This window comes from Aliidiomarina minuta (genome assembly GCF_003987145.1).
Classification (GTDB): Bacteria; Pseudomonadota; Gammaproteobacteria; order Enterobacterales; family Alteromonadaceae; genus Aliidiomarina; species Aliidiomarina minuta.
Genome location: NZ_PIPL01000001.1, coordinates 1,205,036 through 1,262,706 on the forward strand (window position 1 = coordinate 1,205,036; position 57,671 = coordinate 1,262,706).

The 57,671-nt window shown below is 46.8% G+C and carries 51 protein-coding genes and 1 tRNA gene (2 of these 52 running past the window's edge); 11 read left to right on the forward strand and 41 right to left on the reverse strand.

The genetic code is table 11. From position 1 onward, the window contains the following. Positions 1-2,428: the 5' portion of a PilZ domain-containing protein gene (locus CWE09_RS05800; RefSeq protein WP_126803046.1), read on the reverse strand. The gene continues 116 nt to the left of window position 1, outside the view; the window shows 2,428 of its 2,544 coding nt (coding positions 1-2,428); it begins with the start codon at positions 2,426-2,428; its stop codon lies off the left edge, out of view. A gap of 123 nt (positions 2,429-2,551) precedes the next feature. On the opposite strand from CWE09_RS05800, the gene radA reads away from it, so the two are divergent. Beyond that, entirely contained in the window at positions 2,552-3,928 is a 1,377-nt protein-coding gene (radA, locus tag CWE09_RS05805; protein ID WP_126803047.1) for a DNA repair protein RadA, read from the forward strand. A gap of 9 nt (positions 3,929-3,937) precedes the next feature. On the opposite strand, the gene serB is transcribed toward radA, so the two are convergent. Next, entirely contained in the window at positions 3,938-4,627 is a 690-nt protein-coding gene (serB, locus tag CWE09_RS05810) for a phosphoserine phosphatase SerB (RefSeq protein WP_126803048.1), read from the reverse strand. A 117-nt stretch (positions 4,628-4,744) separates the two neighbouring features. Here serB and CWE09_RS05815 point away from each other — a divergent pair, with 117 nt between their 5' ends. Together CWE09_RS05815 and CWE09_RS05820 are read left to right on the forward strand one after the other, a co-directional pair. Further along, the gene (locus CWE09_RS05815) at positions 4,745-5,356 is read left to right on the forward strand and encodes an AhpA/YtjB family protein (protein ID WP_126803049.1); all 612 of its coding nucleotides are present in this window, start codon (positions 4,745-4,747) and stop codon (positions 5,354-5,356) included. An 8-nt stretch (positions 5,357-5,364) separates the two neighbouring features. Continuing rightward, positions 5,365-6,126: a TatD family hydrolase gene (locus tag CWE09_RS05820; RefSeq protein ID WP_126803050.1), complete on the forward strand. Its 762-nt coding sequence runs from the start codon at positions 5,365-5,367 to the stop codon at positions 6,124-6,126. A gap of 66 nt (positions 6,127-6,192) precedes the next feature. On the opposite strand, the gene prfC is transcribed toward CWE09_RS05820, so the two are convergent. Further along, complete coding sequence (prfC, locus tag CWE09_RS05825; RefSeq protein WP_126803051.1) at positions 6,193-7,788, reverse strand: peptide chain release factor 3; 1,596 nt, start codon at positions 7,786-7,788, stop codon at positions 6,193-6,195. 142 nt (positions 7,789-7,930) lie between these two features. Beyond that, the gene (locus tag CWE09_RS05830; RefSeq protein WP_126803916.1) at positions 7,931-8,761 is read right to left on the reverse strand and encodes a transposase; all 831 of its coding nucleotides are present in this window, start codon (positions 8,759-8,761) and stop codon (positions 7,931-7,933) included. A gap of 159 nt (positions 8,762-8,920) precedes the next feature. Here CWE09_RS05830 and CWE09_RS05835 point away from each other — a divergent pair, with 159 nt between their 5' ends. Genes CWE09_RS05835 through CWE09_RS05845 form a run of 3 tightly spaced genes read left to right on the forward strand, consistent with a single transcriptional unit; the run spans position 8,921 to position 13,242 of the window. Further along, a complete protein-coding gene (locus CWE09_RS05835) occupies positions 8,921-9,694 on the forward strand; it encodes an ABC transporter ATP-binding protein (protein WP_241974304.1) in 774 nt (257 codons plus the stop codon). Next, a complete protein-coding gene (locus tag CWE09_RS05840) occupies positions 9,691-12,051 on the forward strand; it encodes an ABC transporter permease (RefSeq protein ID WP_126803052.1) in 2,361 nt (786 codons plus the stop codon). Before CWE09_RS05835 ends, CWE09_RS05840 begins: the two co-directional genes overlap by 4 nt. Positions 12,052-12,057: 6 nt before the next feature. Then, a complete protein-coding gene (locus CWE09_RS05845) occupies positions 12,058-13,242 on the forward strand; it encodes an efflux RND transporter periplasmic adaptor subunit (RefSeq protein ID WP_126803053.1) in 1,185 nt (394 codons plus the stop codon). Between the two features lie 73 nt (positions 13,243-13,315). Here CWE09_RS05845 and CWE09_RS05850 read toward each other — a convergent pair whose 3' ends face one another. Beyond that, complete coding sequence (locus CWE09_RS05850; RefSeq protein WP_126803054.1) at positions 13,316-13,771, reverse strand: GNAT family N-acetyltransferase; 456 nt, start codon at positions 13,769-13,771, stop codon at positions 13,316-13,318. Beyond that, complete coding sequence (locus CWE09_RS05855; RefSeq protein ID WP_126803055.1) at positions 13,759-14,112, reverse strand: hypothetical protein; 354 nt, start codon at positions 14,110-14,112, stop codon at positions 13,759-13,761. Before CWE09_RS05855 ends, CWE09_RS05850 begins: the two co-directional genes overlap by 13 nt. Before the next feature lie 210 nt (positions 14,113-14,322). On the opposite strand from CWE09_RS05855, the gene CWE09_RS05860 reads away from it, so the two are divergent. Further along, entirely contained in the window at positions 14,323-14,844 is a 522-nt protein-coding gene (locus CWE09_RS05860; RefSeq protein ID WP_126803056.1) for a hypothetical protein, read from the forward strand. 24 nt (positions 14,845-14,868) lie between these two features. Further along, positions 14,869-15,405 carry a hypothetical protein gene (locus tag CWE09_RS05865; protein ID WP_126803057.1) on the forward strand — a complete coding sequence of 179 codons (537 nt, stop codon included), beginning with the start codon at positions 14,869-14,871 and terminating at the stop codon, positions 15,403-15,405. A 3-nt stretch (positions 15,406-15,408) separates the two neighbouring features. On the opposite strand, the gene CWE09_RS05870 is transcribed toward CWE09_RS05865, so the two are convergent. After that, positions 15,409-15,485, reverse strand: a tRNA-Trp gene (locus CWE09_RS05870). A gap of 152 nt (positions 15,486-15,637) precedes the next feature. On the opposite strand from CWE09_RS05870, the gene CWE09_RS05875 reads away from it, so the two are divergent. Next, positions 15,638-16,402: a 3',5'-cyclic-nucleotide phosphodiesterase gene (locus tag CWE09_RS05875; RefSeq protein ID WP_126803058.1), complete on the forward strand. Its 765-nt coding sequence runs from the start codon at positions 15,638-15,640 to the stop codon at positions 16,400-16,402. A 386-nt stretch (positions 16,403-16,788) separates the two neighbouring features. Here CWE09_RS05875 and CWE09_RS05880 read toward each other — a convergent pair whose 3' ends face one another. Together CWE09_RS05880 and CWE09_RS05885 are read right to left on the reverse strand one after the other, a co-directional pair. Next, positions 16,789-17,301 (reverse strand): hypothetical protein, encoded by a 513-nt coding sequence (locus CWE09_RS05880; protein ID WP_126803059.1) that lies wholly within the window; start codon positions 17,299-17,301, stop codon positions 16,789-16,791. 12 nt (positions 17,302-17,313) lie between these two features. Beyond that, positions 17,314-19,605 (reverse strand): S8 family serine peptidase, encoded by a 2,292-nt coding sequence (locus tag CWE09_RS05885; RefSeq protein ID WP_126803060.1) that lies wholly within the window; start codon positions 19,603-19,605, stop codon positions 17,314-17,316. Between the two features lie 222 nt (positions 19,606-19,827). Here CWE09_RS05885 and CWE09_RS05890 point away from each other — a divergent pair, with 222 nt between their 5' ends. Further along, positions 19,828-20,343 carry a hypothetical protein gene (locus CWE09_RS05890; RefSeq protein ID WP_126803061.1) on the forward strand — a complete coding sequence of 172 codons (516 nt, stop codon included), beginning with the start codon at positions 19,828-19,830 and terminating at the stop codon, positions 20,341-20,343. 102 nt (positions 20,344-20,445) lie between these two features. Further along, positions 20,446-20,847, forward strand: coding sequence for a hypothetical protein (locus CWE09_RS05895; protein WP_126803062.1), 402 nt, complete (start codon positions 20,446-20,448; stop codon positions 20,845-20,847). A gap of 50 nt (positions 20,848-20,897) precedes the next feature. Here CWE09_RS05895 and CWE09_RS05900 read toward each other — a convergent pair whose 3' ends face one another. The 32 genes from CWE09_RS05900 to CWE09_RS06050 all read right to left on the reverse strand — a co-directional run. Then, positions 20,898-21,467, reverse strand: coding sequence for a type II toxin-antitoxin system HipA family toxin (locus tag CWE09_RS05900; protein ID WP_198679634.1), 570 nt, complete (start codon positions 21,465-21,467; stop codon positions 20,898-20,900). Next, positions 21,446-21,727 (reverse strand): hypothetical protein, encoded by a 282-nt coding sequence (locus CWE09_RS14205; protein WP_198679636.1) that lies wholly within the window; start codon positions 21,725-21,727, stop codon positions 21,446-21,448. Before CWE09_RS14205 ends, CWE09_RS05900 begins: the two co-directional genes overlap by 22 nt. After that, complete coding sequence (locus CWE09_RS05905; protein ID WP_126803063.1) at positions 21,717-22,058, reverse strand: helix-turn-helix domain-containing protein; 342 nt, start codon at positions 22,056-22,058, stop codon at positions 21,717-21,719. Before CWE09_RS05905 ends, CWE09_RS14205 begins: the two co-directional genes overlap by 11 nt. A 272-nt stretch (positions 22,059-22,330) precedes the next feature. Beyond that, positions 22,331-25,168 (reverse strand): YjbH domain-containing protein, encoded by a 2,838-nt coding sequence (locus CWE09_RS05910; protein WP_198679644.1) that lies wholly within the window; start codon positions 25,166-25,168, stop codon positions 22,331-22,333. Further along, on the reverse strand, positions 25,168-25,836 hold the full coding sequence (locus CWE09_RS05915; protein ID WP_126803065.1) for a YjbF family lipoprotein: 669 nt from the start codon (positions 25,834-25,836) through the stop codon (positions 25,168-25,170). Before CWE09_RS05915 ends, CWE09_RS05910 begins: the two co-directional genes overlap by 1 nt. Positions 25,837-25,938: 102 nt before the next feature. Continuing rightward, on the reverse strand, positions 25,939-26,238 hold the full coding sequence (locus tag CWE09_RS05920) for a hypothetical protein (protein ID WP_126803066.1): 300 nt from the start codon (positions 26,236-26,238) through the stop codon (positions 25,939-25,941). Between the two features lie 160 nt (positions 26,239-26,398). Beyond that, positions 26,399-27,790: a capsule assembly Wzi family protein gene (locus tag CWE09_RS05925; protein ID WP_126803067.1), complete on the reverse strand. Its 1,392-nt coding sequence runs from the start codon at positions 27,788-27,790 to the stop codon at positions 26,399-26,401. 9 nt (positions 27,791-27,799) lie between these two features. Continuing rightward, on the reverse strand, positions 27,800-30,550 hold the full coding sequence (locus CWE09_RS05930) for an SLBB domain-containing protein (protein WP_241974305.1): 2,751 nt from the start codon (positions 30,548-30,550) through the stop codon (positions 27,800-27,802). Positions 30,551-30,696: 146 nt separating this feature from the next. Beyond that, positions 30,697-32,643: a nucleoside-diphosphate sugar epimerase/dehydratase gene (locus tag CWE09_RS05935; RefSeq protein WP_126803068.1), complete on the reverse strand. Its 1,947-nt coding sequence runs from the start codon at positions 32,641-32,643 to the stop codon at positions 30,697-30,699. Positions 32,644-32,649: 6 nt separating this feature from the next. Then, positions 32,650-33,198, reverse strand: coding sequence for a sugar transferase (locus CWE09_RS05940; protein ID WP_126803069.1), 549 nt, complete (start codon positions 33,196-33,198; stop codon positions 32,650-32,652). 9 nt (positions 33,199-33,207) lie between these two features. Continuing rightward, positions 33,208-34,155, reverse strand: a complete 948-nt coding sequence (locus CWE09_RS05945) for a UDP-glucose 4-epimerase family protein (protein ID WP_126803070.1) — start codon at positions 34,153-34,155, stop codon at positions 33,208-33,210. 99 nt (positions 34,156-34,254) lie between these two features. After that, positions 34,255-35,187 carry an NAD-dependent epimerase/dehydratase family protein gene (locus CWE09_RS05950; protein WP_126803071.1) on the reverse strand — a complete coding sequence of 311 codons (933 nt, stop codon included), beginning with the start codon at positions 35,185-35,187 and terminating at the stop codon, positions 34,255-34,257. Beyond that, positions 35,184-35,957, reverse strand: coding sequence for a glycosyltransferase family 2 protein (locus CWE09_RS05955; protein WP_126803072.1), 774 nt, complete (start codon positions 35,955-35,957; stop codon positions 35,184-35,186). Before CWE09_RS05955 ends, CWE09_RS05950 begins: the two co-directional genes overlap by 4 nt. A gap of 9 nt (positions 35,958-35,966) precedes the next feature. Beyond that, positions 35,967-37,334, reverse strand: coding sequence for a phosphohexomutase domain-containing protein (locus CWE09_RS05960; protein WP_126803073.1), 1,368 nt, complete (start codon positions 37,332-37,334; stop codon positions 35,967-35,969). Beyond that, entirely contained in the window at positions 37,331-38,734 is a 1,404-nt protein-coding gene (locus CWE09_RS05965; protein ID WP_126803074.1) for a mannose-1-phosphate guanylyltransferase/mannose-6-phosphate isomerase, read from the reverse strand. The genes CWE09_RS05960 and CWE09_RS05965 overlap by 4 nt, the downstream gene beginning before the upstream one ends. Positions 38,735-38,786: 52 nt before the next feature. Further along, the gene (locus CWE09_RS05970) at positions 38,787-39,251 is read right to left on the reverse strand and encodes a GDP-mannose mannosyl hydrolase (RefSeq protein WP_126803075.1); all 465 of its coding nucleotides are present in this window, start codon (positions 39,249-39,251) and stop codon (positions 38,787-38,789) included. A gap of 4 nt (positions 39,252-39,255) precedes the next feature. Then, complete coding sequence (gene fcl / locus CWE09_RS05975; RefSeq protein ID WP_126803076.1) at positions 39,256-40,218, reverse strand: GDP-L-fucose synthase; 963 nt, start codon at positions 40,216-40,218, stop codon at positions 39,256-39,258. Positions 40,219-40,222: 4 nt separating this feature from the next. Then, on the reverse strand, positions 40,223-41,344 hold the full coding sequence (gene gmd / locus CWE09_RS05980) for a GDP-mannose 4,6-dehydratase (protein ID WP_126803077.1): 1,122 nt from the start codon (positions 41,342-41,344) through the stop codon (positions 40,223-40,225). A gap of 1 nt (position 41,345) precedes the next feature. After that, a complete protein-coding gene (locus CWE09_RS05985) occupies positions 41,346-42,344 on the reverse strand; it encodes a glycosyltransferase (RefSeq protein ID WP_157982819.1) in 999 nt (332 codons plus the stop codon). Beyond that, positions 42,341-43,570 carry a hypothetical protein gene (locus tag CWE09_RS05990; protein WP_126803079.1) on the reverse strand — a complete coding sequence of 410 codons (1,230 nt, stop codon included), beginning with the start codon at positions 43,568-43,570 and terminating at the stop codon, positions 42,341-42,343. Before CWE09_RS05990 ends, CWE09_RS05985 begins: the two co-directional genes overlap by 4 nt. A gap of 209 nt (positions 43,571-43,779) precedes the next feature. Continuing rightward, on the reverse strand, positions 43,780-44,574 hold the full coding sequence (locus tag CWE09_RS05995; protein ID WP_126803080.1) for an ATP-binding protein: 795 nt from the start codon (positions 44,572-44,574) through the stop codon (positions 43,780-43,782). 104 nt (positions 44,575-44,678) lie between these two features. Further along, on the reverse strand, positions 44,679-46,478 hold the full coding sequence (locus CWE09_RS06000; protein ID WP_241974306.1) for an ABC transporter ATP-binding protein: 1,800 nt from the start codon (positions 46,476-46,478) through the stop codon (positions 44,679-44,681). Positions 46,479-46,698: 220 nt separating this feature from the next. Continuing rightward, positions 46,699-47,697, reverse strand: coding sequence for a glycosyltransferase (locus CWE09_RS06005; RefSeq protein WP_126803081.1), 999 nt, complete (start codon positions 47,695-47,697; stop codon positions 46,699-46,701). An 18-nt stretch (positions 47,698-47,715) separates the two neighbouring features. Then, positions 47,716-48,723: a cyclase family protein gene (locus tag CWE09_RS06010; protein WP_126803082.1), complete on the reverse strand. Its 1,008-nt coding sequence runs from the start codon at positions 48,721-48,723 to the stop codon at positions 47,716-47,718. 36 nt (positions 48,724-48,759) lie between these two features. Further along, complete coding sequence (locus CWE09_RS06015; RefSeq protein WP_126803083.1) at positions 48,760-49,659, reverse strand: ATP-grasp fold amidoligase family protein; 900 nt, start codon at positions 49,657-49,659, stop codon at positions 48,760-48,762. Positions 49,660-49,665: 6 nt separating this feature from the next. Continuing rightward, positions 49,666-51,015, reverse strand: coding sequence for a class-II fumarase/aspartase family protein (locus CWE09_RS06020; protein WP_126803084.1), 1,350 nt, complete (start codon positions 51,013-51,015; stop codon positions 49,666-49,668). A 197-nt stretch (positions 51,016-51,212) separates the two neighbouring features. After that, positions 51,213-52,430, reverse strand: a complete 1,218-nt coding sequence (locus tag CWE09_RS06025) for an ATP-grasp domain-containing protein (RefSeq protein WP_126803085.1) — start codon at positions 52,428-52,430, stop codon at positions 51,213-51,215. Between the two features lies 1 nt (position 52,431). Next, complete coding sequence (locus tag CWE09_RS06030) at positions 52,432-53,430, reverse strand: 2-hydroxyacid dehydrogenase (RefSeq protein ID WP_126803086.1); 999 nt, start codon at positions 53,428-53,430, stop codon at positions 52,432-52,434. Beyond that, positions 53,393-54,292, reverse strand: a complete 900-nt coding sequence (locus CWE09_RS06035) for a hypothetical protein (RefSeq protein WP_198679646.1) — start codon at positions 54,290-54,292, stop codon at positions 53,393-53,395. Before CWE09_RS06035 ends, CWE09_RS06030 begins: the two co-directional genes overlap by 38 nt. Positions 54,293-54,324: 32 nt before the next feature. Then, positions 54,325-55,671 carry an MmgE/PrpD family protein gene (locus tag CWE09_RS06040; protein WP_157982820.1) on the reverse strand — a complete coding sequence of 449 codons (1,347 nt, stop codon included), beginning with the start codon at positions 55,669-55,671 and terminating at the stop codon, positions 54,325-54,327. 2 nt (positions 55,672-55,673) lie between these two features. Further along, entirely contained in the window at positions 55,674-56,822 is a 1,149-nt protein-coding gene (locus tag CWE09_RS06045; RefSeq protein ID WP_126803088.1) for an HpcH/HpaI aldolase/citrate lyase family protein, read from the reverse strand. A 33-nt stretch (positions 56,823-56,855) separates the two neighbouring features. Then, on the reverse strand, positions 56,856-57,671 hold the 3' portion of the coding sequence (locus CWE09_RS06050) for a DegT/DnrJ/EryC1/StrS family aminotransferase (protein ID WP_126803089.1). It continues 291 nt past the right edge of the window; 816 of the gene's 1,107 nt are visible here — the last part of the coding sequence; its start codon lies beyond the right edge, outside the window; its stop codon occupies positions 56,856-56,858.

Genomic DNA, 57,671 nt, shown 5'->3' on the forward strand with positions numbered 1-57,671 from the left:
CTACACTCCACAAGTCCTGCTCCAGCTGCTTGGCTTTATGCGCGGCATATAAATTAACGTATTTGAATTCATTGGCAATAAAACTGATATCCGGCTTACCGGTACGGCTAATCTCCAAACGCATGGCCAGCACTACGCCCTGTTCCATGCCATTGCGCACAAAAGCCTGCTCCACACTCGTCGACTTAAATTCATGCGCGAAGCGGCGCACTATTTTAAAATCATTGCCTTTTCTGCGAATAAAAGTAAACAGGGTCAATAACATCGGCCGTGACTGATTATCCAGTCGCAACCAGTGTCTTTTAATTTCCTGCTGCAGCACCGCTTCGTCCAGTAAGGGCCGCATACTGACCTTCTTCGAATCTTTCGACAGTCCCAGGCAAAGCTGCTTCATCACTTCATTCAGCGACGACACACCCACCTGACCGATGCTAAATTCGCCGCCCTTAGGGCGATGCAGATACAGCGGGAACGACATCATCGAATGGCTGTACAGGTTACGCAAACATAGCTGCAGGCCATGTAGACTAACCGACTGACGGGTAGCCAGTAATTCATCCAGGTTGCTCTCAATCATCTCAGCAATAAAATCACGCCCGGCGTGGGAAGACACATTAACGTCCACACGCAAATGCAAGGTATTGGCGTCCGAACTGACGTTCATTACTTCATAACGCAACCCTTTAAGGTCATGTTCTTTTCGGCGACGATTAAGTTGTGGCAGGTCAATTTCCACATAATCACCGGGCTTCACCTTGAGTGACTCTTCAATATCAATTTGCAGGCCCATGGTTGAAATATCGCGGGTGCTGCCCAGCGTGCTTTTATCGCCGACCCTTACCCGCGCCTGGGTGCGATAACCAAAACGGCTTTCAGAACGGAAATTCACGAAATCATAAGACACGCGCTGCAGTTCCGACGGTAACTTATGTGAAACCATGAAATCTTTTAATGCCGTCAGCTCTTCCCGGCTGCATTCATAATGCTGATAGTTTTTGACTGTCGGCGTGATATCACTAAGCAGGCCGACATGGGTCAGTCCGCCCAGTTGCTGCATTACATCAGGAGCTGGCGGCCGCTGTAAATGTTTCTCACGCTCCAGTATTTCTTTTGGCAGGGTCACTGGCAGCCAGGCTTTACCGGCATCCAGCACACTGAAATTAAAGCGATATACTTTAAAACTCGAAGTACGGCTGGCGAAACCGAGGAAAATACGGCGCAGCTCAGGGTCAGCAAGCTCGCTGTCGGTCGCTGAATAAAAATATACCTTGCCTTCGCGCAGCACCTGAAAACAAAAAATCAGATCGCTGGCTATTCCATCTGAGTTATTCTGCAAGGTTTTAAGGTAACGGGTCAGTCGCTTTCCGGTAAACAAAGACGGTAGCTGAATCTGGTTTTCTTCGTTCAGCCAGTCGTCCAGTATAAATGAGTTGTTCTGCGTCTCCAGTGCCATAGCGCTGAACATACGTTTCTCTTTACGCCGGAAAAATAACGGCAGGCTGCGCATGCGGGGAAAGTAGAACTGTTCATGGCCTTTAATAACCAGAGCGCTGTAAGTATTGTCTATATTCACTTTGTAACGGCGTTTATAACCGTTAATGAAACGCAGCATGAAGGCATCAAACTGGCTTGACTCAAAGTCCACGTCGCGCAGCAAGCGCAGGTACTGAACACCTTTATCCTGATCCACGGCTTTTACATCGTAGGGGACTTCAAGGTTAGGGTCGAAAGTAAATTCCTGCGCCAGGCCGGTAAAACGGACTCCTATCTGCTGCCCCTGATTAAACTCTACTCCGGGCGGTAGCTTAATGCGCATACCGCTGACCGAAATATTGGTGGTCATAGCTTCTACATCTTTACCGTCAGGAGCTTTCAGCATGACAGGAACGGTGAAGTTCATGCGCTCTTCACTGCGATGAAAATAACGACCAAAGGTAAAATAAGGCACTTCAAGATGGCCGATATCAGAGACAGCAGCTGCCACCTCTTCTGCCGGCTGGGGAACTCCACCGCGCTGGCTGCGTTCGCGTGCAGCCTGAATACGGTCCCGGGCAGCCTGGGCCCGCTTTTTCTCCCGGGCCGCCAGCACCCGGTAGTTATTTTCGGCGTTATGCACCTGTTCGTAGGTATCTTCAGTAAACACGCCGCGATAGCGATCCAGTCCCGCTTCAAAAATCTGAATCGCGACTTCATCCATATAATGCAGCACACCTTTGTGCTTGTAGGGGCGGCAATGGCCATCCACGCGTTTACGTAAATCTATGGCTTTTTTGCACGGACGCGCCAGCCGTCGCAATTCACCTTTCAGCTTGAAGCGATCAGGCCCCGACATCTCATTAGTCAGAGCGGCGAAAATCGAATCAAACTCAGGTTCATTAACGACAGGTTTTAGCTGTTCAATTAATTGTTGCTTGGCAACCGTGTCCATTTATAGGCTATCCTGCATTTTCTCGTTATTATGTTGACTATTAGCAGTATCGACCCATTATCGTAAGTCTTAACGGGAATGTCGATACCTTACCGAGTATCCAGGAGCAATCAGATAACCGCCATGGCTAAAGTAAAGCAAAAAACCGCCTATGTATGCACCGAATGTGGTGCTGACTTCCCGCGCTGGATGGGTCAGTGCAGCGAATGCAAAGCCTGGAACACCATTTCCGAGGTACGTCTTGGCAGTGGACCCGCGCGTCATCAGCAACCCCCTGGCCGGGCTGGCTTTACCGGCATGGTGGATGCCAAAGTACAAACCTTAAGCGACGTCGATCTGCAAAAGGTTCCGCGCTTTAGCAGTGGTTTTGCCGAGTTTGACCGGGTATTAGGCGGCGGTGTCGTACCAGGTTCCGCTATTTTAATCGGTGGTTCGCCCGGCGCGGGTAAAAGCACCCTGCTGTTGCAAACCATGTGTCAGTTATCCGAACACATGTCCGCTTTGTATGTCACCGGCGAAGAATCTTTGCAGCAGGTAGCCATGCGCGCTCAGCGTCTAAAGCTGCCTACTGATAAATTACGCATGCTGGCGGAAACCTCGGTAGAAACCATTTGCCAGCTCGCAGATCAGGAAAAACCCGCGATTATGGTGATTGACTCCATTCAGGTCATGCACCTGAGTGACATTCAATCAGCACCTGGTAGCGTTTCGCAGGTGCGCGAAACCGCCGCTTATCTGACCCGCTACGCCAAACAGAATCAGGTAGCTATTATCATGGTTGGGCATGTCACCAAAGACGGTTCTCTGGCCGGGCCTAAGGTACTGGAACACTGCATTGACTGTTCGGTTCTTCTCGATGGCGACAGCGACGCCCGTTATCGCACCATGCGCGGTACTAAAAACCGCTTCGGCCCGGTTAATGAGCTGGGAGTCTTTGCCATGACCGGCAGTGGCTTAAAAGAAGTGACAAACCCGTCAGCTATTTTCTTATCCCGTGCCGACGAACATGGTAGTGGATCGGTAGTCATGGTGATCTGGGAAGGAACCCGCCCGCTTTTAGTGGAAATACAGGCATTGGTCGACCATTCGCAATTGTCCAACCCCCGCCGCGTAGCCGTTGGCACCGAACAGAACCGCCTCGCGCTGTTACTGGCGGTATTGCATCGTCACGGCGGGTTAGCATTGGGTGACCAGGATGTCTTTGTCAATGTTGTTGGTGGTGTGCGTGTCACCGAAACCGGTTCCGATTTAGCCTTAATGCTGGCTATAGTGTCCAGCTTCAAGAACACCCCCCTGCCCCGCGATATGATCATTTTTGGCGAAGTCGGCCTCGCCGGTGAAATCCGCCCCGTGCCCAATGGCAGCGAACGCCTGAACGAAGCCGCCAAACACGGCTTCCGCCGCGCCATAGTCCCCATAGCCAACGCCCCCAAAACCAGCCCCGCCGGCATGGAAGTCATAGGCGTAAAAACCATAGCCCAAGCCCTGGAACACTGCTAAAACAACGGGTCACCGCAATACATGTAGTAACTGGCTCAGGTCTTTTTCGTCGATGCAATAGTCTGCGACTTCGCGCAATACGGGTTTGGCGTTAAAAGCAACGCCAAAGCCTGAGGCCTGCAACATCAACTTATCATTGGCACCATCGCCGACTGCCATTGTCTGCGAGCGGGGCAAGCCATATTGCTGGGTAAGGTTAATCAGCGTGTCGGCTTTGACCTGGCCGTCCACAATACGACCTCCAACTTTGCCTGTCAGTTGATCACCTTCAAACTCAAGAAAATTACTCACCACCACATCGAAGTTGAAACGGCGCGCTACCTCATCGGCAAACCAGGTAAAACCGCCCGACACCAACACCAAACGCCAGCGATTCTCGCGCAAGACCTTTAATAGCTCAGCGGCTCCGGGCATAATCGGCAACTCATCACGAATGGCATCCAGCATCGCCAGCTTAACGCCTTTAAGGGCGGCTACACGCTCACGTAAGCTTTGCGCAAAATCCAGCTCACCCAGCATAGCTTTTTCAGTAATAGCCGCAACCTGGTCTCCACAGCCCGCTACACGAGCTATTTCATCGATGCACTCCATATCAATAAGAGTTGAATCCATATCAAAAACTGCCAACCCTCGTTCCTTTAATAGCGGCGCAGGTCTTGGCTGATGACTATCAATAGAGGTACTCACGGGTGTGTTCACTCAGATTCCTTATTTATTTGTTTTTTCTGATCTAATCTCTTAACTGTAGCAGGAGAATTTTTTCTGCGCGCTACTAATTTATTGCCTCTGCGAAGTGCTTATTATAAAGTGTCCCGCATGCAGACATCCCTTATTAACTGGTCAAAACATTGGCTCATCTCTGGAGAGCACCTGTACCGGCGCATTTTGCAGTTTGCAGTGGCGGTCTTTTTGGCTATCTGGATTTTACAAACCTGGTACAGCACTGAGAAACAAGGTGAAGAAGTGCGCGTTCTGCATACCGAGCAGCTAGCCCGGGTAATTTTATCGCAGGCGGTACACGAAGCCCGTATCTGGTTATCGAATGATAACAGTGAAGGTCTTGAAGGCCTGGCTCAGCATCTGCAAAATCAGGATGGCATTCTGGAAGTTTCTATTCAGGACTCGCAAGGCAAGCCGCTCGTGCGTTCCGGCCATGATCAGGATGTGCACTCTTTTCTAAGAGAATTGCCGACTCACATGTGGGCTGTGCCTATGGTCAAACAAATCGAAGATCTTGCCGACGGTAATATTTTTGGCTACATGCGTATTACGTTCGACTACAATCGTATTATGGCCGACTCGCATGTTTACCAGCGCGCTTATATGCAGCAGACAGGGTTTATGCTTTTTCTTGCGGCTCTGGCTGGTGCGTTAGCTGCCACCGCATTTCTTAAACGCCGTCCACGACCCACTCCGCCAACGGAATAATTCAACTCATGGCCGCGCTTATCGACAGCCACTGCCATCTGGATTTTGCAGCATTCGACGAAGATCGCGCTGAAATGTTAATGCGCGCCCATCAGGTCGGCGTCACCCATTTTGTCGTCCCCGGAGTTACCCAGAAACAATGGCCGCGCCTGCGGGAACTGCAAAAACGCTATCAAAACTGGCATATCGCCTTTGGTTTGCATCCCTACTTTATTGAACAGCATGAAGAAAATCATCTGGAAATGCTCAGTCAGCAACTGCACGAAGGCGGTGCCGTAGCGGTAGGTGAAATTGGTTTAGACGCTACCTGCCCGGATATCAGCAAACAAAAAGAGCTACTGAAAGCACAACTTAAATTAGCCGCCGAGTTTGAATTGCCAGTTATTTTACATCACCGCAAAACGCTGGATGAAATGCTCAAGATGGTTAAGCAGGCGGGAATCGAGCACGGCGTTGTACACGCCTTTAGCGGTAGTCAGCAACAGGCTGAGCATTGGATTGAACAAGGCTTTAAGCTAGGTGTAGGCGGTGTCATTACCTACGACAGAGCTAATAAAACCCGCACTACTATTAGCAAAGTACCTTTGCAAAGTTTATTGCTGGAAACCGACAGCCCGGACATGCCCATGTGCGGCAAACAAGGCGAGCGCAACGAGCCCGCCTATATAACCCGCGCCCTCGACGCCTTATACGAACTCCGCGAAGAACCCCGCGACCAGGTACGTGCAGCTCTTTGGCAAAACACCCTGCAACTTTTCAAGATCGGTTAAAAAAACGGGGTCAGAGCTAAAATTCACCACTTCGCGGTGGTGAATTTTAGCTCTGACCCCGTTTTTTCAATGTTCCCGGGTGTGGTCGAATTTGATGTCGGGGTAGCGCTCTTGAGTTAACCCCAGGTTGGCCATGGTTGGTGCTATATAAGTAAGATTATCACCACCATCCAACGCCAGGTTGTGCTCGGTTTTACGTCTGAAATCATCCAGCTTTTTAGCGTCATCACTGTAGACCCAACGCGCCGTCGCCACCTGAATATTCTCGTAAATAGCATCCACGTTGTATTCAGACTTCAAACGATGAACCACAACATCAAACTGCAGCACGCCTACCGCGCCGACAATCAGATCGTTGCTGACTAAAGGCCTGAAAACCTGTACCGCGCCCTCTTCGGAAAGCTGAACCAACCCTTTCAGGAGCTGCTTTTGTTTTAAAGGGTCGCGCAAACGAATACGGCGGAACATTTCAGGAGCAAAATTCGGAATGCCGGAAAACTTAAAGCTTTCACCCGACGTGAACGTATCGCCAATCTGAATAGTCCCGTGGTTATGCAAACCGATAATGTCACCAGGATAGGCTTCTTCTACATGCTCACGGTCGCCGGCCAGGAACGTCAGAGCATCTGCAATGCGCACCTCTTTGCCAATGCGCACATGCTTCATCTTCATGCCTTTCTCGTACTTACCCGACACGATACGCATAAAAGCTACACGGTCACGGTGGCGCGGATCCATATTTGCCTGAATTTTAAAGACAAATCCGGAAAAGTCAGGGTTGCTTGCCTCAACGGCTGAACCCGTATCTGTTTCCCGGGAAAGCGGCGTAGGTGCCCATTCAATCAGGCCATCAAGCATATGATCAACGCCAAAATTACCCAACGCCGTACCAAAGAATACCGGTGTCAGCTCTCCGGCCAGGAACATTTCCAAATCAAATTCATTAGAAGCCCCCTTGACCAGATCAATCTGGTCGCGCAGTTCATCGGCGTAATAGCCGAGACGCTCATCCAGCTCCGGATTATCCAGCCCTTTAATCACATCCATTTCCTGGATTCGGTGGCCCTGTCCGCTCTTGTACAGAATGGTTTCATCACGCAATAGGTGGTAAACGCCCTTAAATTCCTTACCCGAACCAATTGGCCAGCTAACCGGCGCGCACATGATTTTTAGAACGTCTTCTACTTCATCCAACAAATCCAATGGGTCGCGAATGTCCCGATCCAGCTTGTTCATAAAGGTTAAAATTGGCGTATCACGCAGGCGAGTTACTTCCATTAACTTAATGGTTCTGTCTTCAACACCCTTGGCCGCGTCAATTACCATCAGGCAGGAATCCACCGCAGTCAGTGTCCGATAGGTATCTTCTGAGAAGTCTTCGTGGCCCGGGGTGTCCAGCAAATTAACCAGCTGCTCATGATAAGGAAACTGCATCACAGAGGTGGTCACCGAGATGCCCCGCTCTTTTTCCATTTCCATCCAGTCTGACTTCGCGTGCTGGCCTGACTTTTTACCCTTCACAGTCCCGGCTTTCTGCAGCTTTTGACCATGCAGAAGTACTTTCTCGGTGATGGTTGTTTTACCAGCATCCGGGTGCGAAATGATAGCAAAAGTGCGACGCTTCGCGACTTCCTGGGCAACGGCCTTGGCCAAATCAGACATGAGGAAACTCTTTTTTCAACGGGAATTCAAAGATACCGCGGATTTTACACCAAAGCCCCGCCCGTAAACAGACCCGCGGATAAAAACGGGGTCAGAGCTAAAATTCACCACCGCAAAGTGGTGAATTTTAGCTCTGACCCCATTATTTTTTACTAAGCCAGCGGCTTAAGGTGGTGTATGGGATCTCGAAAAACTTAGCCAGTTCAAGCTTGCTATAACTACCGCTTTTATAAGCTTCTATAACCGCTTTTTTCTTACCGCTATAACGTTCCTTATAGTGAGCCAAAGGCCAGGCTGGTGGGCGACTTTGACGACGGCTAACTCCACTCGATTTTGAACGCACTGTGCGTTTATTTAAATGCGCCCTGACAAACTCCTTATCACCCAAAAACACCTGATTTGTGAGTAACTTCTGCATATCCAACTCTTCCTTATCAAGGATATACTGCTCGAACTTACCCAGCGCCAGCGGCAGGCTCTGCGCAAAATGAGCGAGCACTTCATGTACGGCAAGCCAGTCAGGGGCTTCATAACGCCCTATTGTGGCATTGTAACTGGACCAGTAATACTGTCTCGGATGGTCGAAAATATTCGCTTTTACCGGATTTTGTAAAACGTAGCGAAGCAGGATTTTATAATAGTGATGAGTATCCACTAAAATCCCGGTAAAACGTCCCTGAAACAAGTGCCCACAACGCTCATGTTTGCGGTTTATGCGTTGCGTAAATACGCCGTTCAAGAAGTGCATTCCCTTGGAGAGATTAGCCTGTGGCGTTTCCACAAGAATGTGATAATGGTTTGTCATCAGACAATAAGCATGCACAATCCAGCCAAAACGCTCGCATGTCTGCTCCAGCGTATCCAGAAAAGTCCGGTAATCCTGTCGATCAAAAAAGATATTCTCCCGCTTATTACCTCGCGACATCACGTGATAAAAAGCGCCCTCAAATTGAATCCGCAGCGGTCTGGCCATAGCAATTCCCTCGCCATTAAAGTCCCACTATTCAAGTTAGCGGTAAGGGGCAATGGCTGCTACGGCGATATTGCGGATAAAAACGGGGTCAGAGCTAAAATTCACCACCGCAAAGTGGTGAATTTTAGCTCTGACCCCGTCGTTTTGATTCAACGCAAGGTGTTTCTACAGAAGCTCGACTATCATTGGCATGACTTCTTAACGGTATTCATTAAGTATATGGCGGAACAACAGGTTGTTTTTAGTGCAAAGGGATTAACCAAGGTTTACACCATGGGCGAGGTGGAAATTCATGCTTTGCGGGGTGTGGATCTTGAACTTTACCGCGGTGAACTGGTGGTTCTGCTTGGGGCGTCTGGTTCTGGCAAGTCGACCCTGCTTAATATTCTCGGCGGCCTTGATGCCCCCACCGGGGGCGATGTGCGCTATGGCGAGCAACACCTTACCGGCGTCAGTGATCGCCAACTTACCTTATTCCGACGCGAGCATGTCGGCTTCGTATTCCAGTTTTATAATCTGATCCCCAGCCTCACTGCCCGCGAAAACGTGGCAATAGTGACCGAAATCGCAAAAAGTCCAATGACCCCGGAAGAAGCGCTCGACCTGGTTGGCCTCAAAGACCGTATGGACCACTTCCCTGCTCAGCTTTCAGGCGGTGAGCAGCAGCGCGTCGCTATTGCCCGCGCGGTCGCAAAAAAGCCAGCGGTGCTTATGTGCGACGAGCCGACCGGCGCACTGGACTCCAAAACCGGCATCAAAGTTCTGCAAGTACTGAAAGACATAAACCAGGAGCTTGGCACCACCACTGCCGTCATTACCCACAACGAAATCATCGGTGAAATGGCCAACCGCGTGATCCGCCTCAGCGATGGCCGGGTTAGCGACATCCACATTAATGAGCAAATCAAGAACCCCGAGGAACTGCACTGGTGAAGCCGCTCACGCTCAAATTATGGCGCGATTTACGAACTATGGCAGGCCAGGTAGCAGCCATTGCTACGATTATTGCCGCCGGCGTGATGGTGCTGATTATTACCGTCAGCAATCTCGACGCTATCCGTCTTTCAACCACCGCCTTTTACCAACAAAACAACTTCGCCGACATCTTCAGCGAGGCTCGCAGAGCCCCCAACTCACTGGTCGAACGCGCGAATAATATCGACGGCGTCAGTCTGGCAGAATCGCGCATCAGCACCATGGTCCGCATTCAGGTCACAGATTTTGAAGAGCCTATACAGGGCCGTATGATTTCCCTGCCCGACGGCGAACAAAGCCAGCTCAACCGGGTTTCTATCCTGCAAGGCGAGCGCCCGCAACGTGGCCAGAATCAGCATGTAGTTATCAGCCAGCCCTTTGCCCAGGCGCATAATCTGCAACCCGGCGACCGTATTGAAGCAATCATGAATGGCCAGCTTGAACGGCTCACCATTACCGGTATCGGCCTGTCTCCGGAGTTTATTTACCAGCTCGGTCCCGCTGACTTATTACCCGATTACAGTCGCTTCGGAATTTTCTGGATGAACCGTGAGGCCATGGCTTCAGCCTTCGACATGACCGGGGCTTTCAATAGCATTAGTGTCAGCCTGCAAAGTGGCGCTGCCCAGGAACCTGTCATTGAACAACTGGACCAGCTACTGGAACCTTACGGCAGCCGCGGCGCCTACCACCGCAGTGAACAAATCTCCCATCAGTTTATCGAACAGGAAATTGAACAACTCGAAGTCATGGCCATCCTGCTGCCGGTGATATTCCTAGGCGTTGCGGCCTTCCTGCTCAATGTTTTAATGACCCGGATTATCCGCAGCCAGCGCCAGCCAATTGCCATTTTAAAAGCCTTTGGTTATCACAATCACGAAATCGTCAGGCACTTTTTGTCGCTCACTTTCGTTATTATTATCCTGGGTGTCCTTGTGGGGGCTGTGGTCGGAACCTGGGTCGCCGAGCCGGTCGCTGCAATATACGCTGAATACTTCCGCTTCCCCGAGTTTCGCTTTCAAACTCAGCCAGCCAGTATTGTACTGGCCGCGGCCATTGCTCTGGCCGCTGGCTTTATCGCCACGCTCCGTGCGGTATACAAAGCCGCCAAACGGGCACCGGCGGAAGCCATGCGCCCGCCAGTCCCGTTGAGTTTCAAAAAGAGCTGGCTCGACACACCGCTGTTTCGCCAGCGCTTTAGTCAGCCGGTACGTATTATCATACGTAATCTGATGCGCCAGCCACTGCGCGCCATACTTTCCGTATTCGGTATTGCCCTCTCTGGCGGTTTATTGCTGCTTGGCAGCTACATGTTCACCGCTATGGATCATATGCTGGACATCCAGTATCGCCACTTGCTGCGCATGAACCTGGAAGTCCACTTCATCGAACCCACTAATGAAACCGAACTCAGCACGCTGCGAGCGCAACCCGGAGTACGTTATGCCGAAGGCTTTCGTCAGGTTCCGATTCGAATTACCCACTCACGGCAGCAGTACCGCACCAGTCTGTTGGGTTTTGAAGCCAACTCGCACCTGCGTCAATTAAATGACGACCCAACACGCCAGCCCGAGCTTCCTACCGAAGGCATACTCATCACCGACTATCTCGCGGATTATCTTGGCGTAAAACCAGGCGATAACGTAACCGTCGAGGTATTGTCCGACACCCCCCGCACTCTGGATATCACCGTAGCAGATATCGTCAGCGAGCCCCTCGGACTTGGTGCTTATATGGAACGGCGTGCACTAAATCGGCTTCTACGCGAAGGGCCCTCGATTAACGGCGCCTGGATAATACACGACCAACAGGAGCAAGAGCTGTTATTCAGCCGCCTGCGGGATATGCCGCAAATTGTCTCCATTGGCCAAATAAGTGATGCAGAGCGGGAAATTCGTGAATACCTCGACGACACTATACTGGTCACCATGGCGGTCCTGCTGCTACTGGCCGGTTCTATTACCTTTGCGGTGGTTTATAACAACGCCCGTATTATATTCGCAGAACGGGAACGGGAGCTTGCCACACTTCGTGTGCTTGGGCTGACTCGCGGTGAAGTCAGCGCCATCCTGGTCGGTGAACTGGCAATTATTGTCATGCTCTCGATTCCGCTGGCCTGGCTCATTGGCACCGGTTTTTCGTGGTCACTGGTCACCGGCATGAGCACCGACCTATTTCGGGTACCTTTTGTCATGGACCGCTTTATGTACGCTTTTTCGGCCGTAGGAGTGCTGCTTGCAGCCTCACTATCCATTATTCTTATTCTTCGGCGTCTATTCCGGTTGGACATGATGTCGTCTTTAAAAACAGAGTAACTGATTATGAAACTTGCAACTAAGCCCCTTATATTCAGCGTCATAGGTGTGGCGCTTCTCATACTTATCGTCTGGGCGCTAAGACCGGGCCCGATCCAGGTAAGCACGGCCGTGGCCGAACAAGGCCATTTTGCTGAATATGTCGAGGAAGAGGCCCGTACGCGACTGCGTAATACCTATAATATTTCAGCACCTATTCAGGGCTACCTGCAACGCGTCGAGCTCGAACCCGGTGACAGCGTCGAAGCCGGTGAGACCTTATTTGCACTCGAAACCACCCCAACACCATCGCTTGATGCCCGTAGCCGCGAACAGGCCCGCGAAACTCTCGCCGCCGCGCGTTCACGTCGCAACGCAGCTCAGGCCGTTTGGGAGAATCAGGTCGCGGAACATGAATTTGCACAGCGCGAATTCGCCCGTATTGAAAATCTGCACGGACAAGCGCTGGTTTCACAAACCGAGCTGGAGCGAGCGGCGAATACTCTGGCCCGGGCCCACGCTAATGAACGCGCTGCAAAGGCTTCTCTGGAGTCGGCCAGTTACGAAGTTGATAATGCCCGGGCGGTGCTGGAAATAACCGAAGGCACTCGCACCGAAAGTCAGCTACCCGTAGTTTCCCCTATTGAAGGGGTCGTACTGCAACTGCACCGTTGTTGCGAAGGCGTCGTTGCACCCGGTCAGGAAATCATGCAACTGGGCAATCTTGACGAACTGGAAGTCAGAGTAGATGTACTCTCCGCTGATGCGGTACGAATTACCCCAGGCATGAAAGTTGAGTTCGAGCGCTGGGGCGGCGAAGGCGCTTTATACGGGCAAGTACGCCGGGTTGAACCCGCAGGCTACACCCGTTATTCAGCATTGGGCATCGAGGAGCAACGGGTGCCTGTCTATGTCGAATTCACTTCAGAGCGGGACAAGTGGCAGCAGCTCGGCTACGGCTACCGGCTAGAGAGCATTATCACCTTGTGGGAAAGTGACGATGTCATACATATCCCCGTCAACGCCCTCTTTCGTGAGGATGACACCTGGCATGTATTCGTTGTCGAAAACGGCCGCGCTCGTTTACAGGCGGTTGAAACAGGACGTCGCAGCGGGATCCGCCAACAAATAACCAGCGGTCTTCAGGGTGGGCAACGAGTCATCACCCACCCGCCATCCGACCTAAGCCACAACCAACGCGTCCAGTGGTGAATAAAACGGGGTCAGAGCTAAAATTCACCACTTTGCGGTGGTGAATTTTAGCTCTGACCCCGTTTTTCTCCGCTTATCCCAGTCGCATGACGACGGCGGTTTCTTTCAGGTTGGCTGGGGGTATTGGCGGGTAGTAGGCGGGCCGGCGACCGATATCGCGGAAACCCGCTTTACGATATAAGGCGATAGCGGCGGCATTGCCCTCCCGGACTTCCAGAAACACAGAGGCCTTAATCTCAGCTTTTTCATCCGACACATAGTCAATAATATCGCGTAGCAACAAAGCGCCCAGGCCCTTACCCTGCTGGGATGGGTGCACTGCTACATTCATTAGTGTCAACTCACCCGCCACTTCACGGCAGATACTGAATCCCTGAGCGACGCCATCCAGCCATAAACCACGCAAGCGGTAGCCGCGACCGCTACAGCTTAAGAAAGCCGGATTTGACCAGGGGGCGCCGTGAGCAGCGCACTCAATCTGATAAAACACAGGGTCATCAATACAAAAAGGAGCTATCAGGACAGCCATGAGCTTAGCTGCTGCCAGAGTTGGCGCTTTTGTTCAGGGGTAAGCGGATGTTCCGTATAAGGCTGGCCATCTACGTAGGCCTCAGCGCTCGAGGGGCCGTTTATCTCGACTGGTTTCTCGGCAGCCTGAACAGCTAAATCCTGTAACCAACCCAAACCAGTAACAGGCAACCTATGGTCAAAACGAAATACCCAGGGCCCCAGGCGGTAAAACGCATAAGTTACAGGCTCGGCCTCAGGCGCAGGCTCAACCGCCGCTGGCCCCTCAGCCACCTTAAACTTCCATAAAGGAATGCCAATTTCCTGCAGGCAATCGAGTTGTCGTTTTGTCCACTGCGCCATCGCCGGGTCCATTTCTGAATTTATAAAGATAATAAGCTAGGCACGTATTATTCACGCTGGGCGTGTGAGACACAAGGTGAAAAGTGGTGAATTTTAGCCCTGACCCCGTGGGTTTGTTAATTTTGCGTATAGTGTTTGGCGTTGTGGTTAGGAGTCACTATCTTTATGAAAAAGGCTATTAGACAACTTTGCTGATTATCAGGAGGGAATATGAAAACCTCATTCTATGCAGGCGCGCTACTGGCCGCCGCTTTTACTGTAACAGCATGTGGTCCGCCAGACCAAGAGGACCCTGCCGATCCTACACCCGAGCAGCAGCCACGTGAAGCTTTTCGCGGTGACTCTGAACCTACCGATCTCACCGACGCAGAGCGACGCTCTCAGGAGGGAACCTACCCACGCGCGGAAGAAGGCATGCCTGGTGAGAGAGAACACCAACAGCTTTACGAAGATATTACGCGATATGAACACCGCACCCAGGCAGACAATCCGGCCCAGTGTGAAGTAATGGCACTGGGTTTTAATCCAGCAGGCGGCCCGGAACGGTATATCGTTTACTCCACCCGGGACATGGACAACGAGGAGCGCTACCAGTTACAAGCAAACCTGGATCGCTACAATCAGGCAGAACGTAATATGTGGAGCGACCAGCAGGCAACTAACGAGGCGCAGCGCACCGAGCGACCCGAAGTGCGCTTAGAAGACGGTCACTGTGTTGCTTATCATGGTTAACTAATTCAACGCGAGGGAGAACATATGAAGACTTCACTCAGTCTGGTATCCATAGTCGCGGCACTCACCCTCGCAGGATGCAGCCCCGTAGATGAGGATACCGCAACAGCTCCGGTTAAAGACCCCGAGCCCAATGATCACCATCGGTCCGACCGGACTGCCGAGCAAATTGCCGAGGGCGGTACCTTTGATCAGGCAGAGGAGATACGGCGCGAGCAGGAAGATTACGGGCACTTGCCTGACGAAATCGCCTACTATGTGCGTCAGGATGCTGCCGACAATGAAGATCAGTGTGAAATCATTGCAGTGGGGCATTCACCCTGCGGAGGTCCGGAATCCTACGTCGTATTTTCTACACGCGATATAAGTGACGACGAGCTGCGACAACTACGTGACAATGTGGAGCGCTTTAACCGCGCGGAACAGGACAGACAAGCAGATGAAGAAACAGCCGGCACCTGTGAAGTAGCCGTAGAGCCCCAGGCTCGCTTTCGCGATGGCCGTTGTGTCCCCCACTCAGAAAAACGCACAGTGATGGACGGGGAAGATCAAATCGATTAAAGCTGGCAGGGGTGGAGGGATTCGAACCCCCAACCGTCGGTTTTGGAGACCGCTGTTCTACCAATTGGAACTACACCCCTGCAGATTGGTGCAAGGCATTATACTGGGCGACAAAGCGCTGACAAGTGTTTTATATCAACTAGCTAAACATCTGCTGCTTTATTATGCATAATATTGTTTTTGTTATGCTAAGTTATAGCAAAACCATGCAGCAAAGCAGGAGTTCCGTACCATGAACATCAAGATTCTAGGTTGTAGCGGCGGGCTAACGGGGGCTGCAACAGCAGGTGCTTCCTCGGGTTCTACCTGCATCCAGGTCAGCGAGAGCATTATTATTGACGCCGGTTCAGGTCTTAATCGTTTATCGCTCGAACAAATGCGCAACATTGAACATGTGGTGTTAACCCACGCACATATGGACCATATCTGCGCGCTACCGATGTTTCTGGGCAATCTTTTTGACCATATCGACCACCCTGTTACCATACACGCGCTGCCGGAAACTATTGAAGTGCTCAAAGACTGTATTTTCAATTCGCAGATCTGGCCGGACTTAACCCAGTTACCCTCAGCAGAGAAGCCGTTAATGCAGTTTCATACCGTGCAACCCTGGCGCGCTTTCACACTCGACGACATTGAATTCACGCCATTTTTTGTCGAGCACTCAGTACCTACGGTAGGTTACAGTCTGCGCCACCAACAGGAACACTTTGTATTCGCCGCCGACACCACTGCCAGTGAAGTATTGAATGACGAGCTGAACCGCCTCGGTAATATCGACACCCTGATGATCGAATGCTCCTTCCCCAACAGCAAAGCAGAAATAGCGCTGATGTCCCGACACATGACACCACGTATGGTGGAGCTAACCTTAGAAAGCCTGGCTGCACAGCCCCACAAGATCTGGATAACTCACTTAAAACCCAGCTACGAGCAACAAATACGACACGACATCCGCGCCAACCCCGACTACCACCATTGGCAGGTGCTGCGCTAAGCTACCACGGCAGGCGGAGCCTGCCCTACCGATCTGCGTGCCAAACTCCCCCCGGCAAGGTCCATGGTAGGGCAGGCTCGGCCTGCCGATCTGCGTATCAAACTCCCCCCGGGCAGGGTCCATGGTAGGGCAGGCTCGGCCTGCCGATCTGCGTGCCAAACTCCCCGGGCAGGGCCCACGGTAGGGCAGGCTCCGCCTGCCGATCTGCGTACCAAACTCCCCGGGCAGGGTCCATGGTAGGGCAGGCTCGGCCTGCCGATCTGCGTGCCAAACTCCCCCCGGCAAGGTCCATGGTAGGGCAGGCTTGGCCTGCCGTGGAAACAATACGCATGCACAATATAAAAAAGGCCCCGAAGGGCCTTTAGACAAACACTATTATTGCGAACTTAACGGGCTATATGCAGTTCAAACTCACGCTCTGTACGTGAAGGTCGTGCTGCACGAACAAGGTCGCTCGAACGTAGTTGCTGAACTAAAGCCAGGATATCTTCGTGTCCTGCAGTATCCAACACACCAACTCCTGTGCTCTGGTCCTGATAAACCACACTCAAACCAAATTCACGGGCAACGTCGCTAACACTTACATTGTTAGCCAGGACGGTAATCGTACGCGGAGCTTCAGATTGGTCTCCACGAGCAGCCAGAGTTTCCACTCTAAGATCACGATGCGATACTTTCGGTAGCGCTGAGCGGTCAAAATCTCCCTGCTCCATACGTGCATTTAATGCCTGACGTACTTCAAGTGCGCGCTCACCAGCTACTGCCTCACGAGCTTGCAAGTTCTGAGTTGACGCTTCTGCCTGCTGTAAGCGTGAATCGTTTATAACCCGCTCTCCAGCCAGTGCAGAGCTACTCATCGCTAAAGCGGCTAATGCCGTCATAATCATTATTTTTTTCATGATGAACTCCTTTTAGTGTCCAAATACGCGCATTTGCGCCGCAAACAGCGAGCTGTCCACACTGTTGTTAAGATATATATCGCGGTCACTACCGTTGGTATCTACAATTCGAACGGTCCATGTTCCCTGCGCTGATTCACCTAAAAAGGCGTTAGTCAGAATCGGACCTTCAGTTGCATACGCATAGCCTGCGAACGGAGCTGCCTGTCCCATAAATGCCCCTAAACCTGTGCGCGATGTTGCAATAACTGATGTAGTACCGGCCGGTGAGGTTACTTCAATAGCAATATCAGACGCAGCCGTGCTACCAGAACGTTCGCCCATCAGGACTTCGAGAAGATCAGGATTAACTATATCGAAGCCAAATTGAACGCCCTCAATAGTCACTTCGTCCTCCACCTCGAAAGAGAGCTCAACCCCTTCAGCATTGTTATCAGGAATGGCAACGCCATCGTCGCTAACGTCAAACTCCAGCCAGTCCGTTTCAATTAACTCTGGCAATGAGACCGAACCAGAACGAGCAAGTTCAACTGCAGCGCCAGCATCCGGGCGGCCAAAGCCGTAATTATTGTTGAAACTATAACCCGCGGCATTCTCTACCCAACCTGGGTGCGCAACAAATTCACTTTCCCCGATAGCGATGTTAATTGGCATTTCTTCAGAATCAACCTGAGTCGCTGTTGCGGCCAGGATATAGCGAATTTCACGCCAGTTTAAATCAGGGTCAGCAGCAGCAATCAGCGCAACCACACCACTGGTGTTTGGCGCAGCTGACGAGGTTCCGTTAAACGTGTTGGTATAGTTGCACGAGCTGTTAAACTCATCATTAAAACTGCCTTCAGGGCTGTTAAATGGGTATGCCCGGGCATAAAAGTTTGCAACACCCTCTGACGCCGCCAGAACAGCAACGCCATTGTTGTCCTGCTCAAACCAGCTGGAGTAACCTCTGGTACAGGTTGTTTGATCTGTAGTCACCATGGCCGGTTCTTCACTGCCAAACTCACCAGCCGGCGCTGCCACCAGCAGATTTGAACCCGATGTTGAATAACTTACATGACCCCCATCTGGATTCACGGCACCTACTGAGATGGAATAAAAACTGGAGTTAAAAGTGTCCCAGTTGCCATCAGCACAGCTTAATACACGGGAAAAGTTCCCTACCAGGCCTGCCTGTTGAAGATCACACAATGCATCTGCTTCAGTGGTACCACCGTTGATAAATGAATTACCAGATGACTTAATATTCAGCGCACCCAGGCCATTTCTCAGGTGTTTCGCCGGGTAAGACACCATCGCTTCGTCGATTTCATCAACACCGTAAAAATAAGGACCCGGTAAGCCGTAGCTGCGGTTAAATGCAACGACATTGTCTGTGGTCGAAATACCAGAGCCTGCCATACCATGAATCGCTGCATCGACACGATCCCAACCAGTAGCCGTCAATGAAAGGTCTGGCACCAGGTAGTTCATTGCAATTAAGCTTGCATCAGGTGCAACACCACGTCCACCGCGCTCATTCCAGCCCTCAGCCGCAATCAGACCCGCTACCGATGTACCATGGTCGCCGCCATTGCCTGTCTTAGTAGCGTCGGTACGATCAGACACTTCAAGAAAGTTAACAGAACGCCCTGGCAGTATATTGGCGTATAAATCTTCATGATTCATGGCCATGCCTTCGTCAACAACAACAACGATAGAACCTTCGCCGGTGACGCCGTGCTTATATGCACCAATAACGTTTAAGTCTTCACCAGGAACAAGCAAGTCAGGATTCGGAACAATGACCTCGTTCACTATATCTTCCGGGTTACCGAGCGCAATATAGAACTCGCGCCAGGCTTCATAGGTTTCATCCGACATCGCAAAACCGGTCTGTCCGGTGTTGTACAGATGCCATTGTTCGTGCGCCAGCGGGTCGCCAGACACATGCCCAATAGTGACAGTGCCCGTATCTTCGAGTGAGCCATCGCTCGCTTCATACTCAAAAGACACATTGCTACCACTAGTCAGAGGAATATAGGTGAAGGCAAAAGTCGAAGAATCTAAGTCAAGAAGGCCATGGCTAAATTCATAATAGCCATCGCTATTTTGCGATACAGGGCTACCACCTTCATAGAAACTAATCGTAATATCGTCTCCGTCTGGATCAGACGCCGGTAATGTCCCTTGTACACCAACCCATTGGCGCTGTTCCCCTAATGATACATCTTCCGCCACTGGTGCTGTGTTGCTGCTACCGCCGCAAGCTACCAAGCTCCCTGCGACCAGAACCGCTAGTGCGGAAAGCTGAAATGAACTCTTCATTTTACTTCCTTTTTATTAGAATATGCCGTCTCGTACGGCCACCTGATTTTATCGAGCGCATACTCGATTTAGAGTTGCTACCAACCTTCATTGGAAAGCCATTTCTTACTTTGCCATATAACAATATTTATACAATCTTTATGCTAATCTATTTTACGAAATAAATGTTAACATTTGTTTCGAAACCATTTTTTTGAACAGCTAACCAAAAGGAATCGTTTGATGACGTTTGTAAATGGAATAAAGGTATCAGTCGCTGCAGTTATTTGCCTGGGGCTGCTCACCGCCTGTACCAAAGCAACGGAGAATGAGCCCGCCAATGGCAATCTCCAACAGGTAGCTGATGAAAACAATGACCGCTCACCCAACACAGACTCCCCAGGTCGTCGAGATCAGCTCAGTGCACCGCACGAAAGCGAGCATCGTGAATTACGTAACAAAATAATGCAGGCAGCCACGCAGCGCCAAGCCGACGATATTCAGCAATGCCAGCTGATCCCCTTTGGTCATCGCCCTTGTGGTGGCGCAGAAAGCTATTTGCTTTATTCCAGGCAAAATATGACTGACGATGAATTAGCCGAATTGCAGACCGATATCAACCGCTTTAATGAGTTAGACCGCATTATTAAAAGCGCACGTCAGATCGTAGGTACTTGTCAGGTGATCCCAGAACCAACTATTCAGCTAGTTAACAATCGCTGTGTAGCCCAGCCAGGATCTGCACATGTGCCATACTAGCCTGTAGACACGCAAACAGGAGATATTATGAAAATTTTGTTACCACTACTATGTATAGCAAGCCTGAGTGCTTGCACTGCTGCTACCGACGAGGAGGCTTATATGTCAGAACCAGATTGGCAGGAACCTACTGAGCAAACCCAAGCTGCCCGCACTGAAAGCGGAGAGCAGGACCTGGACCAGCAACGAGAGGATTTAGCCCGCGAAATCAGAGACCAGCTGCCGCTTGAGGCTAACAGTGTTGAACACTGCGCTTTGCTCGCTTTTGGCCATAAACCCTGTGGCGGGCCCCAACAATATCTGCCCTATTCAACCCAGGGCATGACCGAAGATGAGCATAATGAACTGTTACTGAAAACCCGCCGCTACAATAGCCTGGACCGCCAAATCAAAGAAGACCGCGGTATAGTGAGCGACTGCGCCATCGTTCCAGAACCTGAGCTTATACTACAAGAAGGCCAGTGCGCCGTGAAAAGCGAACGTCCGGGATTCGAGATTTATTAAGACTAACGGGGGCAGGGCTAAAAATCACCACTCTGGCCCCAGGTTTTCGGTTACTCCTGCAAAGAAAACGGATTCATGAATTGCCGCCCCCAGAACAGTTTACGGTCTACACTGGTTAACTGAGCTTCCTCACAAATACTATTCCATTTAAGAGTGATGACTTCCTTTTGTTCGTCTATCATGGCTTTTGCTTCAGTATAAGTAAGCTGAAAAAGGTGAGCGGCCGCCAGGCAAGTTTTCACCTGACTAAGATTATTATCGCCAATAATCTTCATTGCCTGCGACGCCTCATTACCAGTACGACTCTGTGGGCAAATATCGTAGGCCGGTGTTAGCGATAACCGATTCCCATCCCAGAACGCCGCGTGATTACGAGCGTGATCATCGGTATTACCACAAAGAATATTGAAAACCAGGCGAGCAAACAGCTCCCGCAATGTTGCTTTTGGTTGTTCGAAACGATGCCGAATAATTTCCGTAAGTTGTTCATAACTGGCATACCTTGCCATCATATCATCCAAGCCAAACAACGTTAGCGCCGACACCAGTGACCGCCGTCGCCAGCCCTCTGCAGTAAGTTCCCGGTCAAAACGCTCTATCAGTAGAACGTCCTTTCCCATGCGTCGGGCGCAGCATCCCTGATGCAACTCGGCATCGCCAAACCCGGTAATAACGGCAACACACCGCTCTGCAACGGTAACTCCGGTAAATACAACGGAATGCGTGCCGGATTGGCTAAATAACTTTGTCCGTAATTGAACACCAATGTATCGCCTTCTTCGGCCAGTCGACCAGCAACAACGGGTTGAACCTGCCCAGGCAACCAAACCCACACATAAGCTTCCTTTACTGTTTTATTCGCTGAACTTCTAGAAGTCATCCTTAACTCCATCTACTTTGCGTTTAGGCGCCGTTTTAGGAAGTAGCGCCAACTTTTCTTCAGCCTGCTGAATATGTCGGGTCAGTGAACCACCTTCAGGTACAAACAGCGGTACACGTAAAATAGTAGCAACCTCGAAGACCATGCCTATTTCACATTTTGCATCAGCGCCTTCAATACGCTTCAGGCTGCTGACAGAAATCCCGGCCCGCTCAGCTACTTCTGCAAGAGTAAACCCTTGCTGCAAACGGGATATCCGTATCAAGTCAGCAAGTAATCGCAAAGCCTTTTTGTTAATTAACGAGTAGGTACGTTGTCTTTTATCTTTCATAATAGTCAAAAAGCTCCCACAAGAACTTCATCACTCAATAAAGCTCTCACAAGAGCTATTTTATTGAAGTGTAGTGAATGCCTAAACTTTAATCAAATCCGGGTTGCCCCCCGGGGTCAGAGCTGAAATTCACCACTCTGGTCCCGCTCGTAAGGCGTTGAAAACAACGGAGTCAGGGCCAAAATTCGCCACTTTTGAAAACAACGGGGTCAGGGCTAAAATTAACCACTTTAAAAGTGGTTAATTTTAGCCCTGACCCCGTTGTTAACCGTTTAGCGGTTGTAGAAGGGGGAGCGGTCGTCCAGGGCGTCGTACAGGCGTACGCGGCGGTGTAGCTGGCGGCCGCCGTTGCGGGCTAGGGGTATCCAGGTCATACCTACACGCTGGCGTGTTGGCCGTACGCTCATCAGATCAAACGGAATGCTGATAAAGAAGCCCTTAGTAAAGCTACCTTCGCCGTATTCCTCTGAAGATACATTGGTTAACGCAGCGAATGCCCCTGCGGTTACCCCACTGTCAAAGCGTTTCTGAAAGGTCATATTGACGCCATCATCACCGGCCAGGAAGCGACCGAAGTCTAGCTGCAGCATGGTATCTTCCAACCAGGGCATTTGATAATACAGGCTCACAAACCCGGTCGTGGTTTCATAATCATGGAAACCTGTACCACCGGTGAAGTTACGCTGGCGTACCCGATTAATATCAAAACCTATTGCCCATGACTTATCCAATGGACGATACACCATCTCATAACCAGCACCACCAAACATGCGCTCTATATAACCACCGTAGGCCATACCGTACAGGTCATTAGTGATCTGAGAAAAATAAGTCGCCTGCAGGCTGTCCAGCCAGACGTCATTCTCCACATAATTACGCACGTTAGTACGTACCGGCGGCAAATCATCCTGAGTATCGCTAACATAGTTAAACTTGTGATAGTTATTAGCTATGTTGAAACCAAGCTCACCAAAAACCTCTAAATTAGGCGTGAACCAACGGCGTGCAAAGCCAGTGATACCTAGCTGGTAAATATGGAAGTCCTCCGGGCTACCAAAATCCTGATTAAAGAAAGGTTTAGCACCAAAGCGGGTTCTGAAGCGATAATCCGGGTTAAATAACCAGTCTTCTTCATTCTCCGGATAAGCATCCGCCTTGCTGCGTTCAAACAACTCGGCGGTCTGTTCAGGGCCCTGTTCATCCTCAAAGTTTATGCGCGCTTTAAAAGCCTCCGCGTCGACACGGGTACTAATACTAGGCGCAAAAAACTCGGTATCAACAATGTCATAAGTGGTTACCGTCTCCGGTAATTGATCTGCCAGAATACGTGCCGCACGCTCTACGTTTTCATCATAATCGCGGTAACGTCTGGGGCTGGAGAAAACCCGCACGGTATCTTCACCGTCCATCGCAAAACGAGCATTCGCCAATGCGTAATTGCTACGTAAATCACGGCTCATTTGCGACCAGTTCACATCATCCAGACTTTCCGCATAAGGTGCAGCTGGCTGAACTTTACGTGGTTCAACACGAATCGGCTCAATGCCATTGAAGTTAGTACTCAGAGTGAAGTTAAACATCAGAGTGTCGCCACGTTCGTAACTGGCCTGCAGGTCAAACCAATCCGTTACGCGATAATTAACCCCGACATTCCAGGGAGTACGGGGTTCAATAGGCACGCCCGCGCGATCAGCTGAGTAATCGTTGCCTTCATATTCAAGTTTCACACGCAATGGCTGCCAGGGTGTCTGCCATTCAACGCCACCAAACAAGGAAGCCTGGCCCTTGAACCACTGGTCATATTCAAACTGACCACCGCGACCACTCATCCCTCTTGGCCGGCTACAATAGTCATCACTGAGCTCACAAAAGGGGTTTGAGATACTGTCACGGGTTCCCAGACGACCAAAACCAACACCTAAACTAAAATCAAAGGCGCCAAAGCGCTTATTCGCCACCAGATATTCACTATCAAAAATACCGGTACCGGCAAAGTCACGCAGGCCAACAGAAAACTCCGGCAGCCAGTAACTTTCCTGCCACAAACGAAACTTCACATCAAAGCCTTTATCCGTAAGAATAGTATCGCCACTAAAGCCGGGAACCTGGCTATACAAGCGATTCGGAAACTGCACATAAAATGCATTGGCTTCCAACCAGGGCAATACCTGCAAACTTACTGCATAACGCCGGTATTCATCCATATCCGCATAGGTCAGGCTGATTTCACCTTCATCCATCATGCGCGCTGTCGGGTTTTGCATTAAACCTACGCCACCCGACTGAGAACGCGTCGGCTTATAGTCACGGCGTGACCAGTGGTTCGCATCTGCCACCTGTTGTTCAGTTACCAACTGCGGTGAGTGAACCGGAGTTTCTTCTGTAAAACCGACAAACTGAGTTAAGAGCTCAGCAATGTCCTGATTCAGGCCAGAAAAGCGACGAGGCAAGCCACGCAAAGGCAACCAGAGAATGTCTCCCGGCATGGCTTCAAAACCTTCGCGATTATAATAAGCCCAGTCAATCTGGTGCACTTGTTGACCACGCACCAGGGTGGCTGAGTTTCTGTCATAACCTTTCAACAAACCATCAGTCGCTAACAGTTTAGCCAGGTACTGGCTCGCTGTTGCACCACCTTGCAACTGATAAGCACCCGCTTCAGCGACAGCGCCCAATACCAATAACTGCTCAGTACGGGGTGGTAACACTAAGCGGTAATCAGCGTCTTTCAACAAAGGGTTGCTGCCAATAAACTGGCGACTGCTGGCAATATCAATATCGGAATAAGGTTGAGTTGCTACTTCAAGCGATTGAATCTGGGCACGTAAAGCAAGCACAACGCGTGCTTTATTTTCTTTGCCTCGCTGCTGCCAGTAGCTATGTAACAAGTCCAGATCTTCAAGTGCCTGCGTTTTTAACGCTTCAGCACTGTTGTCAGTGCTATTTACCAGGCGCACCCCAGGCCAGTATACGTCATGGCCCTCTACATGCTGAACAGACTCGGTTAACGCCTGGCTTAGGCGCACCGGCTCTTGCCAGCTCAGTTCAACTTGATCATTCAGGGTCAGGGTTACGCCGCTACTGGCTAAAAATAATAAACTACTTAACATTAATCGCGCCCTACCCATTTCACTTGTGTTAATTCCAACGCCGCGCGCTCGGGAATAATCTGTTGTCGGCTTCTCACCACATGACCATCGGCTTCAAGCCAGAATACATTTACAAATTCCCGTGTGCCCAACTCCCCGTGTTCTTCAACGCGTGTTACCTGGTAAGTCTTACCATCCGGCAACTGCAGGCTTTCTTCGCCGACAATTGAAAAATCAGAATGGACGCGCCGTGAATAGCGTTGCTGATTACGCTCAATGTCCATATAACGCGTCCAGGTCATGTTGCAGCCGTCTTCATCAAGTACACACTGCAGGGGATCTTCAGCAAGGTTAGAAACCGCCAGTAATTCAGTATCCACGTCTGCGGTACGCACAACCCGCCCCCCGCGGGTAATCAGGGTTTCGTTCTCTGCGGTGATCCAGCTCAATTCTTCACCATCTGCATAACCCAGCACGACCAGCAAACGGGCACTGTCGTCCCAACGGGCGTACATCGCGGTATAGGGAAAGTCGCTAATCTGCTGTTCTGTTAATGTGGCATCTTCAGGCGAACTAAACGCATATTTAATAGTTTCAAAGGTTTCATCGGTTACCGCAGTGCAACCACCTAATACAAAAATACTACAGAGGGCAATCACCGACTTAGCGGATAAGGGGAGAAAGGACATAAATGGGTAGCCAGTTAAATTAAAAAAGACAAAATACAATAAGCAGAAACAAAAATACCGCCAAAAGGCGGTATTTTAACTAAACTTTACTGCCCGTTCTACTTAGTTAGAAGTAGGAACAGTAATAGTGTAGGTGTTAGTACCGGTACCAGTTACTGTCACTGTGTAGCCGTTGTCATCATCGTCATCATCATCGTCATCTGCTTCTGGTTCAGAAGAAGAGCTGTCAGCGATAACAGCGATAGCAGCTACGGAAGCTACACCGATACCAGCGTAAGCAGCAGTGCTCAGTCCGCCTGCAGCTGTACCTGGTGCTTGCTCACCGGCAGCGCCTTGTTGTGCTAATACTGGGCTGGCCGCTAAGCCTAACGCCGCAGCGATTGCAATTGATAATTTAGTCATAAAAATACCTCTCTCTAGAGCTTACTGATACATGTATCGTTATTCTTTTGTACTCTTAGCCGAGTAACCAAACTCATCCAATGAGCCGATAGCTCACTTCAAGTACTCGAAATAACTCATTGATAATAATATGGGTGTGGCAACTAAAGATCAAGCTATTTTAGAACCTGAACTCCCAGGAAGTCATTAAATTAAAACCATTTTCGCGTTTTTTACGCTCACCCAAAGTGGGTGCTATCAGCTCATCCGAATATAACTCTACGCCTAGTCCAAATAGAGTATCTCCAAATGGCCTCTGGTACTTTATATCGAATTGCAATCTTTCGATGTTTTCACCCGGATTTAAACTGTATTCATTCGCCATATATAGATTAGTATCACCATATTCAGCAAATAGAAGTCTGGTTTGCCAGCCTTCGCCCGTAGCAGCATGGTTGCGGTAACCAACCACCAAAGACTGTACATGCTGATCGTGGGTGGAACCTATGCTTTGCTGCCAGCGCCGGTAACCGGCCGGATCCCGTTCGTCATCATAAAAGGCTGCGGGAGTGTCGCTGTATTCAGTAAACACCTGTTGTAAACGCTGGGGGCTGCTAAAACTGAAGTCTGCTCCGACAAGAAGCGCCAAATCATCAAGTTCTGATTCACTGGAAGCCAGCTCTGAATACACTCCCAGATTAGAACTTAACGAAAAACGAACATCAACACCGCCCATCTGATTACCAGTATTATCGTCCAGGGTCAGATTCTGCGGATGACTGCTGCCACCCCACTGGGCCGTATAACTGGCACCTAATTCAATAAAACGAGCGGGCCGTATGCTCAAACGAACGCCGCCCATCTGAATATCGCCTAACTCACCAGCACGCTGGGTACGACCCACAAAAGCCGTAGCGTGCCAGTTACCTGCAAGACTCAACAGAGGCAATGAACTGGCATCATCGCGTAAACGATTGATACGCAACGCCTGCACGGGCCGTGCGTTGGTTGATAATACCAAAGCGCTGTCCTGTCCCGGCCCCCACCATACCGGCATCTGGTCGGCACTCAAGGCCCAGTTGCCTAGCGTCGTGGCCAGATAACTGCCATCAAATATATAACTTTTATCATCACTGCTACCACTACGAAAGCTGGTTTGAATACGTGCTGCACTGTGTTCCCACTGAAAACTACGCGACGCCGTAAATGCACCTTTTTCGTGGTAACTATCACCAAAGCTTTGTAGACGCTCTTCGTCGCTATTGGCACTCAAGCGCACGCGACTGACCTGGCTCTGTTGAGCAAACTGCAGAGCCGCACGCACCCGGTAATAAGCAAAAAGCTCACTGTCATCAAGCCAGCCCGGATTTATTTCACGTAAATCACGGGCTATACCGCTCCACATAAGCGGGTAAGTATTTACCGTACCGCGTAAATAACCAGCATCGGCAAGCTGTTGAATGCTTATACGAAGATAAATATCATCGGCTTCCGCCCAGGGGGCGGCCACAGCCACTGAAGTAATTCCGCTGGCCAACAAGGCGCCCAGCGCTATGCTAGAAAATCGTTTCACAGGCTCACCTTAAATATTGCTAATAGCGGCAAAAGCAACGGCTGAATTATAAATAATATTGGTGACCCGCGACCATAGCTCAAGGTTCTCACTGTATGTCGTGTCCAGCGGTACCACAATAGCGTCGCCCGGACGTAATTCCGCTGACGCACCATGACTAAACCAGCCACGGCGTTGACGGTGTGGTTCGATAGCACCATTGGCCTTGACGACATAAATGCGTCTCTCATCCGCTTTTTGCTTAGTGCCACCACTCATATTGATATAATCAGTCACAGTCAGGTCACGGTCAAAGCGGTAAGAAGTGGCCATTTGTACTTCGCCGAGAATGCTTATCGAGTCCTGACGCGAAGGCACATGCAAGGTATCGCCGTCTTTCAGAGTAATATCGCCAGCCTGGCTCTCGCCAGCCAGAATTCGGGGCAGGTCGATAATTAAACGGCCAACAGGTTCAACGGCCATCAAATCAGCCAGCAAGGTTCGCATTTGCTCGTAAGACTGGTTACTGCCACCCGTACCGGTAATAGCATTACTGGCAATTTCACGCTGCAGCTCTTCGGCCAACATAGTCATACGACGGCGTTCCTGCTCACGCAGTTCGTCTCGGGTAAATACCGCACCATCCAGAAAAGCAAAGTCTGTAAAGCCACCGGCCCGTTCAACTAAAGCAGAAAGGCTTTCGCCGCGGCGAATCGCATAAGTGCCGGGGAAACGAACTTCGCCGCGCAGGGTTACTTCATAGGTATTCTGCCATTCCGGAATGCTCAGCACATTCAGGCGATCTCGCCCCTGCAACGCGATGTCTTCATTGCCAAGAATCACATCCAGTAAATCAAAAGGCATGTATTCAGTTTCTGCCTGCCCACCCTTGAGGTTTATGCGTGTCACTTCAGCGCGTTGCAGGTAAGCTGAGTCTTTCAAACCACCAGCGGCAGAAATTAAACGACTGGCACTGGCATTCTGCACCAGCGGATACACACCCGGGTGATTAACTTCACCAGCGACATAAACAAAAGGTGTATTACCGCTTTCGGTACGCTGGCGCTGCAACCGCTGCATGATAGGATCCAGCAGATTTTCGCGTGAATATTCAGCCAGATCCTCATCGGCAACCCGGCCTTCATCCTGGTCTGGTGTACCGAATAATTCACGCAACGGCGTAAGGCGTTCTGCACGCTCACGCTCCTCACGCGCTTCACGGTCACTGTTTTCTTTCTCCCGCACCAAGTCACGCAGGAAAGCACGGCGGTAATCGGCTAAAAGCTCCTGCCGTTCTTCCTGCTCACGCTCCTGTTTTGAGCGCGTCAAACGGGAAAGTTTTTCCTGTTCTTCCGCTTTTGTCTGGTAACGACTGAAAATAACCAGCTGATCACGTTCATTAAGCTCCAGGTTTTCACCCCGGTCACCGTCAATAGCTAAAGCGACATCAAACTGATAAACACGCAGTTCACGACGCGGGCCATGCTCGCGCACCACCAGACCATAACTTAAATCCGCCTGTTCTAATAAGTCATGACGGCTGCTACGCAGAATATCGTTAATACGCAGGCCTTCCTGCCATTCATACTGCCCTGGGCGACTCACAGCACCTACGACTAATAAACTATTATCCAGGCCTTCAGATACTTCTCTCAGTACAATTTCATCGCCCCCCTGCACGCTGCGCTGCAGGTGATCCTGCGAGGACAAATCTAAAGTTGTCATCTGACGGCGTCCGTCGCGTACACGTCGCACCTGTGTGGAAGGCAAATAGGCTTCAGCTTTGGCACCACCGGCCAGTTTGAGTGCGTCTTCAAGGGTTTCACCACCTTTCAGCTCATACATAGCCGGGCGGTTGACCTCGCCTTTAACGGTAATCATATCGCCGCGTGGCGGAATGAACACCACATCGCCGCTTTGCAAAATGCGATCCGCAGAGGCATCGCCGCGCATCAAGAGGTCATATAAATCAAATTCCGACTCCACATTACCGCCACGCATTAAGCGCACTGAGCGTAAAGATGCAATGTCAGAGACACCGCCTGCTACATATAAAGCCTGGCTGATAGTAGACAAAGAACTGACTGTATAAGCACCCGGCTGGTAGGCTTCACCTACGATGAAAATCTGAATAGAACGCAACTCGCCCATAGAAACGGCTACCTGGAAGCCTATCAGACGTTCTCTGACCCGGTGTTGGATAAGCTCCTGCATAGCGCTGTAAGTCAAGCCAGCTACGTTCATTTCGCCTAAACGCGGAATCACAACTTTGCCTTCACGATCAATAATCAGGTTATGAACCGTATCTTCCTGACCAAAGAGTTGCACCTTGATGCTATCCCCTACGCCCATAATATAATTAGAAGGCACTGGTGCATGAGAGGTGGGGGCAAAGGTACTGGGCTGAGCGGCAAACATGTCATAACCAAACGGCCGTATGACTTCATCATCACGGGTAAACTGGCGTTCCAGATCTTCCGGAATAATAGGTTCACCGGTATGGTCAAAACGCGTCCCCCGAGGGAATACCAAATCCCTTTCTTGTTGTTCGCGCTGCTCAGCCTGACTATCCTGTCGATCCATCTGATCGAGCATGTCAATATCCACGCCAAACTGACGGGCCAACTGCTCCTGCTGAGCACGGGGTAAACTACGCAGCTGTTCAATTTGCGCCTGACTGGGCATTTGCTGAGCCTGGGCGCTATTAAACAGCACATCGAATGAAAAACTAACACTTAAAGCCAGGCCTGCTAAGGCGCTAAAAATCAAACCACGTTTCACGTACGTATCCCCTTGAATATGCCAATGCATACCATTTTAATCATAATCCCGTACGGCAGGCCACGCCTGCCATTTCAATATTCTTTCGTAGGGCAGGCTCGGCCTGCCGTTCCGATGTTTATTCGGCAGGCGAAGCCTGCCCTACCTCATTTCTCGCAGGGTATTGATTCAATAACCACGTCGCCGTTGTTATACATTAAATCATTAATACCGCTGGACGGCGCAAATCCTAACGGCGCCTGCTGTAGCAGCTCATGAATGCCGTCTATTGTAAGGTCACTGCAATAAGTGTCCAGTTTTTCTAATAAGAGTTCAATATCAGCCCAGGGCAATGCAATTTCACTGGCCGTCATAATACGAGGATGGTCAGTCAATTGCACATCATCGCCAATCAACAGCTCTTCATATAATTTTTCACCAGGGCGCAAACCGCTATAAACAATTTCAATGTCGCCATCGGGATTATTCACATCTCTGACTTCTAAGCCCATCAAACGAATCAGCTTACGGGCCAGATAATCAATTTTAACAGGCTCGCCCATATCCAGAACAAAAACATCGCCACCCTTGCCGTCGGTTTCACGAGCCGCAAGCGTACCCATAGCGCCCGCTTGAATCACCAGCTGAGCTGCTTCTGGAATGGTCATAAAATAACGGGTGATCTCAGGGTCAGTAACCGTAACAGGACCACCATCAATAATCTGCTGACGAAACAAAGGCACCACAGACCCGGATGAACCCAGCACATTACCAAAACGCACCATAGCAAAACGAGTGTTATTGCCTTCGCGCTTCGCCATGCCCTGCAATACCAACTCCGACATGCGCTTAGTAGCGCCCATCACATTCGTGGGACGCACTGCTTTGTCGGTAGAAATCAGAACAAAATCTTTAACGCCGTTTGCCGTGGCCGCTTCAGCGACATTCCAGGTACCGAAAATATTGTTGCGTACACCCTCAACAACATTGTATTCCACCATAGGTACATGCTTATAAGCGGCAGCATGATAGACCGTATCCACCGCGTAGTGCTGCATCACTTTGGCCAGGCGTGAACGATTCTGTATTGAGCACAACACCGGCTGTAAGCTGACCTGCAATTGCTCGGTGGCTATAAGATCAGCAAGTTCCCGCTCAATGGCATACAGATTAAACTCAGAAGCTTCCAGTAAGATTAAAATTTCCGGCTCATACTGCACGATCTGGCGACAGAGCTCAGAACCAATAGAACCGCCGGCACCAGTAACCAGCACCTGTTTGCCGAAAATATTGGTATTCATTAAGGCTTTACGGGGTTTCACTGGATCACGACCAAGTAAATCTTCAATGCGCACATCCTGCAGCTCATCAATAGACATGTCGCCATCAACCATATCCGCCATGCCAGGAATACTCTGTACTGTGACTTTTAAGGGTTCCAGAAAGTCCAGGATTTCTTTACGGCGGGCACGAGAGACACTAGGAATAGCAAGCAGCACACGGCGTGCTTCACAACGGTTGATAGCGGCTTCAATGCTAACAGGAGAGTAAACCGACAACCCCAGAATAGAAGACCCTTGCAGGGTCTTGTCATCATCAACAAAACAAACCGGATGGAATTCAGCGCCGTTAATTAAAGCCTGGGCCAACTGGCGCCCGGCAGAACCCGCGCCATAAATAATCACCCGTTCTTTTTCCCGGTTGGCGCGCCTCTCAAACAGCGAACGCATTAACAACCGCGAGCCCCCGATCAATATCAATGACATCAACGCATAATTGATAATGACACTATAAGGAACCGCCGCATTCAAAAAGTAAACCGCAATAGCGAGCACCAGGCTCGAGCTTAATACGCCCAGGCTCACCACTAAAAGTGCTGAAAGCGCCATAAAGCGCACCACCGCCCGATACAAACCAAAGCGAGCGAAGAGCAGCATGGAAACAGGAATCGCAATAGCAATCGCCCAAAGCACGTCGGGATCTTCAGGCCAGTAGAAAGACTCGTAACGCACGCAAAGCGCGAAGGCATAAGCAAAGAGCAACGCCAACACGTCAAAACAAAGTGCTATTAAACGTTTACTGGTGCGGGAGAAAGAAAGCAGTTTTTGCAGCATTATAGGTTACTTAACTCTGTCGCCTGAGCCTTTGCCCAGAACTGTCATTATGATGAGTTTAAAGTAGTTCACTAACGTTAAGTTCTTCAGCATTTTCGCATCCGTTTGTGCCAACAACCGCGGCCGTGACATATCAATATCGTTGACCTGAGCCAAGCCAGTAATGCCAGGGCGTACTTTAAATACACCGCGCTTTTCGCGCTCTTCGATAAGTTCTTCCTGGTTAAACAAGCAAGGCCGCGGACCGACCAGACTCATATCGCCTTTTAGGACATTCCAAAGCTGGGGAAGTTCGTCTAACTTAGTGCGGCGCAAAAAGTGACCGAATTTAGTTATTGAATCCGCACTGGCCAAATGGCTGGCCACGCTAGCGGTATCTTTGCGCATGGTTCTGAACTTAACCAGGGTAAAAGGTTTTTGAAGACGCCCTACCCGTTTTTGTAAAAACAACGGGGATCCCGTATCAAAAAGGCCAACGATAAAAAGAATAATCAGCACTGGAAACCCCAGTATCAAGCCTATAAGAGAAAAAAGGAAATCAAATATTCTTAGCATTTTGCAGGGCTATCCTTTGTCTTGATTTGAATTATTAAACTCTGTTGTAACACAGTCCTGAATCCCCTGTTCAAAAGACACCACAGGCTCCCAATTGAGGGTACGCCTGGTGTAACTGATATCAAGCTGTAAGTTTCCAAATAGTCTGTCTGCAACGGCCTTCTTACCTAGTAGTCGGGCAGCCACACGCATGAATGACACAGGATAGGGCCACAACCGAGGTTCATTACCATAGGCTTTTGTTAAAGAGTCAAGTAACTCTCTAGTGGACACATCATGGTCATCGCTAACCAAAAAGGTGTCATTCAAAGATTCCGGATATTTAACACAAGTGACAATCAAATCGACCAGGTTATCCAATGCTACCAGACTTCTTTTATTATCAACCGATTTAAATGGTAGCGGTAGGTTACGTTTCGCAATATTCATTAATGACTTAAAGTTACCTTTAACACCAGGGCCATACACCAACGGCGGACGAATAATAACCAGGTCAGTTTCAGAGCCAGAAAGCTCCTGCTGTAATGCAACCTCAGCCTCTCGTTTCGACTCTCCATATAGGTCTTCCGGTAAACACTGGCTTTCACAGGTATAAACCTGATTAGCTGCAGTGCTCTCGCCTATGGCTTTTACCGAACTTAAAAATATAAAACGTTTTACGCCAAGCTCTTTTGCCTGACGAGCCAGCCTCTGAGCCGCAGTTACATTTAAGGTTCTGACCTTTTCTCTAAACGCATCATCGCTTTGTGCCGGAACGTGAGCAAGTGCAGCGCAATGCACAACAACATCAACACCTTCAAGAGCTGGTTTCCAGTTCTCTGTATCCAATGGCATGCTTTTCACTTCGTCACGAGCATGACGTGCGGTGCGCATAACAATAAAGTTACGCTCTGACAACGCTTGGCTCAAAGGTGCGCCTATGAAACCAGTGGCGCCAGTAACCAAGACTTTAGTCACACAACCTCCAGATAAAATGTCAGGGGCGAAATAAAACCACTGATAATGTACGCTTTAAACCCAAATAAAAAATCAAATAATCGTATCAATCTTAACATCTCAGTTCTTTACTCGTTTTAAATAAGCTCGCGCTGCCAGATATAATGCCTCGGAAGCAGATAAGGGAGGTTGCCAATCAAAGGTTGCTTTTGCCTTTTTGTTCGAAATTACCAGGTTTCCACACAGTTGTTGATACATCGCAGCTTTCCCTGTTAATTGTGCTCCCGTCTTGATTAAGCCAGGCGCTACAGCCGAGTTATTATTTGACCGCCCCAGCCCTTCTCGTAAAGCTTCGATAATCTCCGCCATCGAGACTGTCTCGTCATCAGCAAGCACATATGTGCCCGCATGGCTCTCCTGAGTCTGGAGTATACGAATTACAAAATCGGACAGATTTTCAATACTTAGCATGGACCTCGAGTTATCCACTTTCGCAAACGGCAGGGGGAGTGGGCTATCCGCTAATTGTAGTAATTTTCTGAAATTGCCCGGCGCATCTGCACCATAAACAAGCGGCGGACGAATTATTAACAACTCACATTCTGAGCTTTCAAAAACCGAGATTAACCCACATTCAGCTTCGTATTTGGAGAGCGCGTAGTCATTAGCTGGCTCAATCTTTGATTTCTCATCAATTACATCGCTACCATCACTACTACTTCCATCGCCGGAAACGCCAATCGTACTAAAGAAAATAAATCTTTTAACACCTGCCTCAATAGCCTGCTTAGCCAGACTCAAAGTACCCGCGGTATTAACCTCTCTGAACCAGTCAAGGCGCTCACCTTTAGGACGATGTTTTGCATGCGCTCGGGCTGCCAGGTGAATGACTTGGTCTACGCCTTGTAACAGCTGATACCAATCGGTGTCTTGACCAATTGAACCTACCTGAGCACGGGTCGCTGGCACCACCTCATACTTTTCCCCTGAAACTGATTTACAGAGCTTCGAACCAATAAAGCCGTTAGCACCTGTGATCAGTACTTTTGTCATTTATTCACCATCGTATATTTCGGTGCACGCTTTAACTTACTAATCAGTTTAAAAGGGATCTTAAGTCCAATTACTGCTAAATTTGTCTTAATGCCATTCTCACGGCAAGCACGTACTATTTCTTTATTCTGATGTATTCGCCCCGCTAATCCACTTGAGCTGATACCACCTTCCCTCATAGTAACTATTACTTTTGGTACCCGGTAAAAATGCACGCCTTGTAGCCAAAACCTAGATACAAGTTCAAAGTCGGCAGAGACTCTATAGTCAGTTTTATAGTAGCCAAGCTGTTCAAAAAACTTACGTTTCACATAGAATGTTGGATGGGGAGGCATTATGCCCATTCTTATTTTAGTCTTAGTAAACCTCTTCACTGAATAAAAACGAGTGGTTTTATCGGTATTCTCGGGGGACACATAAATTAAGTCCCCGTATACAGCATCCACGTTGTCTTCACTAAAACCACTGGCAATAGCAGATATACTGTCTGTCGAGGAGAAAAAGTCGTCAGAGTTTAAGATGCCAAACACATCTCCAGTCGCCAGGCGAATGCCTTTGTTCATCGCATCGTATATTCCCGCATCGGGCTCGCTTACAACCACAGCTATTCTGTCTTCGTATTCACGAACAATATCCATTGTCCGGTCCTTTGACTCGCCGTCTACTACTATGTATTCAATATTCGGATAGTCTTGCGCCAACACAGATTCGATGGTGTCTCTTATAGTTGCTTCGCTGTTATAACAAACTGTGACAATAGATATCTTCAAAATACAGCCTCAACTAAATTTACGCAGTAATGTTTCGATTTCAGTGACTTTTTCAGTCACAAGTGCCGGCTTAGAGCGAGTCTCGATATTCAAGCGAACAACAGGCTCAGTATTTGAGCTTCTCAGGTTCAAGCGCCAGTCTTTAAACTCAAGGCTAATCCCATCAGTTCTATCAAGCGTAATAGCGTCTTTACTGTATACCCGTTCCACTTCCTCGAGTGCTCGTGCTGGTTCCGCTAAAACGAAATTAATTTCACCAGATGACGGATAAGCAGTCATTCGTTCACGAACTAATTGATGCAACGACAAGCCTTTCACACAGATCAGCTCAGCTACCAACAACCAGGGAATCATTCCACTGTCACAGTAGGCAAAGTCTTTAAAGTAATGGTGTGCGCTCATTTCCCCACCATATACAGCGTCCTCTTTGCGCATACGCTCTTTTATAAATGCATGTCCCGTTTTCGACTGAATCGCAATCCCACCATTCGCTTCCGCTATATCGATGGTATTCCATACCAACCGGGGGTCATGAATTATCTTACTACCTTGATTTTTCTGTAAAAACGCTTCAGCAAGCAAGCCTACAATATAGTACCCCTCAATAAAGGTTCCCTGATGATCAAAAAAGAAACATCGGTCAAAATCGCCATCGAATGCAATACCAAGATCCGCGTCATGAGCCAGCACTGCGTCTATAGTATCCTGCCGATTTTCAGGTAATAAGGGATTTGGAATACCATTCGGAAAATGTCCGTCGGGTTCGTTGTGAACTTTCACAATTTCGAGTGGGACTTCAGATGCCCGAAACCTTTCAACTAAGGCGTCTATAACATGACCCGCAGCACCATTTCCGCTATTAATAACCAGTTTAAGTGGCTTTATATTCTCTGGGGTAATATAGGAAAACAGATGAGCCGTATAGGCGGAAAGTATATTCTTTACTGTAAGTGAGCCACGCTGCTCTTTATCCTGGAAATTATTTTCTTCAGCCAATCGCTGAATATCGCGTAAACCCGTATCGCCACTTATAGGCCTGGAGTCCTCACGAACCAACTTCATCCCGTTATAGTCCATTGGGTTGTGGCTCGCGGTTACTATAATTCCCCCACCCGTTTTCAGATACGAAGTTGCAAAATAGATTTCTTCTGTGCCCGCCAGACCAATATCAATTACGTTAACTCCAGCGTCTCTCAGGCCATCAGCCAGTGCATTTTTTAAAGCTTCGCTTGTTAAACGAACATCACCGCCAACAACCACATTCTCGGGTTGTAGGTATTCTCCATAAGCGCGACCAATTCGGTAAGCAATGTCATCGTTTAGCTCATCCCCTAAGCGACCTCGAATATCATAGGCTTTAAAACAATTTAGCTTCATGTGCGACCATACCTGTCTTCAAAGCGGACAATATCGTCTTCCCCTAGATAGGCGCCACTTTGTACTTCAATCAACTCAAGCGGGATCTTGCCTGGGTTCTCCAGCGAATGAACACTGCCAACTGGTATATAAACCGATTCATTCTCTGTTAACAACGACGTTTTTTCGTCAATCGTAACGTTAGCGGTTCCCGAAACTACGACCCAGTGTTCCGCACGATGATGATGCATTTGGATTGATAACTTCTCGCCAGGTTTCACTGTTATCCGCTTAACCTGATAACGCTCTCCCTGATCAATAGAGTCATATTTCCCCCAGGGTCGATAGACTTCCCGGTGTAATTTATACTCGCTGCGGCCTTCTCGTTTAAGCTGTTCTACGATAGCTTTCACTTCCTGAACCTGATCTTTTTTCGCAACTAAAACCGCATCTTTGGTTTTCACAACGACCATATTTTCAATGCCAACCGTTGCAACCAGTCCTTCTTCCGCGAATACGTAATTGTTGCTGCTATCGTGCAGCATTACGTCACCTTCACACACGTTACCCTTGCTATCTTTATCCGAGACTTCCCATAGTGTCGACCAGGAACCTACGTCACTCCAACCAGCATCCAGTGGCACTACTACCGCATGAGATGTCTTTTCCATAACCGCATAATCGATTGAATCATCAGGGCATTTTTCAAACGCTGTTTTTTCCACTCTGACAAAATCAAGATCCACGTCTATTTGCCCAAGCGCGGCTTCGCACGCACTAAGTATATCCGGACGGAACTTACGAAGTTCATCAATATAGCGCGACGCTTTAAACATAAACATGCCACTGTTCCAATAGAAACGACCACTATCAACGTATGACTGTGCAGTGTTTAAATCCGGTTTTTCTTTAAAGCGCGCAACTGCATAACCAGTGCCTACTTCGTCGCCCCGTTCTATATAGCCATATCCGGTTTCCGGGCCTGTAGGAACGATACCGAAAGTCACTAATTTGTCCTGCTCGGCAAACTCAGCGGCTTTATCTATTGCCTTCTGAAATGCAGCGGTATCTTTAATTAAATGATCAGCAGCCAGAACCAATAAAACAGGATCATCGCCTGCGGCCATAGCGGTGAGAGCTGCAAGAGCTATTGCTGGCGCTGTATTTCGCCCAGTAGGCTCAAGAATGATGTTATTTGAAAGCATATCTTGCTGGCGTAACTGCTCAGCTACAATAAAGCGGTGATCTTCGTTGCATATCACTAGGGGAGCTAAAGATTTTTGCATATCGAGACGCAGCAAGGTTTCCTGCAGCATTGTATGCTCACCCTGGAGGCGAAGGAATTGCTTAGGAAAAAAAGCTCGGGAAAGAGGCCAAAGTCTGCTTCCACTTCCGCCTGCCATTATAACGGGTAAAATCATTTTCAAATCCATTTATCAATTCAGTTGTTAAAGTACGCTAATAAGCTGCTACTTATTTAGTAAAATCAGCGCCCCTGAAATAAGCTTTACTATATTCGTGGACGTCCTGGCTAGCTAAAAGGTCAGTTTTTCTTAACCACCGATATGCTTCGTGCTGTTCAGACGGTAATGATTTAAGATCTGCGGACCGCAACATATAAGCTAACACAATATAATGAGTTGAAATGCTCTCAGAAAACACAGAATTTTCGTAAAAATGTTCGAAATTACCAATAGACCGAGCCTCAGATAAAGAAAACTGCGTTCCTAATTCGTTCTCAGTTAAACGTCTGAATGCAGCCTCCAGTCGTTCATTCTTTAGTACGCGTCCTCCAGGGACAAACCAGAAACCAGCAGCTGGCCGGTTCTTTCTCAGTCCCAAAAGAAATTCCTGATTATCGTTCATGATAATCAGGTCTATGGAAACCAAAGGAGTTCTATCAATAACTTCTGAAAATGCTTTTTCCGGCAGTAGCATTAAGTTACCCCCGATAACTATCCTGATTCTCAAGGAACCATTGATAAGCATCTCTAAGGCCTGCCGCCAATGAAGTTGAATAGCTCCAGCCTAGTTTCTTTAAACGGCTCACATCCATCAGTTTTCGTGGAGCACCATCTGGTTTACTCGTATCCCAAGCAATGTCACCTTCGAATCCAACGACTTCAGCAACCGTCTCTGTCAACTCGCGAATGCTACAGTCCACTCCAGTTCCCACATTTATATGACTCAACATAGGAGAGGTATGGTTTTCATAGGTTTCTTTATCCAAGTTCATTACAAACAAACTGGCTGCAGCCATATCATCAACATGCAGAAATTCGCGCATAGGCTTACCTGAACCCCAGGCTATAACTTCAGTTGCCTTGGCTATTTTAGCTTCATGAAAACGACGCAATAAAGCCGGGATCACATGGCTGTTCTCCGGGTGGAAGTTATCATTCGGGCCATACAGGTTTGTCGGCATCACGGAGCGGTAGTTTCTTCCATACTGCCGATTGTAGCTTTCGCATAACTTAATGCCCGCAATTTTAGCAATGGCATAAGGCTCATTCGTTTGCTCCAGAGGACCTGTCAACAGAGCCTCTTCACGCATTGGCTGCTCAGCAAGTTTTGGGTAAATGCAACTTGAACCTAGAAACAATAAGTCATTTACGTCATTTTTATGAGCTGAATGGATGATATTTGATTCAATCATCAGGTTTTCATAAATAAATTCAGCCGGGTACTCATTGTTCGCGTGTATCCCGCCAACTTTAGCCGCGGCCAGAAAAACCTGGTCAATACTGTTTCGTTCAAAGAACGCTGATACCGAAGCCTGGTCAGTTAAGTCAACCTCCGCCCGGCTTGCGGTAACCAATTCACAGTCACCTCGTTCGCTCAGTTTCCGAGTTATAGCAGAACCTACCATGCCCCGGTGTCCTGCAACATAAATCCGCTTTCTCATTCTGCTAATTTTCCGTGCTTACTGGAATTTCATACCCATTGGCTTTCAATAAAGCATGGCGCTTCGCTGCTTTCAAATCGTCAGCTACCATCTCCGTGCACATTTCCTGCGCAGTTATTTCTGGAGTCCATCCCAATTTCTCTTTTGCTTTAGAAGGGTCTCCAAGCAGGGTTTCTACTTCAGCGGGCCGGAAGTAACGAGGGTCAACAGATACTACGATATCTCCAACCTTTAGTGCTGGAGCATCCTCGCCTTCTATAGCATCAACAATAGCAACCTCATCAACCCCCTCACCTTCAAACCGTAACGTTATTCCCAGCTCTTTCGCAGTCCAGTTTATAAATTCACGCACCGAATACTGCTTACCAGTCGCAATTACAAAATCTTCGGGTTCTTCCTGTTGAAGCATCATCCATTGCATACGCACATAATCCTTTGCGTGACCCCAGTCACGTAAAGCGTCCATATTACCCATATACAAACGTTTTTCATGTCCTTGTGCGATATTGGACAGTCCTCGAGTGATCTTACGCGTTACGAATGTTTCACCTCGACGGGGCGATTCGTGATTAAACAAAATGCCATTACAAGCAAACATGCCATAAGACTCACGATAATTCACAGCTATCCAATACGCATAAAGCTTGGCCACGGCATAAGGAGACCGTGGATAGAATGGAGTTGTTTCGCTCTGTGGGGTTTCTTGAACGAGGCCATGCAGTTCAGAGGTCGAAGCCTGATAAAACTTTGTTTTTTTCTCGAGGCCAAGAATGCGAATAGCTTCCAGAATACGTAAGGTTCCCATAGCATCTACGTCAGCGGTGTACTCTGCAGATTCAAAACTGACGGCAACATGGGACTGCGCGGCTAAATTGTAAATTTCATCCGGCTGCACTTCCTGAACAATTCGGATTAGGTTTGACGTATCCGTCAAGTCTCCGTAATGCAGGATGAAATTCTTGTTATCCACGTGAGGATCCTGATAAATATGATCCACTCGTTGAGTATTAAAAGAGGACGCCCGGCGTTTAATGCCGTGTACTTCGTACCCTTTATCCAATAAAAACTCTGCCAGATATGAGCCGTCCTGGCCTGTTACCCCAGTGATAAGCGCCTTTTTAAGCATGCTACCCTCTTTTAAAAATCTTAGATAATTTATGCAGTGTTTTCTTCGCATCAACAAGCAACGCTAGTAAGAAAACTCTAAAGTAAAATGTTGTTCTATATGGAAAACGCTTGTAAAACTCTGTTGCTGGGTCATCCGTCATGTTTGCCGTAAGCAAAGTTTGAGGCGCGGGAGTTTCTGACCTTTTTTCCAAACGAAAACAGGAATCATACCAAATTGGATTAGACGAAACTTCAGGAAGCTTAAGATTCGGTTCGCCAAGCTCCAGTGCTGATGTGAACAGCTTGAATATATAATTATGATGGCTACCATCATCTCCCATATTTGTGCTGTACCCAAAATATGGAAACACAAAGTACAAGTTTTGCAATTCCATGTATCTGATAAAGTGCTTCTTCCAGGACGTACTCGGCCATTTGCCGACAAAATCCGCTTTTACGTCACCGAAGTTCTCAGTATCATTTTTGCTTAACCAGTATCTGAATGCCTGCCATTGCCCACGTGTCCACACCTGGCCCCAAGAAGAAGCAAACTGCATGAAATAAGCATCGTAACCGCATTTAAGAGGTTTAAAAGGTTGACTATTTCTTTCACTACGATCGTAATTGTACAAAGAAATACCTGCAATTCCCTCCTGCCCTGCATAAAACTGAACAGCTTGTTCGGCATATTTCATAAAGCTTTTTGAAACAATCAGGTCGTCCTCAAGCATTACTATGAATTCGTAACCAACTACCAGATCGCCACATTGCAAGATATGGTGCTTCAAACCTAAGCGTTGTTCCCTTGCAATACAACGTAATTCACCATATGGCCATTTCAGGGTCTGAATAAACTCTACTAACGATGTTTGAGCATTACTATGGTCTATAGAAAAAACCAAATCGACTGCAGATGGATACTCAGATTGTAACAAACAGTTAAAGAGCCTTTTCAACGTATTTAATCGGTTGTAGCAGGGGATCACAATGACTGAGCGTGTTTCTTTTAGGTCGTTCACCTTAATTCCTTGTTATCAACTTTATATTTAGACCAATAGTACGCAATCACGATTAAACAAATACTTGGTAATGCGCTCCGGGTTACAAGTATATATTCGGTTATAATATTTGCAGTGAAGTACATAAAAAGCAAAATCATGAAAGTAATTCTAGGTTTAGTTAAGTAAATACCACTTTCTGCTTTGTGAAATCCTTTTGCGAAGCAAAATAAAGTCGCTCCAAAGCTCACTGTCAATAGAACAATACCTCCGTGCACCAGCAGAGACGCAATCAAATTGTCGTACCAGTCAACCGAAGCATGCATAGGACCTGTACCAATGAAGTTGCTACTTGAAAATTCATTGAGCGCAATATCAAACTTAACAAAACGACCTAAAGAGCTTGCATCCTCTCCTAAATTAAAATTAAATGCTCTATCCACTAAGCCAGTATAGGTAGACAAATCAATACTATATAAAGTCACAAAAACTGGAATACTTGCTGCCAGGAAACCAGCCATTAAAATATAGACAGTTGTGCGACGTAAACTAATAAAGTAAGTCGATTTAGCTGAAAAGATAAGGGTCGATAACAGCTGAAGCCACAACCCAATAAATACAAGAGCTATCCCTGTGCGACTCCCAGTAAATATCATTGCTAACAAACATAAAGTTACTGTAGCTAATACACGCTTATTCCCATGCCCTAGAATATCTTTCAATATATAAACGTATGAAAATAAAAGCATAGCTAGTACACTTGAGTACAAATGAGCATCTGACTCCAAGTAGCTATTTGAAAAAGGAAAGCTTGGACGGATATTGCCTCTTATAGATCCTGATAAGACAAGGTAATAATAAACAAAAACCCACAAAGAGAGCAATACCAATACTACATAAAAAACCTTGGACGCTTTATGTAGATATATACGACTTTTAAAAGTATTTAGCGCTAGTACTAATACGATAAAAATGAAAATATACTTGTAAACAAAAATCAGCTGTTCTAAATCGCCCCCGGACTCCAACCTCCAAAAAACAGCGAATAAAATACTAGTGACGGCAAACAGAACCCAAAGTAAAGCCGCTATATTGATCTTCGCCGAAGACAGGTAAAACAACATAAGCACAAAGCTGCCCAACACAAGAAGATCAGCTGGCCTCATAGATACCGCGAGACTATAATTGACCGGGAAGAAAGCTATAGCCAAAAGGAAAAAAGCTTGAGGAGAAATGTTTATTTTCATTAAAGGAACACTAGTATGTACATATATCAATCCAGCCCGACTGAAATTAGAGAAATAACATCTATTTAATTACTGCCCTTGCAGCAAAATCAAGTACCAAATTTACTAAATACCAGTTAAGTGGTAAAGAGCTGTTAAAATCATACCTTGGCATTGGAGCAAGAGTGAAGTCCTCAACCTTAAACCTAAGAGCCGTCATCTAGAAAGACTTAGGAACAATCACTTGAACGAGGGGGTTTTATCTCATTAATAAAATTCTCAACATCAGAAGCCCCTTGCTTTAAGTCTAAAGAATTGACTATGACCGTCTTGCTACCGCTTTTCGCCAGGAACTCCTGTAGCTTCCGGTTCAGGCCCAAGCTTCGAATCGCTTCTTGTTCCAGGTCCTCATCAGATTTTCCGATATGATTAGGATTCTGATCGGGTTCTGCTAAATCACCCTGTCTTTTACGTATATTCGAAACAATAGCCTCTGGAGAGGCTTCTACAAAAACAAATGCTCTATTTTTTAGTAACTGTGAAAGTTCAGTCTTTCCCAGATTTTGGATCTCAGTACGAAAATTATGGAAAATCCCTTCATCAAATAAATACCTTTGATATACACCACGACTCATAATAAAGTCGGCTTCCAGAACTTGTATCATATACTTAATTAATCTATTTAATTGATAGAAAGAGTATTCCTTTTCAGTTATTGAATTTACTTTGAAACTCAATAACCTTGAATAAACAGATGAGCTGGAACCCAGCGACTTCGCCGCATGAGTAGTTAATTTCATTAAATCTTCTCGCCCAGCCCAATTATTATCAGGCATGTAACTTATACTATTCAATAAAGTGGTTTTTCCTACTCCTGACGGGCCAATGAGCTCTACATAAACCCAGTTTTGATTGTATATTTTATTTTGAATAGTCGACTTTTTACGATAAACATCCAAGCCAAATCTAGCCGAGATACTCTTTATAGATGCCTGCACCCTATGTTTAATCATTTTTCTCTGCATTTTGAGTCTTCAATTGAAAATGGATTTTCATTAAATTCCAGAATGTATTCTTTGCCATTGAAAGTTGACTAAACTGAGTGAGCAGCACGTCTAGAACAATCAAATCAAGCGTTCATTGCCATTTTTTTAAACTTCTCATTATTCAGAAAAAGCTCATCGTAAGTTCCCTCTCCAAGCACTTTACCATCTTCTAGCAAGTAGATTGTATCGCAAGACTTAACAGTACTTAATCTATGGGCAATCATAACAATTGTCTTTTTACCGGCAAAGTCGTTGATTGCATCCATAACGAGCTTTTCAGTAATTCCATCTAACGCACTGGTTGCCTCGTCAAGAACCAAGACTTCGGCATCATCATACAGAGCTCTAGCAATTCCAATCCGTTGCCGCTGACCGCCGGACAATTGAACTCCCCTCTCACCCACCCGAGTATCAAGCCCTTCGGGCAGGTTACTCAATAATTCATCTAAATGTGCCATTTTAGCTGCTGACTTTACCTGTTCATCATTTATAGATTCTTCTGGTAATCCAAAAGCGATATTTTCTCGAATACTAGCATCAGCCAGAAATATACTTTGCGGCACGAACCCAACATTATTCTGCCAAGCGCGTTTTGTCTTAGGAGTTAATTTTTCAGCATCTACTTTTAAAAAACCTTCAGTTGGCTCAATCAATCCCAACAGCACATCAATTGCTGTAGATTTACCTGACCCTGATGCTCCTACCAACCCAATTACCTTATTGGCTGGAAGCTTTATAGACAAGCCGTTAAGTGCTTTTTCTTCTTTACCCGGATATCGAAATACAACATTTTCTAATTCAATACTCTCTTTTGGTGATAGCCGATCTGTAATGGCCTGCGGTTGTAGCTCATCTTGATCTTTGCTAGCTAATAAGTCGGCTTCAATGCTATCAAAGGCAGCAAGATTACCTCTCACTTGAGCAACGCTAGTGTAGATTTGTTGAAAGGCCGGCAAAAGTTTAAAACCAGCTAAAGCATAAACCGATAGAACAGGCAGAATAGTACCAAGATTCCCATCGTAAATTCTCAATAAGTAGAGAACTAAGAAAATAACAGCAGCAAAGGCTATCAATTCCATTGCATAACGAGGTGCTTGTGATAGCCCTTTAGTTACACCCTGCGCACGTCCATAGGTTCGGCTTGCGTTCTCAAAGCGTTTATTGAAGTCGGCCTGACGTCCCAGCAGCAAAGTATCTTTTATGCCACCGAAGCCCTCATTCATGAGTTTAAAGCGTAATCGGTTAGCTTGCGTAATTTTGTTTCCGTTCTGACTAAGCTTCAATCGAACCGTGCGATAAAGTAAAACATATGATGTGCCAAATAGCATAAGTCCAGCTAGCGCGACTATAGGATTAAAAATAAAAATCACACTAGCCATTACGATGGCCATCACTATTTTTGCATTCATTAACATCAATGGCTGGATAATTTGGTTAGTGATACGCCCACTTTCCTGAACAATTTGATTAGTCAACTTGCTACTGCTTCCGCTAGCATGGAATAGCCAAGACTGATGAATGTAGTGCCGATATAGTCTTGAAGACATTTCGGCGCCAATTTGCTGAGCATATACTGATAATCGCCAAATAGTATAAATAGATATTGCTGCTGCCACAGTAAGGAAAAGCAAGACTAATATCCCAACCCAGAAAAGAAAATCCCGGTAAGAATCGATCCCTGAAAATTGGTAAACCTGCGCCAGAATTCCTGTGCCTTCAAGGTGACTGATATCACCAACTAGCGCCATAAAAGGTCCTATTGCAAGAACGCCGGCAACCTCAGCAAATGCCATAACCACGACTAATAACTGTAATTTTATTAGGCGTCTGCGCTGCTCTTTAGTCAGCAGCTTATAAAGATTTTTAATACGTTTAAACATCATTATGCAGTTCACTTCTAATATTTAATCGAGAGTTCTCTGAAACTCTGCAGAAACCTAACTGAATACAAAAAACCTCTGAAAACATTAAAATTTCCTATTCAACATAAGACCAACGTTTCTTGGTCGACTTTAGCTAAATACAATAGAAATCCGATTTGTTCAATCATTGAACATTTGTATGCCTCTTGATTGATAGATAGTATTTAACGTCAGATAAGGCTTACTTTTTGGGAGTCCTACGCAAGCGATCGGAGAAGCTATCTCGAAGAGAACGGAGACGATTCAATCCTAGCTTCCTTATAGCTAAATTTTTAAAGCTATTGAAGAAAAACATACGTTTTATAAATGTTGTAAATATTACATATAGAGGGATATTCGCTGACAACTGCTGAAAGCATCTTCGAAAATAAAGATCAGCATATTTTTCATTACCAGTACGTTTAAAATAGCGATACATCCAGAACCAAGTATTTATATGGTCATCTGTGCGGTCTTCTTGTGATGTGGAAGACCAGATACCTCCATCGTGGACGCGATACATCGCCGGCGAGATCTCAGGATGAAATTTACACTTCCCGTGCAGCCCCATTAATGCAGCAAAAAAAGTATCACCATTCTTAATATATTTAGATTCTGGGATTCTGCTTATTTCTCGTCTATACACTCGTGACATCGTTAGGATCCAAGCACGCCCAGAAAGCAACTCATTTTCATCAAAGTCCCTACGGCAAGAGCTAGGAAGTTTTTGTTTACTCAAAACGTTTCCTGAAGAATCAATAATGGTTGCATCATGACATGAAATAACATACTCCGGATGTTGCTCTAAAAATCCAACTTGTATTTGCAGCTTATCTTTATCAGTCCAATAATCGTCACCTTCACAATTAGCAACATACTTACCTTGATAGGCGGAAAATAAAAACCCTCCCGGCTTCCTTCCCTCAGAGTATTGGTTCTCAGTTTGGAGTATTGTGCGAATCAGGTTAGGATAAGCATATTGGTACTCTTTAATGATGTCTTGCGTTCTGTCAGTGGACGCATCATCATGGATGATAATTTCAAAAGGAAAATCTGTTTCCTGAATCAAAAATCCTTCTAGAGCATCTTCAATAAATTTTTCGTGATTATACGTAGTGCAACTGATCGATACCAATGGTTTACTCACGTCACCTTGCCAGAATGACATGATCTCTTTTTCGCTGCGTAAATTTTTTCTCATAATTTTAAAGTAACCAAGTTAAACTGTTGCAATAGGGGTGGTTGGGGAGCCTACAGCCCCGGTCAATCGAAGCGGAGGAGCTGTAAGAAAAAAGCGGCTGCGTTTATTTTTCTCCAACCATTCAGCTAGCTCTGCCAAATGCCACAACTCACCCAGATGAATTCCTAATTTAAACAAGCACAGCTCGTGAATGGGTAATATTGTTGTACTACAACAAGGTGTCTCTTTTCCAACCGCTTCTACAGCCAGATTATCAGAAGCAATAGCAGCAATTCCGCTTTCTTCGATCCAAGCCAATAATTTTTCATCACGGCCATCAAGAACAGCGCAGGCGCTATGCAGAGAATCATCCGGCGAACCGTCCATTTCAAGAATTAATTTATCCAATCCTGTCCATAAACATAGGATATCGCCCGGTTCGACTACGATATTTTCAGCAGAAAAAACCAGCATAAGGTCGTCATAACAAACTTCCTTGCGCGGGAAGTTACCAAAGTGCTTATGTAAATTGACCATCACTGCACGACCTTGAACACCATGTTTAGCCATATTTTCGATACCAAGCTTTTTGGCTCCAACTTTCTGACTACTGTCCATTACGACATCAGAACCAGCGCGATACCCATTATAATAGGTAGGCACCGGGTGGCCGTCATCGTTTACATCAAATAATGAACCCCTGTGAGCTAAACTATCCCATTGAGTCGAATACTGGGTATGTAGAAGCACCGCATCATCGGTAGCAATATCAGTAAACCTAGAATCTTTTTTTCGCCATTCGTAATTGTAATATGGCTCATCGTTTCGGATAACGGGCCGTAATTGCGGAGGAAAACGAACTGGGCTTAAAACATTCCCACCAGGTAGATCGAGCGGAAGACTTAAGCAAAAAGTTTTACCAACCTTAACTTCTGCTACACCTTGTAAAACTTTACTTTCATTGATGAGGTTTAGACGGCCTAGTTGATCATCATTGCCAAAATCTCCCCAGTTAGAACTTTCCGGTCTTTTATTCCACCTATTCATTCGCCCTCCTACACTGCCAAACATATTGCATAAAGATTAAATTGGTAGTTCCAACCAATCACCGAGTTTTTTATCCCACTCTGCAGGTGAAAAGGGCTCAAATCCCCCACCAGGAGAAAAAGTTAGCTCTCCGACATATAGCTTGTCACCGATCTCATAGAAGTCGACTCTAACGAACGGAAACGGTTTTGATAGCAGTTTTGCTATTTCAATCATTTGACTAAGGTTTTTAGGTGGAGGGGAGGGGTATGGTGAACATTGAAACTTCCTCTTAAATGGAAGTCTATTCCAGGCTAGGTCATAAAAATCTAGATACTTTTCTTTAAACCTATCTGACACGGTAAAAAGACATTTTGGTGTACCGTTAAAACACATAATTTTGTAATCTACGAGCGCACCAGTCGTACACTCAAGGTATTCTTCCGCCATAATTCTCGGTGTAGAATTTTCGTACCAGTTGGAAAATGACTTTGAGCTGCTATTCCAAGGTTGTAACCACTCTGTCATCTCATAAAGTAACTCGTTACGATTAATTTTATCTTTATTATCGACAAATATTATATTCTCAGAAGCTGATGAAAATGTTGATTTAAGCACAAAGCTTTTAGGTAGGTCATCGAAAGTAAAATCCTCCTCATCGCTCCATACTCCATAAAGTTCAGCTGTGTACCCTTCACCAATCTTTTCTTTTATATAACTTTTAAATTCAACTTTATCTACTGACCGTCTTAGGTCTAATGAGTCATAATTCAAACGGTACCATAGAATTTTCTCATTAAAGGTCTTAGGGTTTTTCAAGTTCGGCATATAGCCGACAAGATTATAAAATGCTCCTTTTGCCCACCTTTTAACTTCATCCGCATTGAGATCTTTATGCATCCGCCATGTTAGATAGTTTAGTTTTTTATTCGATGACACCGACATACCCGTCCCCATATCTCTTTACTTTATACTTACCTTACTTACCACCATGTCAACCATAATAGCCGCTGACCCTATATAGTTAGAAGGATCTAACAGATAATCTAACTGCTCGACCGTCAAGTGCTCCATTATTTGAGGTACTTTTATAAGCTCGTCTCTAAGCCCAACACCAGCGTCATTAGCTCGGCCCGCGGCACCAAAAACAATATCATGGGCTTCGTTTCTACCCGTAGAAGGCGCAAGCCCCATCATCACGGCTTCAGCCATCAGTAAACCGCCATTCAGATTCAAATTGGCGCGCATTTGTGCTTTATCGACGTCCAGGTGTTTGAGAATTTCTAGGCTTTGCGCCAGGCTTCCTGAGGCCAGCATAAAGGCTTCTGGAATAATCATCCATTCGATCGGCATCGCTCCAACCGCACGCTCATGTTCCTGTATCATTGCTGAAAACTGCGATCCAGAGAACTCTCTCATTCTATGAGCAATAGCTATAATTCTTGGACATGCAATGGGGTTGCGTTTTTGGGGTAACGTACTACTGGCACCGCGTCCTTTTTCATAAGGTTCACGAACTTCATTAACTTCTGTGCGCATTAAGGTAGCAATTTCGGTAGCGACTTTACCTAATGTACTAGTCACCAGTACCAGCCAGTTAACCATTTCCGCCCAACTATCACGAGCGGTATGCCAGGTCACATCGGGTGAGCCTAGTCCGAGTTCTTTCATCATAGCTTGTTGAACGGCAATACCTTGGTTGCCTAGAGTCGCCAAAGTGCCAATAGCTCCGGCACATTGTCCAACTAATACTCTTGGCTTTAGCTCGGCCAGACGTTGCTTGTGCCGCAACATCTCATCTAACCATACGGCTACCTTATAGCCAAAGGTGATGGGAGCAGCTTGCTGCTGAAAAGTGCGTCCTGCCATTACGGTATGCTTATGCTCAGTTGCAAGCTTAGCCAGCGCATCTATGGTTGCATCAAGGTCTTGTTCGAGCAACCCAAGCGCTTCACGAATCTGAAGTACCAAGCCAGTATCAATAATGTCCTGAGTAGTTGAGCCCCAATGAACGAAACGAGCAGCTTCTGGATCGCAGGCCTTAGCTAACTGATGCACTAAAGGCATGATAGGAAAACCAACTTTATCAAATTCCGCTTTCATTGCCTGAAGATCAAGATTCTCCAGCTTCGCAGATTCAGCGATATTCTTCGCAGCGGACTCGGGAATAATCCCTAAGGATGCTTCTGCTACGGCTAAAGCAACTTCTGCTTTTAACCAAGACTCAAAACGCGTATCTTCTGAGAACACGTCCGCCATAGCCGACGTTGCAAACATATTTTTATAATAAAAAGAATCTATTAATGATGACATTTTAAATCCATCCGTTTTTAATTTTCTGAAAGTGCTTTATAATTCTGATGTAAATTATTTTCGATAAAAGAAGCTTTAGTGCATCGACTATTTAAAATAACTGATTATTATTGCATATCCGATCAACATGCACCTAACTTTCACTATTTCACTCAAGTTATTAGCACTTTATATTTATAAATGTAAGACGCTCAATTTTAACGATTAATTAGCAACCCGTTAATATCGTATATCTTTACTTTATCAAAAATCGAACGGACTTTTTTTTCTAAGCTGTCTTGATTATCTGCCTTAGAGATAAATGCCGCTACCCTGTTTCTACTAGCTAAGTCACTACCTAATTTTTCTCCTTCCTTCTTATAAGGAACAAAGCATTCGATTAACTCTAAAGATAGGCATTCATCCTGCCCCTCTAATTTCCCAAATATGCCACCGTGTGAATACAGTAGACCAGTTCGAAAAACAGCATTGGGCTTAATAACCTTTGACTCAATTGGCTTATTTAAATGCGCATTGAGAGATTGAGCGATAATATCTACTCCAGTAACCGCTTTTATCAGCCTATGACTTAGCCCGCCACCAATTCGGGGGGCGAATTCAATAACGCTGATTGACTCTTTATTCACCAGAGCTTGAATAAAGAAAGGTGTAGTCCCAAGATCGAATTCATTTGCTAATTTTTCCACATAAGCTGAAAACTTAGTAATATCCTGATCAGTTAAATTAGCTGGTACAGTAGATCCGGACGACTGCTGAAACTCACCCTTCCCTGTAATCCCTTTGACTTTCTGTCTAGACATTATGAAATTTGGCTTTCCGTTTACGATAAGAAAATCCAACTGAACTTCCTCACCGTCAACGAACTCTTCAATAATCACTGTATCCGACGGACTCAGAGAACGAGCGGCTTCCACAGCACCATCAACTTCCTCATAAGTATCAACCTTAACAACACCTTTTGAACCGGTGCAATCAGATGGTTTGACTATTAGTGGTAAACATAGGGCTTCGTAACCTCTTGTCCCAGAAACTGATACAACATATCTTGATGTAGGAATACCAAGTTTCATCATCGCATCTTTCATTTCTGATTTCTTCGAGATGCGGACCGCAGTCTTGAAACTATATAATCGAGGAAGATTGAGCTTTTCAGATACATAGGAAGCGACAACATTTGCTTGATCGACACAAGTACTTATTACAATTGAAGCGGCTAAATCATTCGCGAGCTTTAGTACAGAGTCATAATCTAGTGTACTCGATATTATGTGTCGATCAGCGAAGCCTTTAGCTGGTGGACTATCCGTATAATCCACTAATACCACGAAGTAGCCGTTCTCTTTAAGCTCATTTATGAGACTAATATGGGGCTCAGTGCCACCTAATACTATTGCGGTTCTTATGTCTTCATTCATCCTAGACTACTTTCTTTTCGTCGATACATGTAAACATTTCTCTTTCAAACATTACGATATTGTCAAATGCAGCACTTATCATTGATGAAAAAGTTTCAATGGTTATACCGCCCATATGAGGCGTAAGGAGTAATTTATTGGTAGCTAGCAAGGGACTATCGCTTTCTAGTGGTTCCATACAAAAAACATCTAAAGCCGCTCCGCCAAGATGATTAGTTTCCAATGCCTGTATCAAAGCGGTTTCATTTACCATTCCACCCCGTGCCGTATTAACCAGGTACGCTCCTTTCTTCATAAGTCCAATTGCCTCTTCGCCAATTAATTCTCTAGTATCAGGAGTTAACGGGCAGTGTAAACTTACAATATCTGAACGTCGTAAGAGTTCATCAAACGCACAAAAAGAAACGTTTAATTCTTTTTCTTTCTTGGTGGGGAGTTGGGTTCGTTTTGAATAGATAACGTTCACATCAAATCCCTGCAGCATTTTAGCCACGTATTGCCCGATACTTCCCATGCCTATAAGGCCTACAGTTTTCTGATAAAGATCGTGACACTGCATACCTAAATCATGCTTTACCCACTGGCCAGAACGAGTCTTATGATCTGCTAAATGGACGTTCCGGAGTATGCCCAACATGAGCATGACTGAATGTTCAGCCACACTTCGGGCATTAACGCCAGCATTAACATACAAGGGAATGTCCCTTTCTCGCAGGCCGTCTAAGTCAATGGAGTCAAGACCGACACCAGACCGTTGGATCATTTTTAATCTTGTCGCAGCATTTAATATATCCTCATCGATCCTGGTGCGGCCTCCAACCAAAAGGTAATCAGCCTGAGCAGCCTTTTTTAGAATTCCGGCTTTACCTGGTTCTTCCAGTTTTAAAAGGTTAAACCCTTTTGGTAACAGATCATCCACTACTCGAAGTACGGTATCGCTATAGAAGTTAGATAGAAGGATATTAGGCACTGAGCGAGCCCTTTTTAGACCAACTTGCATCTGAATAGTACTGATCAATTACGCGTTTAACGAGCATCACCTGCTTCGCTCTGTTTCGAGCGTCAGCTTCAGTCGAATCCCAACTATGATTCTTTGCTACTGAACCACCAGTTTTTAAATAAATAGGTGAGGCAACACGGATCATTTCTGGAACTTCGTAGTGACGGATAAAACCACCCGAAGACGCTGGGTTTTCAGTGTGGACATCTAAAGGGATGTTGACGGCTTGACGCAGTGCTCCTAGCATTTGCAGCTGAATATCTCTTATTGGATTTAAGGAGTCAGCCCCATTTTGCTCCAGAAGCTTCGCTGAACAAGGATTACCGTGACCACAATGAGCTGATATTTTAAACTTACAATCGTTTGGAATCTCACCAAGCTTACGAGCCTCGTTCAAAACCCATAAACAACCTTCGTCATACACCAAGAATGAACGGCATCCTAAATTTGCCGCTCTTTTAACATCTTCAATCGCACGCACAACTTGTTCTTGTCCACGTAGCCTGTAACCCATTCGTTGCCCTTCAGAGGTCTGAACTGAAGCACTGGTATCATAAGTAGCTCGGGGGCCAACAGCCAAGATCAATTCAACTTGAGCTTTTTCGGCGAGTTCAAGCATACTGCTAATATCGTCGTCACCCATCAGCATAATACCTTTTGTCTGCGTGACTCGATGGATGTGTATTTCTAGGCGTTCTAATTCATCAAGCAAGGCCTTCATTGCCTTCGGACCTTGAATACCAGGAACTTCAAATCGATACTGTGCGCCATCGCTAAAGCGCTTGGCCGATGAAGGTAAATCGTAAGCGTCCCCGCGTGGCAAGCCAATCTTCTCTAAAAATTTTCGGGTTTCTTTCATCATCCCACCTATCTGGTTCTATTAATCACGGCCCACTAATGGACTAAATTGTCTAATACGGCCGTAAAGTCGTGACCTTGAAGTAAGTGCTCGACTAGACCAAGTGCAGCCTGCTCCTCAATGCCTGAGTACTTTAATAATTCTAGAGATTTAGCTTCTAACATACTCTTATCTATTGGGTTCTCAGGTTCACCAAGGGGTAAATCAACCTGATAGCTGACCTTTTCTCCAGATTGGAATGTTAGCTCAACAATAGCGACTCTCTTCTCAGGTACGAGATTAGTAAGTTCATCATCAACCTCAACCTTAACTAACTTCGTTAACCGTTGGACTTCCTTATCGCTAATGTACTTGTGTGTAAACTCATAGACACTAGCACGACCCACATACAAGGCAACAGCGACGCTAAAAGGAATACTCATCTTTGCTGAATAATCATTTTCAATATTAGTGTGGTCATGTTTGAAGGCTGCAAAGCGGTGCGTAATAACTCGTATAGCTGTAACACTCTCGCTATCCACACTGTGTTTCTCTCTCAATGCGATACTTGCTTCTATTGGAGCATGGCAGTGACGGCACGCGGCATAGGGCTTCGTATATGCACGCTTAATCAATTGAACATCAGCTCCGTCAATAGACTTGAGTTGCTCTTTCCCAGTAATCATTTTAATGAACCCCTGGTCTCCCTCCAGCACATCGCCAGGGCCATTAAACTGAAGACTAGCTATAATCGCTGCGGTTAATCCATTTAAGGCAGCTTGTCCGGCGTTATATGGTTTCAATTCTGAGTTTTCCCGAATGACCTTTAAAATACCGGACGCACTAGTAGTAGCAGCACAAAACGCGTCTTTCATTTGACTTTTGCTAAAGTCCCGAGCTGCTGCGACACCCATCGCCGCACCTACACAACCACAGGGACCAGTCGCATGATAGCCGTTATCCTTCAACTCAGGTTGAAGCAGCCTTGCCATCCGAATAGTGGCCTCATAGCCAATAAAAATACCTTTTAAAAACTGTTCTGTAGATAATTTATATTGATACAAAGCAGAGATTAATGCAGAAATAACGGGCGCACCGGGGTGAACCATTCCAAAGCGCTCACCGTCGTCTAGCTCAGCCACATGAGCACTCATTCCATTAAGCAGTGCTGCGGTCTCTGCTGCTGCGTATTTATTCAGACCAAGCACTGGAGTCAATTGAGGCTGGTGTTGGCAAAAGAGTCCCGGATAATTTTCAATCCGCTCTTTAATTAAGGTGGATCCAGATATTGCAACAGCCACATAATCCAGGAATCGTTGCCTGCAAACACCATCTAACTCGGAGGATAACGGCTGTTTATATAAGTCATAGATAATATCTACAAATTCATCCGTAAATGACACGATTAGTCCTCACCCAAAAAGAGCTGCATATAATCACTTTCACTGCCAATCACACCAAACCCCATAGCTCTCTGCTCAATACGTCTTGCCCAATTCGTATGCGGAGCAATCTCATTCATCTTGTTTGCGCTTTCACTCTTCACTACCCCGCCACGTGCATCAAGTATTTGCATAGCGTCCTGATATTCTTCTAGTGTAACGGCTTGCATGGCATTAACATATTTTAGATGTGAAGGATGGATAACTGTCTTTCCAACCATACCATTGGCTTTGTCGAGAATAACTTCGCGAAGCAGACCATCAATTGCTTCATTAAGAATTGGTTCTTTGTTCAAGAGACTTCTATGAATGTTATCGTTCAGATATTCGTGAATATCATCCTTCTTGTACGCAAGAAAATATTCCCAAACAGGGGCCGATACAGTGTATCCATCTTCAGCGCGATTAAAGAAATTAAGAATATCTGATAGGGCATCACGAACTGGCATAATATCGTAAATCGACGAATTTATGCCGCGGCGAACCCCGAACAACGAGGAAAAGTCAGTGCCACCGACCCGGACATTCAGAATCAGATCTTTGTGTTGATCCAGAATACTTTTCAACTGAGTTAACTCGCCTACCCGACTTTCACTATAAGCGATGGTTTTTCCTTCAAGAATTGGCATTCCATAAAGGCTAGTACCTAATTTATGGTTAAGCTCGCTCAATTCTTGCAGGTAAATATGAGCATTATTGCTGTAGAACTTAGGAAACACGAAGCCGGTAAGTGCTTTTGCCTGATTGGTATTCAGACGCTCAGCGAAGCTCTTAAACTGTTCAGTATTTCTCACGCGCATGAAAATAAGCGGCACATCATTAATATCAAGCGCTCCGCTATCCATCGCTTCGGCGATACGATCAAGATGCTCTAACGCGTTCTTCTCAGCCTGACCTAGTTCCTCGAACTTAATCGCATCCTCAAAGCACATCACCATTGACTTAAGGTGAATAAAAGAACGGTCTAGAATTTTATCAACGACAGATTTCGTCGCCGGCATATACAAGGTGCCACCTAAACAGAACTGCAATAAGTCCTTATCTGATAACTTATTAAACTCAAGAGGTTCTTTCTCAAAGGTGTAAGCGCTGTTATGTGTATTATGTTTCATGCCTTTCTAGTGCCCTTCGTTTTATACGATCAGTTAATGCTCATTTACCAGGCGCAGAAGCTCGGAAATAACAAAATTTTGTTCACTCTCAGTTAACGATGCATATACAGGTAAACATAGAATTCGTTTGGCAATATTTTGCGATGTCAGGCAGTTTCTACTGTTTGACAATTCAGGAACCATATCCAAACTCGGGTAAAAGTAACGACGCAGCTGAATTCCCTGTTTTTTCATTCCCTCAAGTACACTCAATGCCTTAGATTCACTTTCAAATACCACTGGGAAGTAAGCTGCATTATTCGTCGCGTCAGAATGACCGATCTGCAACTTAATTTGAGTGCTTAACTCAGCTGATATAGCCTCATGGTAACGACGCCATACTCTTTCTCGCTCGGCAAAATTGGATTCAAGTTCATCCATCACACAAAGGCCCATTGCAGCCTGAAACTCGTTCAATTTTGCGTTAATGCCCAGTGCGCCAATTTCATCCGGCCCTGTGATACCAAAATTGATCAGTGACTTCGCCCGCTCATAGTCGGCTTTATGTTTAAAGACAATGGCACCGCCCTCAATACTGTGGAACACCTTTGTCGCATGAAAGCTCAAAGTTGCAGCGTCCCCCCACTTCAATAAACTTTCGTTTTTATAATTGACGCCAAACGCGTGGGCCGCATCGTAAACAACTTTTAATTGGTGCCTGTCTGCAATGTATTGAATGCTCTCAACATCGCAAGCATTGCCAAAAACGTGAACAGGTACAATTATCTTGGTCTGTTTGTCGATTTGGGCTTCGATTGCTGAAGGCTTCATGCACCAGGTATCAGGGTCAATATCTACAAATTTAGGGCT

What these genes read in the sequence shown, in the direction of transcription:
- radA (WP_126803047.1), top strand. Translation starts at nt 2,552, where the DNA reads ATGGCTAAAGTAAAGCAAAAAACCGCCTATGTATGCACCGAATGTGGT.
- CWE09_RS05815 (WP_126803049.1), top strand. Translation starts at nt 4,745, where the DNA reads ATGCAGACATCCCTTATTAACTGGTCAAAACATTGGCTCATCTCTGGA.
- CWE09_RS05820 (WP_126803050.1), top strand. Translation starts at nt 5,365, where the DNA reads ATGGCCGCGCTTATCGACAGCCACTGCCATCTGGATTTTGCAGCATTC.
- prfC (WP_126803051.1), bottom strand. Translation starts at nt 7,788, where the DNA reads ATGTCTGATTTGGCCAAGGCCGTTGCCCAGGAAGTCGCGAAGCGTCGC.
- CWE09_RS05830 (WP_126803916.1), bottom strand. Translation starts at nt 8,761, where the DNA reads ATGGCCAGACCGCTGCGGATTCAATTTGAGGGCGCTTTTTATCACGTG.
- CWE09_RS05845 (WP_126803053.1), top strand. Translation starts at nt 12,058, where the DNA reads ATGAAACTTGCAACTAAGCCCCTTATATTCAGCGTCATAGGTGTGGCG.
- CWE09_RS05850 (WP_126803054.1), bottom strand. Translation starts at nt 13,771, where the DNA reads ATGGCTGTCCTGATAGCTCCTTTTTGTATTGATGACCCTGTGTTTTAT.
- CWE09_RS05855 (WP_126803055.1), bottom strand. Translation starts at nt 14,112, where the DNA reads ATGGCGCAGTGGACAAAACGACAACTCGATTGCCTGCAGGAAATTGGC.
- CWE09_RS05860 (WP_126803056.1), top strand. Translation starts at nt 14,323, where the DNA reads ATGAAAACCTCATTCTATGCAGGCGCGCTACTGGCCGCCGCTTTTACT.
- CWE09_RS05865 (WP_126803057.1), top strand. Translation starts at nt 14,869, where the DNA reads ATGAAGACTTCACTCAGTCTGGTATCCATAGTCGCGGCACTCACCCTC.
- CWE09_RS05875 (WP_126803058.1), top strand. Translation starts at nt 15,638, where the DNA reads ATGAACATCAAGATTCTAGGTTGTAGCGGCGGGCTAACGGGGGCTGCA.
- CWE09_RS05880 (WP_126803059.1), bottom strand. Translation starts at nt 17,301, where the DNA reads ATGAAAAAAATAATGATTATGACGGCATTAGCCGCTTTAGCGATGAGT.
- CWE09_RS05885 (WP_126803060.1), bottom strand. Translation starts at nt 19,605, where the DNA reads ATGAAGAGTTCATTTCAGCTTTCCGCACTAGCGGTTCTGGTCGCAGGG.
- CWE09_RS05890 (WP_126803061.1), top strand. Translation starts at nt 19,828, where the DNA reads ATGACGTTTGTAAATGGAATAAAGGTATCAGTCGCTGCAGTTATTTGC.
- CWE09_RS05895 (WP_126803062.1), top strand. Translation starts at nt 20,446, where the DNA reads ATGTCAGAACCAGATTGGCAGGAACCTACTGAGCAAACCCAAGCTGCC.
- CWE09_RS05900 (WP_198679634.1), bottom strand. Translation starts at nt 21,467, where the DNA reads ATGGGAAAGGACGTTCTACTGATAGAGCGTTTTGACCGGGAACTTACT.
- CWE09_RS14205 (WP_198679636.1), bottom strand. Translation starts at nt 21,727, where the DNA reads ATGACTTCTAGAAGTTCAGCGAATAAAACAGTAAAGGAAGCTTATGTG.
- CWE09_RS05905 (WP_126803063.1), bottom strand. Translation starts at nt 22,058, where the DNA reads ATGAAAGATAAAAGACAACGTACCTACTCGTTAATTAACAAAAAGGCT.
- CWE09_RS05910 (WP_198679644.1), bottom strand. Translation starts at nt 25,168, where the DNA reads ATGTTAAGTAGTTTATTATTTTTAGCCAGTAGCGGCGTAACCCTGACC.
- CWE09_RS05915 (WP_126803065.1), bottom strand. Translation starts at nt 25,836, where the DNA reads ATGTCCTTTCTCCCCTTATCCGCTAAGTCGGTGATTGCCCTCTGTAGT.
- CWE09_RS05920 (WP_126803066.1), bottom strand. Translation starts at nt 26,238, where the DNA reads ATGACTAAATTATCAATTGCAATCGCTGCGGCGTTAGGCTTAGCGGCC.
- CWE09_RS05935 (WP_126803068.1), bottom strand. Translation starts at nt 32,643, where the DNA reads ATGCTGCAAAAACTGCTTTCTTTCTCCCGCACCAGTAAACGTTTAATA.
- CWE09_RS05940 (WP_126803069.1), bottom strand. Translation starts at nt 33,198, where the DNA reads ATGCTAAGAATATTTGATTTCCTTTTTTCTCTTATAGGCTTGATACTG.
- CWE09_RS05950 (WP_126803071.1), bottom strand. Translation starts at nt 35,187, where the DNA reads ATGACAAAAGTACTGATCACAGGTGCTAACGGCTTTATTGGTTCGAAG.
- CWE09_RS05960 (WP_126803073.1), bottom strand. Translation starts at nt 37,334, where the DNA reads ATGAAGCTAAATTGTTTTAAAGCCTATGATATTCGAGGTCGCTTAGGG.
- CWE09_RS05965 (WP_126803074.1), bottom strand. Translation starts at nt 38,734, where the DNA reads ATGATTTTACCCGTTATAATGGCAGGCGGAAGTGGAAGCAGACTTTGG.
- CWE09_RS05970 (WP_126803075.1), bottom strand. Translation starts at nt 39,251, where the DNA reads ATGCTACTGCCGGAAAAAGCATTTTCAGAAGTTATTGATAGAACTCCT.
- fcl (WP_126803076.1), bottom strand. Translation starts at nt 40,218, where the DNA reads ATGAGAAAGCGGATTTATGTTGCAGGACACCGGGGCATGGTAGGTTCT.
- gmd (WP_126803077.1), bottom strand. Translation starts at nt 41,344, where the DNA reads ATGCTTAAAAAGGCGCTTATCACTGGGGTAACAGGCCAGGACGGCTCA.
- CWE09_RS05990 (WP_126803079.1), bottom strand. Translation starts at nt 43,570, where the DNA reads ATGAAAATAAACATTTCTCCTCAAGCTTTTTTCCTTTTGGCTATAGCT.
- CWE09_RS05995 (WP_126803080.1), bottom strand. Translation starts at nt 44,574, where the DNA reads ATGCAGAGAAAAATGATTAAACATAGGGTGCAGGCATCTATAAAGAGT.
- CWE09_RS06000 (WP_241974306.1), bottom strand. Translation starts at nt 46,478, where the DNA reads ATGATGTTTAAACGTATTAAAAATCTTTATAAGCTGCTGACTAAAGAG.
- CWE09_RS06005 (WP_126803081.1), bottom strand. Translation starts at nt 47,697, where the DNA reads ATGAGAAAAAATTTACGCAGCGAAAAAGAGATCATGTCATTCTGGCAA.
- CWE09_RS06010 (WP_126803082.1), bottom strand. Translation starts at nt 48,723, where the DNA reads ATGAATAGGTGGAATAAAAGACCGGAAAGTTCTAACTGGGGAGATTTT.
- CWE09_RS06015 (WP_126803083.1), bottom strand. Translation starts at nt 49,659, where the DNA reads ATGGGGACGGGTATGTCGGTGTCATCGAATAAAAAACTAAACTATCTA.
- CWE09_RS06020 (WP_126803084.1), bottom strand. Translation starts at nt 51,015, where the DNA reads ATGTCATCATTAATAGATTCTTTTTATTATAAAAATATGTTTGCAACG.
- CWE09_RS06025 (WP_126803085.1), bottom strand. Translation starts at nt 52,430, where the DNA reads ATGAATGAAGACATAAGAACCGCAATAGTATTAGGTGGCACTGAGCCC.
- CWE09_RS06030 (WP_126803086.1), bottom strand. Translation starts at nt 53,430, where the DNA reads ATGCAAGTTGGTCTAAAAAGGGCTCGCTCAGTGCCTAATATCCTTCTA.
- CWE09_RS06035 (WP_198679646.1), bottom strand. Translation starts at nt 54,292, where the DNA reads ATGATGAAAGAAACCCGAAAATTTTTAGAGAAGATTGGCTTGCCACGC.
- CWE09_RS06045 (WP_126803088.1), bottom strand. Translation starts at nt 56,822, where the DNA reads ATGAAACATAATACACATAACAGCGCTTACACCTTTGAGAAAGAACCT.